General features: G+C 57.2%; 54 protein-coding genes, 2 tRNA genes and 3 pseudogenes. 39 read left to right on the top strand and 20 right to left on the bottom strand.

Annotated elements, in window-relative coordinates; genetic code table 11:
* The first annotated feature begins 19 nt into the window (after positions 1-19).
* Entirely contained in the window at positions 20-1318 is a 1299-nt protein-coding gene (gene rstB, locus AB8804_RS14110) for a two-component system sensor histidine kinase RstB (RefSeq protein WP_371187145.1), read from the top strand.
* 73 nt (positions 1319-1391) lie between these two features.
* Positions 1392-2321 (top strand): DNA replication terminus site-binding protein, encoded by a 930-nt coding sequence (tus, locus tag AB8804_RS14105; RefSeq protein WP_371187143.1) that lies wholly within the window; start codon positions 1392-1394, stop codon positions 2319-2321.
* Here tus and fumC read toward each other — a convergent pair whose 3' ends face one another.
* Complete coding sequence (gene fumC / locus AB8804_RS14100) at positions 2322-3716, bottom strand: class II fumarate hydratase (protein WP_371187141.1); 1395 nt, start codon at positions 3714-3716, stop codon at positions 2322-2324.
* Positions 3717-3877: 161 nt separating this feature from the next.
* Complete coding sequence (fumA, locus tag AB8804_RS14095; RefSeq protein ID WP_371187139.1) at positions 3878-5524, bottom strand: class I fumarate hydratase FumA; 1647 nt, start codon at positions 5522-5524, stop codon at positions 3878-3880.
* A 199-nt stretch (positions 5525-5723) separates the two neighbouring features.
* On the opposite strand from fumA, the gene manA reads away from it, so the two are divergent.
* Together manA and AB8804_RS14085 are read left to right on the top strand one after the other, a co-directional pair.
* On the top strand, positions 5724-6899 hold the full coding sequence (gene manA, locus AB8804_RS14090; protein ID WP_371187137.1) for a mannose-6-phosphate isomerase: 1176 nt from the start codon (positions 5724-5726) through the stop codon (positions 6897-6899).
* Positions 6900-6997: 98 nt separating this feature from the next.
* Positions 6998-8530, top strand: a complete 1533-nt coding sequence (locus AB8804_RS14085; RefSeq protein WP_371187135.1) for a YdgA family protein — start codon at positions 6998-7000, stop codon at positions 8528-8530.
* A 60-nt stretch (positions 8531-8590) separates the two neighbouring features.
* Here AB8804_RS14085 and AB8804_RS14080 read toward each other — a convergent pair whose 3' ends face one another.
* Positions 8591-9616, bottom strand: coding sequence for a Mal regulon transcriptional regulator MalI (locus tag AB8804_RS14080; protein WP_371187133.1), 1026 nt, complete (start codon positions 9614-9616; stop codon positions 8591-8593).
* 176 nt (positions 9617-9792) lie between these two features.
* Between AB8804_RS14080 and malX the strand changes: the two genes are divergently transcribed.
* From malX to add, 3 genes are all read left to right on the top strand, one after another.
* Positions 9793-11382: a maltose/glucose-specific PTS transporter subunit IIBC gene (gene malX / locus AB8804_RS14075; RefSeq protein ID WP_371187131.1), complete on the top strand. Its 1590-nt coding sequence runs from the start codon at positions 9793-9795 to the stop codon at positions 11380-11382.
* A gap of 48 nt (positions 11383-11430) precedes the next feature.
* Positions 11431-12603: a MalY/PatB family protein gene (locus AB8804_RS14070; RefSeq protein WP_371187129.1), complete on the top strand. Its 1173-nt coding sequence runs from the start codon at positions 11431-11433 to the stop codon at positions 12601-12603.
* Positions 12604-12700: 97 nt separating this feature from the next.
* Complete coding sequence (add, locus tag AB8804_RS14065; protein ID WP_371187127.1) at positions 12701-13702, top strand: adenosine deaminase; 1002 nt, start codon at positions 12701-12703, stop codon at positions 13700-13702.
* 54 nt (positions 13703-13756) lie between these two features.
* Here add and AB8804_RS14060 read toward each other — a convergent pair whose 3' ends face one another.
* A complete protein-coding gene (locus AB8804_RS14060) occupies positions 13757-14797 on the bottom strand; it encodes an oxidoreductase (RefSeq protein WP_371187125.1) in 1041 nt (346 codons plus the stop codon).
* 234 nt (positions 14798-15031) lie between these two features.
* Between AB8804_RS14060 and blr the strand changes: the two genes are divergently transcribed.
* From blr to gstA, 12 genes are all read left to right on the top strand, one after another.
* Positions 15032-15169 carry a division septum protein Blr gene (gene blr / locus AB8804_RS14055; RefSeq protein WP_371187123.1) on the top strand — a complete coding sequence of 46 codons (138 nt, stop codon included), beginning with the start codon at positions 15032-15034 and terminating at the stop codon, positions 15167-15169.
* Between the two features lie 229 nt (positions 15170-15398).
* A complete protein-coding gene (ydgT, locus tag AB8804_RS14050; RefSeq protein ID WP_000217941.1) occupies positions 15399-15614 on the top strand; it encodes a transcription modulator YdgT in 216 nt (71 codons plus the stop codon).
* Positions 15615-15701: 87 nt separating this feature from the next.
* On the top strand, positions 15702-16142 hold the full coding sequence (locus AB8804_RS14045) for a DUF2569 domain-containing protein (protein ID WP_371187117.1): 441 nt from the start codon (positions 15702-15704) through the stop codon (positions 16140-16142).
* A 77-nt stretch (positions 16143-16219) separates the two neighbouring features.
* Positions 16220-16801, top strand: coding sequence for an electron transport complex subunit RsxA (rsxA, locus tag AB8804_RS14040; RefSeq protein ID WP_371187115.1), 582 nt, complete (start codon positions 16220-16222; stop codon positions 16799-16801).
* The gene (rsxB, locus tag AB8804_RS14035; protein WP_371187113.1) at positions 16801-17379 is read left to right on the top strand and encodes an electron transport complex subunit RsxB; all 579 of its coding nucleotides are present in this window, start codon (positions 16801-16803) and stop codon (positions 17377-17379) included. The genes rsxA and rsxB overlap by 1 nt, the downstream gene beginning before the upstream one ends.
* Entirely contained in the window at positions 17372-19393 is a 2022-nt protein-coding gene (gene rsxC, locus AB8804_RS14030) for an electron transport complex subunit RsxC (protein WP_371187111.1), read from the top strand. The genes rsxB and rsxC overlap by 8 nt, the downstream gene beginning before the upstream one ends.
* Positions 19394-20446, top strand: coding sequence for an electron transport complex subunit RsxD (gene rsxD, locus AB8804_RS14025; protein WP_371187109.1), 1053 nt, complete (start codon positions 19394-19396; stop codon positions 20444-20446).
* Between the two features lie 10 nt (positions 20447-20456).
* Entirely contained in the window at positions 20457-21077 is a 621-nt protein-coding gene (gene rsxG, locus AB8804_RS14020) for an electron transport complex subunit RsxG (RefSeq protein WP_371187107.1), read from the top strand.
* 2 nt (positions 21078-21079) lie between these two features.
* Positions 21080-21766: an electron transport complex subunit E gene (locus AB8804_RS14015; RefSeq protein ID WP_371187105.1), complete on the top strand. Its 687-nt coding sequence runs from the start codon at positions 21080-21082 to the stop codon at positions 21764-21766.
* The gene (gene nth, locus AB8804_RS14010; RefSeq protein WP_371187103.1) at positions 21763-22398 is read left to right on the top strand and encodes an endonuclease III; all 636 of its coding nucleotides are present in this window, start codon (positions 21763-21765) and stop codon (positions 22396-22398) included. The genes AB8804_RS14015 and nth overlap by 4 nt, the downstream gene beginning before the upstream one ends.
* Before the next feature lie 601 nt (positions 22399-22999).
* Positions 23000-24508: a dipeptide/tripeptide permease DtpA gene (gene dtpA, locus AB8804_RS14005; RefSeq protein ID WP_371187101.1), complete on the top strand. Its 1509-nt coding sequence runs from the start codon at positions 23000-23002 to the stop codon at positions 24506-24508.
* A gap of 105 nt (positions 24509-24613) precedes the next feature.
* Positions 24614-25219 carry a glutathione transferase GstA gene (gene gstA / locus AB8804_RS14000; protein ID WP_371187098.1) on the top strand — a complete coding sequence of 202 codons (606 nt, stop codon included), beginning with the start codon at positions 24614-24616 and terminating at the stop codon, positions 25217-25219.
* Positions 25220-25315: 96 nt separating this feature from the next.
* Here gstA and pdxY read toward each other — a convergent pair whose 3' ends face one another.
* From pdxY to anmK, 5 genes are all read right to left on the bottom strand, one after another.
* Entirely contained in the window at positions 25316-26176 is an 861-nt protein-coding gene (pdxY, locus tag AB8804_RS13995; protein WP_371187096.1) for a pyridoxal kinase PdxY, read from the bottom strand.
* Positions 26177-26243: 67 nt separating this feature from the next.
* A complete protein-coding gene (tyrS, locus tag AB8804_RS13990) occupies positions 26244-27518 on the bottom strand; it encodes a tyrosine--tRNA ligase (protein ID WP_371187094.1) in 1275 nt (424 codons plus the stop codon).
* A 124-nt stretch (positions 27519-27642) separates the two neighbouring features.
* Positions 27643-28299, bottom strand: a complete 657-nt coding sequence (pdxH, locus tag AB8804_RS13985; protein ID WP_370965202.1) for a pyridoxamine 5'-phosphate oxidase — start codon at positions 28297-28299, stop codon at positions 27643-27645.
* A 57-nt stretch (positions 28300-28356) separates the two neighbouring features.
* Positions 28357-28680: a C-type lysozyme inhibitor gene (mliC, locus tag AB8804_RS13980; RefSeq protein ID WP_371187092.1), complete on the bottom strand. Its 324-nt coding sequence runs from the start codon at positions 28678-28680 to the stop codon at positions 28357-28359.
* 94 nt (positions 28681-28774) lie between these two features.
* Positions 28775-29899 (bottom strand): anhydro-N-acetylmuramic acid kinase, encoded by a 1125-nt coding sequence (anmK, locus tag AB8804_RS13975; RefSeq protein ID WP_371187090.1) that lies wholly within the window; start codon positions 29897-29899, stop codon positions 28775-28777.
* 255 nt (positions 29900-30154) lie between these two features.
* On the opposite strand from anmK, the gene slyB reads away from it, so the two are divergent.
* On the top strand, positions 30155-30622 hold the full coding sequence (gene slyB / locus AB8804_RS13970; protein WP_112009532.1) for an outer membrane lipoprotein SlyB: 468 nt from the start codon (positions 30155-30157) through the stop codon (positions 30620-30622).
* Positions 30623-30840: 218 nt separating this feature from the next.
* Entirely contained in the window at positions 30841-32202 is a 1362-nt protein-coding gene (locus AB8804_RS13965; RefSeq protein ID WP_371187087.1) for an MASE4 domain-containing protein, read from the top strand.
* Positions 32203-32238: 36 nt separating this feature from the next.
* Here the strand turns inward: AB8804_RS13965 and slyA are convergent, their stop codons facing one another.
* Positions 32239-32679, bottom strand: a complete 441-nt coding sequence (gene slyA / locus AB8804_RS13960; RefSeq protein ID WP_371187085.1) for a transcriptional regulator SlyA — start codon at positions 32677-32679, stop codon at positions 32239-32241.
* 186 nt (positions 32680-32865) lie between these two features.
* Here slyA and AB8804_RS13955 point away from each other — a divergent pair, with 186 nt between their 5' ends.
* The 3 genes from AB8804_RS13955 to AB8804_RS13945 are packed head-to-tail and all read left to right on the top strand — an operon-like array spanning position 32866 to position 35998.
* Positions 32866-33102 (top strand): DUF1656 domain-containing protein, encoded by a 237-nt coding sequence (locus tag AB8804_RS13955; RefSeq protein ID WP_371187083.1) that lies wholly within the window; start codon positions 32866-32868, stop codon positions 33100-33102.
* A 2-nt stretch (positions 33103-33104) separates the two neighbouring features.
* Positions 33105-33965, top strand: a complete 861-nt coding sequence (locus tag AB8804_RS13950; RefSeq protein ID WP_371187081.1) for an efflux RND transporter periplasmic adaptor subunit — start codon at positions 33105-33107, stop codon at positions 33963-33965.
* Positions 33965-35998, top strand: coding sequence for an FUSC family protein (locus AB8804_RS13945; protein WP_371187079.1), 2034 nt, complete (start codon positions 33965-33967; stop codon positions 35996-35998). Before AB8804_RS13950 ends, AB8804_RS13945 begins: the two co-directional genes overlap by 1 nt.
* On the opposite strand, the gene sodC is transcribed toward AB8804_RS13945, so the two are convergent.
* The 3 genes from sodC to AB8804_RS13930 form a co-directional block, all read right to left on the bottom strand.
* Entirely contained in the window at positions 35977-36495 is a 519-nt protein-coding gene (gene sodC, locus AB8804_RS13940; RefSeq protein WP_371187077.1) for a superoxide dismutase [Cu-Zn] SodC, read from the bottom strand. The two genes, AB8804_RS13945 and sodC, sit on opposite strands and share 22 nt — an antisense overlap.
* 80 nt (positions 36496-36575) lie before the next feature.
* Positions 36576-37472 (bottom strand): aldo/keto reductase family oxidoreductase, encoded by an 897-nt coding sequence (locus tag AB8804_RS13935; RefSeq protein WP_371187075.1) that lies wholly within the window; start codon positions 37470-37472, stop codon positions 36576-36578.
* Positions 37473-37520: 48 nt separating this feature from the next.
* Positions 37521-37760, bottom strand: a complete 240-nt coding sequence (locus tag AB8804_RS13930; protein ID WP_371187073.1) for a DUF1289 domain-containing protein — start codon at positions 37758-37760, stop codon at positions 37521-37523.
* Positions 37761-37909: 149 nt separating this feature from the next.
* Here AB8804_RS13930 and eptA point away from each other — a divergent pair, with 149 nt between their 5' ends.
* The 5 genes from eptA to rnt all read left to right on the top strand — a co-directional run bounded on the left by eptA (position 37910) and on the right by rnt (position 42580).
* Positions 37910-39535 (top strand): phosphoethanolamine transferase EptA, encoded by a 1626-nt coding sequence (gene eptA, locus AB8804_RS13925; RefSeq protein WP_371187321.1) that lies wholly within the window; start codon positions 37910-37912, stop codon positions 39533-39535.
* 40 nt (positions 39536-39575) lie between these two features.
* Entirely contained in the window at positions 39576-40175 is a 600-nt protein-coding gene (locus tag AB8804_RS13920; protein WP_371187071.1) for a TetR/AcrR family transcriptional regulator, read from the top strand.
* 53 nt (positions 40176-40228) lie between these two features.
* Positions 40229-41326, top strand: a complete 1098-nt coding sequence (locus AB8804_RS13915; protein WP_371187069.1) for an alkene reductase — start codon at positions 40229-40231, stop codon at positions 41324-41326.
* A gap of 99 nt (positions 41327-41425) precedes the next feature.
* On the top strand, positions 41426-41833 hold the full coding sequence (gloA, locus tag AB8804_RS13910) for a lactoylglutathione lyase (protein WP_371187066.1): 408 nt from the start codon (positions 41426-41428) through the stop codon (positions 41831-41833).
* 96 nt (positions 41834-41929) lie between these two features.
* Positions 41930-42580 carry a ribonuclease T gene (gene rnt / locus AB8804_RS13905; protein ID WP_371187064.1) on the top strand — a complete coding sequence of 217 codons (651 nt, stop codon included), beginning with the start codon at positions 41930-41932 and terminating at the stop codon, positions 42578-42580.
* 45 nt (positions 42581-42625) lie between these two features.
* On the opposite strand, the gene grxD is transcribed toward rnt, so the two are convergent.
* Positions 42626-42973 (bottom strand): monothiol glutaredoxin 4, encoded by a 348-nt coding sequence (gene grxD / locus AB8804_RS13900; protein WP_371187062.1) that lies wholly within the window; start codon positions 42971-42973, stop codon positions 42626-42628.
* A 338-nt stretch (positions 42974-43311) separates the two neighbouring features.
* Between grxD and AB8804_RS13895 the strand changes: the two genes are divergently transcribed.
* Positions 43312-44085: a C40 family peptidase gene (locus AB8804_RS13895; RefSeq protein WP_371187060.1), complete on the top strand. Its 774-nt coding sequence runs from the start codon at positions 43312-43314 to the stop codon at positions 44083-44085.
* A gap of 121 nt (positions 44086-44206) precedes the next feature.
* Positions 44207-44788, top strand: a complete 582-nt coding sequence (gene sodB / locus AB8804_RS13890) for a superoxide dismutase [Fe] (protein WP_371187058.1) — start codon at positions 44207-44209, stop codon at positions 44786-44788.
* Positions 44789-44825: 37 nt separating this feature from the next.
* Here the strand turns inward: sodB and AB8804_RS13885 are convergent, their stop codons facing one another.
* Positions 44826-45992 (bottom strand): MFS transporter, encoded by a 1167-nt coding sequence (locus AB8804_RS13885; RefSeq protein ID WP_371187056.1) that lies wholly within the window; start codon positions 45990-45992, stop codon positions 44826-44828.
* Positions 45993-46157: 165 nt separating this feature from the next.
* Entirely contained in the window at positions 46158-46247 is a 90-nt protein-coding gene (locus AB8804_RS13880) for a YnhF family membrane protein (protein ID WP_371187054.1), read from the bottom strand.
* Positions 46248-46544: 297 nt separating this feature from the next.
* Between AB8804_RS13880 and purR the strand changes: the two genes are divergently transcribed.
* The gene (purR, locus tag AB8804_RS13875) at positions 46545-47570 is read left to right on the top strand and encodes an HTH-type transcriptional repressor PurR (RefSeq protein WP_297117577.1); all 1026 of its coding nucleotides are present in this window, start codon (positions 46545-46547) and stop codon (positions 47568-47570) included.
* Between the two features lie 16 nt (positions 47571-47586).
* Here purR and punR read toward each other — a convergent pair whose 3' ends face one another.
* Entirely contained in the window at positions 47587-48498 is a 912-nt protein-coding gene (gene punR / locus AB8804_RS13870) for a DNA-binding transcriptional activator PunR (protein WP_371187052.1), read from the bottom strand.
* Between the two features lie 114 nt (positions 48499-48612).
* Here punR and punC point away from each other — a divergent pair, with 114 nt between their 5' ends.
* The gene (punC, locus tag AB8804_RS13865; protein WP_371187050.1) at positions 48613-49812 is read left to right on the top strand and encodes a purine nucleoside transporter PunC; all 1200 of its coding nucleotides are present in this window, start codon (positions 48613-48615) and stop codon (positions 49810-49812) included.
* Between the two features lie 297 nt (positions 49813-50109).
* Positions 50110-51258 (top strand): cyclopropane fatty acyl phospholipid synthase, encoded by a 1149-nt coding sequence (gene cfa, locus AB8804_RS13860; protein ID WP_371187048.1) that lies wholly within the window; start codon positions 50110-50112, stop codon positions 51256-51258.
* A gap of 30 nt (positions 51259-51288) precedes the next feature.
* Here cfa and AB8804_RS13855 read toward each other — a convergent pair whose 3' ends face one another.
* Positions 51289-51930, bottom strand: coding sequence for a riboflavin synthase subunit alpha (locus AB8804_RS13855; protein WP_371187046.1), 642 nt, complete (start codon positions 51928-51930; stop codon positions 51289-51291).
* A gap of 224 nt (positions 51931-52154) precedes the next feature.
* Between AB8804_RS13855 and mdtK the strand changes: the two genes are divergently transcribed.
* The 5 genes and pseudogenes from mdtK to AB8804_RS13830 form a co-directional block, all read left to right on the top strand.
* The gene (mdtK, locus tag AB8804_RS13850; RefSeq protein ID WP_371187044.1) at positions 52155-53528 is read left to right on the top strand and encodes an MdtK family multidrug efflux MATE transporter; all 1374 of its coding nucleotides are present in this window, start codon (positions 52155-52157) and stop codon (positions 53526-53528) included.
* 153 nt (positions 53529-53681) lie between these two features.
* Positions 53682-53758, top strand: a tRNA-Val gene (locus AB8804_RS13845).
* 4 nt (positions 53759-53762) lie between these two features.
* A tRNA-Val gene (locus AB8804_RS13840) sits at positions 53763-53839 on the top strand.
* Positions 53840-53997: 158 nt separating this feature from the next.
* Positions 53998-54249, top strand: a pseudogene (locus AB8804_RS13835) (SPASM domain-containing protein); the annotation flags it as partial.
* Positions 54236-54889: pseudogene (locus AB8804_RS13830) on the top strand (sulfatase-like hydrolase/transferase); the annotation flags it as partial. The pseudogenes AB8804_RS13835 and AB8804_RS13830, both read left to right, overlap by 14 nt.
* Positions 54890-55071: 182 nt before the next feature.
* Here the strand turns inward: AB8804_RS13830 and glgS are convergent.
* Both glgS and AB8804_RS13820 read right to left on the bottom strand, forming a co-directional pair.
* On the bottom strand, positions 55072-55272 hold the full coding sequence (gene glgS / locus AB8804_RS13825; protein WP_371187042.1) for a cell surface composition regulator GlgS: 201 nt from the start codon (positions 55270-55272) through the stop codon (positions 55072-55074).
* A 208-nt stretch (positions 55273-55480) separates the two neighbouring features.
* Positions 55481-55991: pseudogene (locus AB8804_RS13820) on the bottom strand (contractile injection system protein, VgrG/Pvc8 family); the annotation flags it as partial.
* Positions 55992-56483: the final 492 nt, after the last annotated feature.

Below are 56483 nucleotides of genomic sequence, written 5' to 3'. Positions count from 1 at the left end.
ATTCATTCGGTGATACCTCATGAAAAAGCTGTTCGTGCAGTTTTATCTTCTGCTGTTTGTCTGCTTTCTGGTGATGACCATGCTGGTCGGGCTGGTCTATAAGTTCACCGCCGAACGGGCGGGACGCCAGTCCTTGGACGACCTGATGAAAAGTTCGCTCTACCTGATGCGCAGCGAGCTGCGGGAAATTCCGCCGCACGACTGGGCGCGGACGATGAAAGAGCTGGATTTAAACCTGTCATTCGATCTTCGTATCGAACCGCTGAAGAATTTCGACCTGGACGCTCCTGCCATGCAGCGCCTGCGTGACGGCGACATTGTCGCGCTGGATGAAAAATACACCTTTATTCAGCGTATTCCCCGCAGCCACTACGTGCTGGCCGTCGGACCGGTACCTTATCTCTATTATTTACACCAGATGCGGCTGCTGGACATGGCGCTGCTGGCCTTCATCGCCATTTCCCTCGCCTTCCCGGTGTTCATCTGGATGCGCCCGCACTGGCAGGATATGCTGAAGCTGGAGTCCGCCGCGCAGCGTTTTGGCGAAGGGCATCTGGCCGAGCGGATACATTTCGACAGCGGGTCCAGCTTCGATCGCCTGGGCATTGCGTTTAACCAGATGGCGGACAACATCAACGCGCTGATTGCCAGCAAGAAACAGCTGATTGACGGTATCGCCCACGAGCTGCGTACCCCGCTGGTGCGCCTGCGCTACCGCCTGGAGATGAGCGAGAACCTTACCGAGGCGGAATCTCTGGCGCTCAATCGCGATATCGGCCAGCTTGAAGCGCTGATTGAAGAGCTGCTGACCTACGCGCGCCTGGACAGGCCGCAAACCGAACTCAATCTCACCACGCTGGATCTGCCCGTCTGGATACAAACCCACATCGATGACGTTCAAAGCGTTAACCCACAGCGCAGGCTGCTGACCGCCCTCGCACCGGGAGATTACGGAGCGCTGGATATGCGCCTGATGGAGCGCGTCCTGGATAACCTGGTCAACAACGCCATGCGTTACAGTGTCACAACCCTGCGGATCGGCCTGGATCTGCAGGGAAGCCAGGCCACGCTGACGGTTGAGGACGATGGCCCAGGCATTGCCGCCGAGGAGCGCGAGACGGTGTTTGAGCCGTTTGTACGCCTTGACCCCAGCCGGGACCGCGCCACGGGCGGCTGCGGCCTTGGGCTGGCGATTGTGCACTCCATCGCACTGGCGATGGGCGGTTCCGTACGCTGCGGCGAAAGCGAACTGGGCGGCGCGTGCTTCACCTTTCACTGGCCGGTTTACCACAACATTCCCCTTCCCATTCCTGCCTGACCCAAACCGCACGCTGGCCTGACCCGGCGTGCTGTGCTATACCGTAAGTATGTTGTAACTAATGAGAGGCATTATGGCGACTTACGATCTCATCGAGCGGCTGAACACCACCTTCCGGGAAATAGAACACGCGCTGCTTACCCTGACGGAGCATTTGCAGAGCTGTCGGCTGCTGGCCGCGCGCGTTTTTTCCCTGCCCGACGTGGCGAAAGGCGCTGAGCACGATCCGCTGGCGACCATCGAGGTGAAACAGCATATCGGCAGCACCGCGCTGACGCTGGCGCTCGCGCACTATCGTCATCTGTTTATTCAGCAGCAGTCGGAAAACCGCAGCAGCAAGGCGGCGGTGCGCCTGCCCGGCGTCATCTGCCTGCAAACCGATGCGCAGGCCCGGGAGTCGCTGGAAGCGCAGATCGCGCATATCAACGCCCTGAAAGCCGCGTTTGAAAAAATGGTGACCGAGGAGTCAGGCCTGGCACCTGCCGCCCGCTTCGAATGGGTGCACCGCCAGCTGCCGGGGCTGATCACGCTAAACGCCTACCGCTCGCTGACGGCGCTGCGCCGTCCCGCCACGCTGCGCTTTGGCTGGGCCAACAAGCACATCATTAAAAACTTCACCCGCAATGAGGTTCTCGCCCTGCTGGAAAAAAGCCTGAGAGCGCCGCGCACGGTGGCACCGTGGTCGCGCGAGCAGTGGATTGAGCGTCTGGAGCAGGAGTATCACAGCATTGCATCACTGCCCGCCGAGGCGCGCCTCAAGATTAAGCGCCCCGTGAAAGTGCAGCCCATCGCCCGCGTCTGGTATTCCGGGGAACAAAAGCAGGTGCAGTATGCCTGCCCGACGCCGCTAATTGCGCTGTATGACGAAGATCAGGGGGCCGTAGTGCCGGATATTGGCGAGCTGCTGAACTACGATGCCGAAAACGTTCAGCATCGCTATAAGCCGCAGGCGCAGCCGCTGCGTCTTATTATTCCGCGGCTGCACCTGTACGTTGCAGAGTAACTATTTCAGGCTTCCCACCATCGCTTCCGGCCGGACCCAGGCGTCAAACTCGGCCTCCGTCAGGTAGCCGAGCGACAGCGCGGAGGCCTTGAGCGTGAGCCCCTCTTTGTGCGCCTTTTTGGCGATCTCCGCGGCTTTGTCGTAGCCGATATGGGTATTGAGCGCCGTCACCAGCATCAGCGACTCGTTCAGCAGCTGGCTGATGCGCTCGCGGTTTGGCTCAATGCCGACCGCACAGTGCTCGTTAAAGCTCTCCATCCCGTCCGCCAGCAGGCGCACAGATTGCAGCACGTTGTGGATCACCATCGGGCGATAGACGTTAAGCTCGAAGTTGCCGGACGCGCCGCCCATATTCACGGCCGCGTCGTTACCCATCACCTGGCAGCAGAGCATGGTCATGGCTTCGCACTGGGTCGGGTTGACTTTCCCCGGCATGATCGAGCTGCCCGGCTCGTTTTCAGGAATGCTGATTTCGCCGATGCCGCAGCGCGGGCCGGAGGCCAGCCAGCGCACGTCGTTGGCGATTTTCATCAGCGACGCCGCCAGCCCCTTCAGCGCGCCGTGGGCGTGGACCAGCGCATCGCAGGTCGCCAGCGCTTCAAATTTATTCGGCGCGGTGACAAACGGCTGTCCGGTAATCGCCGCCAGCTCTGCGGCAACGCGCACCGCGTACTCCGGATGGGTATTTAGCCCGGTGCCGACCGCCGTACCGCCGAGGGCCAGCTCCGACAGGTGCGGCAGGCCATGCTCGATATGCTTCAGGCTGTGCTCCAGCATCGCCACCCAGCCGGAGATCTCCTGGCCGAGCGTCAGCGGCGTGGCGTCCTGTAAATGAGTTCGGCCAATTTTGACGATATCGCGGAAGGCCTGCGCCTTCTCATTGAGCGTGGTTTTGAGAACGTTGAGCTGCGGAATAAGCTGCTCGCGGATAGCAATGACCGCCGCCACGTGCATCGCGGTCGGGAACACGTCGTTAGAGCTTTGGCTTTTATTGACGTCGTCGTTCGGATGGATTTTACGCTCCACGCCGCGCACGCCGCCCAGCAGCTCGCTGGCCCGGTTCGCCAGCACCTCGTTCATGTTCATATTGCTCTGGGTGCCGGAGCCGGTCTGCCAGATGGCGAGGGGAAATTCTTCGGGATGTTTACCTGCCAGCACTTCGTCGGCGGCGTTGATGATGGCCGAGGCTTTTTCCGCCGCCAGCAGGCCGAGATCCTGATTCACCTTAGCCGCCGCGCGTTTGGTCAGCGCCAGCGCCTGAATCAGCGAAACGGGCATCTTCTCGGTTGAAATGCGGAAATGCTCCAGCGAACGCTGGGTTTGCGCGCCCCACAGCCTGTCGGCCGGAACCGCGATGGCGCCCATTGAATCTTTCTCATGGCGTACCGTTGTCATTACTTTCTCCTTGATAATAAAGATGGGATTGCTCACAGGCTTAAGGGATAAGTATTGATGACTTCTGAGAAACGATATGGCGCTTTGTGCGCTCTTGTGGTGTCGGGTGGCGCTAACGCTTACCCGACCTACGAGAATATAGGCCGGGTAATGTCGTCAAATTACTTCACGCAGGCCGAACACTGGGAAGACTGGATCTGCTTGAAGAAGTCATTGCCTTTGTCATCCACGAGGATAAACGCCGGGAAGTCTTCCACCTCAATTTTCCAGATAGCCTCCATGCCCAGCTCCGGATATTCCACGCACTCCAAGCTCTTGATGCTGCCCTGCGCCAGCACCGCTGCCGGGCCGCCGATGCTGCCGAGGTAGAAGCCGCCGTGCTTGTGGCACGCGTCCGTTACCTGCTGGCTGCGATTGCCCTTCGCCAGCATGATCATGCTGCCGCCGTTGGCCTGAAGCTGGTCAACGTAGGAGTCCATGCGGCCCGCGGTGGTTGGGCCTAACGAACCGGAGGCATAGCCTTCCGGCGTTTTCGCCGGGCCCGCGTAGTAGATCGGGTGATCCTTGATGTACTGCGGCAGCCCTTCGCCGTTGTCCAGGCGCTCTTGCAGCTTCGCATGGGCGATGTCGCGGCCGACGATAATCGTGCCGTTCAGGGAAAGCCGGGTGGAGACCGGGTACTGGGAAAGCTGCGCCAGGATCTCGTTCATCGGGCGGTTCAGGTCAACGCGCACCGCCTCGCCCTCGCCCGCTTTACGCAACGCTTCAGGGATGTATTTGCCGGGGTTATTTTCCAGCTTTTCGATCCAGATGCCGTCGCGGTTAATCTTCGCCTTGATGTTGCGGTCCGCCGAGCAGGAGACGCCCATCCCGACCGGGCAGGACGCGCCGTGGCGCGGCAGGCGGATCACGCGGATGTCGTGGGCAAAGTATTTACCGCCGAACTGCGCGCCGAGCCCCAGGTTCTGCGCTTCGGTCAGCAGCTCCTGCTCAAGCTGCACGTCGCGGAACGCCTGGCCGTGTTCGTTACCCTCGGTAGGCAGGCCGTCATAGTACTTCGTCGACGCCAGCTTCACGGTTTTGAGGGTGCTTTCCGCCGAGGTGCCGCCAATCACGAACGCGATGTGGTACGGCGGACAGGCGGCGGTACCGAGCGTGCGCATTTTCTCAACCAGATAGTTCTTCAGCTTGCCCGGCGTGAGCAGCGCTTTGGTTTCCTGGTAAAGATAGGTTTTGTTGGCCGAGCCGCCGCCCTTGGCGATGCACAGGAATTTGTACTCGTCGCCGTCCACGCTGTAGAGGTCGATCTGCGCGGGCAGGTTGGTGCCGGTGTTGACCTCTTTGTACATGTCCAGCGCCGCGTTTTGCGAATAGCGCAGGTTGTCTTCGATGTAGGTGTTGTAAACGCCGTGCGCCAGCGCCGCTTCGTCACCGCCGCCGGTCCAGACGCGCTGGCCCTTTTTGCCGGTAATGATTGCGGTGCCGGTGTCCTGGCAGGTTGGCAGAATGCCCTTGGCGGCAATATCGGAGTTGCGCAGGAACTGCAGCGCAACGTATTTATCGTTTTCGCTGGCCTGCGGATCGCTCAGGATATCGGCAACCTGCTGCTGGTGCGCCGGACGGAGCATAAAGGAGGCATCGTGAAACGCCTGCTGGGCAAGCAGCGTCAGCGCCTGCGGGTCAACCTTGAGGATCTCCTGCCCTTCGAACTCGGAAACGGAAACGTAATCGCGGGTTAAGAGGTAATACTCGGTTTGGTCCTTACTCAGCGGGAAAGGATCCTGATAATGGAAGGGTTTATTCGACATTGTTCTCTCACTTACTGCTTCGGTCTGATTAGTGAGGGCAGATGTTCCGCTGCCCGGCTTAAAAGCGAGTTAGCTTATCCTACACAATTTTTTAACAAAAACTGAGACTAGGACGACTTTTTGCTTCCGAAGGTTACTTCCACGCAGTTTATTGCTTTAATACGCGGAGTTAATTCCACATTTGAATCAGGGCTTGATAATGCAAAAACTCATCAACTCAGTGCAAAACTACGCCTGGGGAAGTAAAACTGCGTTAACGGATCTCTACGGTATCGCGAACCCAAACAACCTGCCGATGGCAGAACTGTGGATGGGCGCGCACCCGAAGAGCAGCTCAAAAATCGCCGACGCCAACGGTGAAACCCGCAGCCTGCGCGACGCGATCGACGCGGATAAAGCCGCACTGCTGGGCGAGAAGGTGGCGAACCGCTTCGGCGAGCTGCCGTTCCTGTTTAAGGTGCTGTGCGCCGATCAGCCGCTTTCCATTCAGGTCCATCCGAATAAAAAAGCCTCCGAAATTGGCTTTGCGAAAGAAAACGCGGCTGGCATTCCGCTGGACGCCGCCGAGCGTAACTACAAAGATCCTAACCACAAGCCGGAGCTGGTTTTCGCCCTTACCCCTTTCCTGGCGATGAACGCGTTTCGCGAGTTTTCCGAGATTATCTCCCTGCTGCAGCCGGTCGCGGGCGCGAACAACGCCATCGCCCACTTCCTGGAAAACCCGAACGCGGAAGGCCTGAGCCAGCTGTTTGCCAGCCTGCTGAACATGCAGGGTGAAGAAAAGGCGCACGCGCTGGCGATACTTAAGGCCGCGCTGGGCAGCCAGCAGGGCGAGCCGTGGGACACCATTCGCGTTATCGCAGAATTTTACCCGGACGACAGTGGCCTGTTCTCCCCGCTGCTGCTCAACGTGGTGAAGCTCAATCCGGGCGAAGCGATGTTCCTGTTTGCCGAAACCCCGCACGCCTACCTGCAGGGCGTGGCGCTCGAGGTCATGGCGAACTCCGACAACGTGCTGCGCGCGGGCCTGACGCCGAAGTACATCGATATCCCCGAGCTGGTCGCCAACGTGAAGTTTGTCGCCAAACCGGCGGCCGAGCTGCTGACCCAGCCCGTGCAGCACGGTGCGGAGCTGGACTTCCCTATTCCGGTGGATGATTTTGCCTTCTCTCTGCACGACCTGAGCAGCACCGAAACGTCCGTGTCGCAGGACAGCGCGGCCATTATGTTCTGCGTGGAAGGTGAAGCGGTACTCGCAAAAGGCGAACAGCGCCTGGTGCTTAAACCCGGCGAGTCGGCATTCGTTGCGGCGAATGAATCTCCGGTCAGCGTGAGCGGCACCGGCCGCCTGGCGCGCGTTTTCAATAAGCTATAAGCACTTACTGAATTTTTTAACAACTCTTGCTAAGCTAGTTAAAGACTTTATCACCGGGCGGTTATGGACCGCCTGGTTTCATTTTAGGGATAATCGCAATGAAAAAATCGGTCGTAGCGGTAGGCGTGATTGTAGCTCTGGGCGTGGTCTGGACGGGCGCCTCATGGTTTACCGGCAAACAGCTGGAAGGTCGCCTGGCAGAAATGATGGCGCAGGCAAACAGCGAAATTAAGCGCAGCGCGCCGGAAGCCGGCATTGAGCTGAGCTACCAGGACTACCAGCGCGGCGTCTTTACCAGCCATATGCAGGTCGTGGTTAAGCCCGTCGCGGGCAGCCAAAATTCATGGCTTAAGCCAGGGCAAAGCGTGGTGCTGGACGAGGCGGTCAGCCACGGTCCCTTCCCGCTGGCGCAGCTAAAAACCTTCAACCTGATCCCGTCGATGGCGTCAGCCAGAACCGTATTGGTCAACAATGAGGTCACGAAGCCTCTCTTTGATATGGCGAAAAATACCTCGCCGTTTGAGATCAATACCCGCATCGGCTATTCCGGTGATACCCACTCCGATATCGATCTGAAAGCGCTGAACTACGAAAACGGTACCGATAAGGTGGCCTTCAGCGGCGGTAATTTCCAGCTTGAGGCCGATCGTGACGGTAAAACCGTCTCCCTGACCGGGGAAGCCGAAAGCGGTCTGGTCAATGCCGTTAATGAATACAACCAGAAAGTTCAGCTCACCTTCAATAACATCAAAGCCAGCGGCAACAGCCGGATGACCGATTTTGATGAGCGCATTGGCGATCAAAAGTTGAGTCTTGAAAAGCTGGCTATTGCCGTTGAGGGCAAAGAGATGGCGGTGCTGGAAGGCATGGATCTCGACGGTAAATCTGACGTTTCCAAAGACGGCAAGAGCATCAATACCCAGCTCGATTACACCCTCAAGAGCCTGAAGGTGCAGAATCAGGACCTGGGCACCGGCAGGCTGTCACTGAAGATTGGCAATATCGACGGCAAGGCGTGGCATGAATTTAGCCAGAAATACGGCAAAGAAAGCCAGGCGCTGCTGACCGACGCTAAGATGCAGCAGAATCCGGTCGTTTATCAGCAGCAGGCCATGGCGGTGCTGTTTAATAATCTGCCGATCCTGCTTAAAGGCGAGCCGGTGATCACCGTTGCGCCGCTGAGCTGGAAAAACAGCAAGGGCGAAACCAACCTGAACCTGTCGCTGTTCCTGAAGGATCCGTCTGCTGCCACGGGCGAGCCGCAGACGCTGTCGCAGCAAGTGGACCGCGGCGTGAAGTCCCTCGACAGCAAGCTGACCATTCCGATGGACATGGCGACCGAGTTTATGACCCAGATTGCGAAGCTGGAAGGTTATGGCGATGACGATGCCGGCAAGCTGGCGAGCCAGCAGGTGAAAGGCCTGGCGGCAATGGGCCAGATGTTCCGCATCACCAAAGTGGAAGACAACACCATCTCCACCAGCCTGCAGTACGCCAGCGGCCAGGTGACCCTCAACGGCGATAAAATGCCGCTGGATGTCTTTGTTAGCATGTTTGGCATGCCAACGCTGGGCGTACCACAGCCTGCGGAACCGGCAGCACCGGCTACGCCTCCGGCACCACAGCAGTAAAAAAAAGCCCCTCGTCGAGGGGCTTTTTTATTGCCGGGTGGCGGCTGCGTCGTACCCGGCCTACGGTGTCACCAGCCGCGCCGCCACGATCTGATGCCCGATCTGCGCGTCCGCTTTTTCAATCCGCTGCATGATTCTGTCTGCCAGGGTGTAGCCCATTTCCCGCGCGGGCGTGGTCGCCCAGACGATGGGCAGATCGTCGAGCGCATTTTCCCCCACGTCGGCGAATGCCCCGAGCGCAAGCTGCTGGCCAAAGAAGGTTTCTACGCCGCCCTCGCCGCTCTGGCGGCCCGCACGCAGTAAGCCGAACCAGGCACCCATCGCGATGATGTCGTTATAGCAAATCACCGCGCTGAGGGTGGGATAGCTGCGCAGCAGCGTGCCTATCGCCTCTGCCGCTTTCTTCTGGCTGGAATCACACTCCACGACCCATTCGCTATGGAACGGCAGGCCAAACTTAATCAGCGTGGCGCAGTAGCCGCCGACGCGCTCGGCGCGCGTTAGGGACGAGCTTTTTCCGCCGAGCCAGGCAATGCGCTGATGGCCGCGGCGGATAAGATGCTCGGTCAGCATCTGCGCCGCCTGCATGTTGTCCGGGCGCAGCGTATCGGCCTCGTCCAGATAGCTGGCGCGCGACGCGAAGACCAGCGGCACGCCCTTCGCCGCGGCGCGTTCGCACAGCTCGCTCCCCACGCCGGACGCCCCGGCAATAATAATGCCGTCGACGCCCTGCGCCAGCAGCATATCCAGCCGCTGAAGCAGCTGATCCGCCTCCCGCCCGCCGTGCAGTAAAAACACCATTCTGCCCTGCGTTTCCAGCGCCTCGGTCAGCCCGGCGGTAAGCTCGGCATAAAAGGGAGAGGTCAGGTCGCGCACAATCAGGCCAATCACGCCGCTTTGCCCGCCCCGCAGCACCGACGCCTGACGGTTACGCACAAATCCAAGCTGTTCGATAGCTTCGTTGACGCGCTGGCCGGTGGCGGAAGAGATGCGCCCTTTCCCGCTCAGCACCAGCGACACGGTGCTGACGGAGACCCCCGCCGCCAGCGCGACATCATTGATAGTGATTTTTTTCGCAACAGCCATGCGTGGCGTGACTCCCTGTAATGAGATCGGTAAAACGTTTTATCAATAAGGTCTCTTTATACTACCACTCAAAGCGCAGGAATGTGATTTAGCGCGCACTAAACTTTGGTAAAACGTTTTATCTTCTCGCCATCACAAGCAGGTCATTATCGTTTAAATTATCAAGGAGTCGTTTTATGACGGCGAAAGCAGCACAAAAAATATCGCTGTGGGAGTTTTTCCAGCAACTGGGTAAAACCTTTATGCTGCCCGTGGCGCTTCTCTCTTTCTGCGGGATCATGCTGGGGATCGGCAGCTCGCTGAGCAGCCACGATGTCATCACCCTCATCCCGTTCCTCGGCAACCCTGTGCTGCAGGCAATCTTTATCTGGATGAGCAAGGTCGGTTCGTTTGCCTTTAGCTTCCTGCCCGTGATGTTCTGCATCGCCATCCCGCTGGGCCTGGCGCGCGAGAACAAAGGCGTCGCGGCGTTCGCGGGTTTTGTTGGCTACGCGGTGATGAACCTCGCGGTTAACTTCTGGCTGACGGCGAAAGGCATTCTGCCGACCACCGACGCTGCCGTCCTGAAAGCGAACAACATTCAGAGCGTGATCGGCATTCAGTCTATCGATACCGGTATTCTCGGCGCGGTGATTGCAGGCGTAATTATCTGGATGCTGCACGAGCGCTTCCACAACATCCGCCTGCCGGACGCGCTGGCCTTCTTCGGCGGGACCCGCTTTGTACCGATCATCACGCTGGTGGTGATGGGGCTGTTCGGGCTGGTCATTCCGCTGATTTGGCCGGTCTTCGCAATGGGCATTACCGGCATTGGCCGCATCATTAACGGCGCGGGTGATTTCGGCCCGATGATTTTCGGTACCGGCGAGCGTCTGCTGCTGCCGTTTGGCCTGCAGCATATTCTGGTGGCCCTGATCCGCTTTACCGAAGCGGGCGGCACCATGGACGTGTGCGGCCACGACGTGAGCGGCGCGCTGACCATCTTCCAGGCGCAGCTGAGCTGCCCGACCACGCACGGCTTCTCTGAAAGCGCAACCCGCTTCCTGTCTCAGGGCAAAATGCCGGCCTTCCTCGGCGGCCTGCCGGGCGCGGCGCTGGCGATGTACCACTGCGCACGCCCGGAAAACCGTCACAAAATTAAAGGGCTGCTGATCTCCGGCGTGATTGCCTGCGTCGTGGGCGGAACCACTGAGCCAATCGAGTTCCTGTTCCTGTTCGTCGCGCCGGTGCTGTACCTCATCCACGCCGTGCTGACCGGTCTTGGCTTCACCGTGATGGCCGTGCTGGGCGTGACCATCGGCAACACCGACGGCAACGTGATCGACTTCGTGGTGTTCGGTATTCTGCACGGCCTGTCCACCAAGTGGTATCTGGTGCCGGTTGTGGCGGCGATTTGGTTCGCGGTGTACTACGGGATCTTCCGCTTCGCCATCACCCGCTTCAACCTGAAAACGCCGGGTCGCGACGTGGACACCGCCAGCGTAGAGCAGGCGGTTGCGGGTACGGTCGGCAAATCCGGCTACAACACCCCTGCTATTCTGGCAGCCCTGGGCGGCGCGGATAACATTACCTCGCTGGACAACTGCATCACCCGCCTGCGCCTGTCGGTGGCGGATATGTCTAAGGTGAATACCGACGCGCTCAAAGCCAACCGGGCTATCGGCGTGGTACAGTTAAATGAGCATAATTTGCAGGTGGTTATCGGCCCGCAGGTGCAGTCAGTGAAGGACGAGCTGGCCACCCTGATGCGAACAGTAGAAGCCTGATGCCTCGCCCCCTCGCCACGAGGGGGTTTTACTTTTAGGAGCACCGTCATGTTTGATTTTTCAACCGTCGTGGATCGCCACGGCACCTGGTGTACGCAGTGGGATTACGTCGCGGACCGCTTTGGCGCCGCCGACCTGCTGCCCTTCACCATCTCCGATATGGACTTTGCCACCGCCCCCTGCATTACCGACGCGCTGCACCAGCGTATTAACCACGGCGTGTTCGGCTACAGCCGCTGGAAAAACGATGAGTTTCTGGCCGCCGTGGCCCACTGGTTCCGGCAGCGCTTTGGCTGTCATATCGACACCGAATCCGTGGTTTACGGTCCGTCCGTCATTTACATGGTGTCCGAGCTGATCCGCATCTGGTCAAAACCGGGTGACGGCATCGTGGTCCACACACCCGCTTACGATGCGTTCTATAAAGCCATCGAGGGCAACGACCGCCGCGTCGTGCCCGTTGCGATGGAGAAAAGCGCCTCGGGCTGGCAGGGCAACATGGCGGCGCTTGAAGCCGAGCTGGCGAAACCAGAGAACAAAATCCTGCTGCTGTGCAGCCCGCAAAACCCGACCGGCAAGGTCTGGACGCGGGACGAGCTGGCGACCATGGCCGCGCTGAGCGCCCGCTTTGACGTCGCGGTTATCAGCGATGAAATCCACATGGATATGGTCTGGGGAAACCACGTCCACACGCCGTGGAGCGCGGTGGCGCAGGGAAAATGGGCGCTGCTGACGTCCGGCTCCAAGAGCTTCAATATTCCCGCCCTTACCGGCGCATACGGGCTTATCGGCGACGACGCGAGCCGCGGCGCGTACATGAGCGCCCTGAAGGGTCGCGACGGGCTCTCTTCCCCTTCCGTGCTGGCGCTGACCGCGCACATCGCGGCCTACCAGCAGGGAGCGGCATGGCTGGACGCCCTGCGCGGCTATCTGGAGGACAATCTGCAGTACGTTGCGCGGGAGTTAAACAGCGCTTTTCCGAATCTGGGCTGGCAGCCGCCGGAGGCGACCTATCTTGCCTGGATCGACCTGCGCCCGCTGAATATTGACGAGCACGCGCTGCAAAAAATTCTGATTGAGCAGCAAAAGGTGGCGATCATGCCGGGATATACCTACGGCGCGGAAGGAAGTGGATTTGTGCGTCTGAACGCGGGCTGCCCACGCAGTAAACTTGAGCAAGGCGTGCAGCGGCTTATCGCGGGGATTAACGCGCTCCTGTAAAACACTTGCGCAACGGAATATTCCCTTGCGCAAATAGCTTTTTACCTCGTTTTGTTTTTATAATGTGGCGCACTTTAACCAGAAAAAGAGTGCGACCATGATTGATACACGCCTTCCCCTCACCGACATTCATCGTCACCTTGACGGCAACATTCGTGCCCAAACCATCCTCGATCTTGGCCGCCAGTTCAACTTAACGCTTCCAGCCCAAACGCTCGAAACGCTTATCCCGCACGTTCAGGTCACCTCCAATGAGCCCGATCTGGTCAGCTTCCTGAGCAAACTCGACTGGGGCGTCAAGATGCTGGCCTCGCTGGACGCCTGCCGCCGCGTGGCGTTTGAGAACATTGAGGATGCGGCCCGCAACGGCCTGCACTACGTCGAGCTGCGTTTCTCTCCGGGCTATATGGCCATGACCCACGGCCTGCCCGTTGCGGGCGTGGTGGAAGCGGTCATCGAGGGCGTGCGCGAAGGCTGCGAGGCCTTCAACGTCCAGGCCCGCCTGATTGGCATCATGAGCCGCACCTTCGGCGAAGCGGCCTGCCTGCAGGAGCTTGAGGCCCTGCTGGCGCACCGCGATCGCATCACCGCCGTGGATCTCGCGGGCGACGAGCTGGGCTTCCCGGGCAGCCTATTCCTCTCCCACTTCAACCGCGCGCGCGACGCGGGCTGGCATGTTACCGTGCACGCGGGCGAAGCCGCCGGTCCGGAAAGCATCTGGCAGGCGATCCGCGAGCTGGGCGCAGAGCGCGTCGGCCACGGCGTGAAGGCGGTTGAAGATCGCGCGCTGATGGATTTCCTCGCCGAGCAGCGTATCGGAATTGAATCCTGTCTGACCTCCAACATCCAGACCAGCACCGTGGCGACGCTCGATAAGCATCCGCTGAAAACGTTCCTGGAACACGGCGTGCTGGCCTCGCTGAACACGGACGATCCGGCGGTTCAGGGCGTGGATATTATCCATGAATACAACATCGCCGCCCCTGAGGCCGGGCTGAGCCGCGAGCAGATCCGTCAGGCGCAGATCAACGGCCTGGAGATGGCCTTCCTGACGCCGCAAGAGAAGCAGGCGCTGCGGGACAAGGTGGCCGCTGCGTAAGCCTTTTTGCCGGGTAGCGGCTGCGCCTTACCCGGCCTACAACGTCTCTGTACCTTATGCCAGACAAAGCGTAGCGCGATGTTTGGCAGATTCTATCCCCAGCTCGATCAGCTCCATAATCTGAATCGCCTGGCTGGCCGGGACCGGGTTTTCCCCTGAACCGTTCAGCGCATCTCGGATGGCCGCGTAGTAGGCCGGATAGTTGCCCGGGGTCGTCAGCAGCGTCTCTTCCACCCGCTCCTCACCCTCCGCGCGCGTCACCACGCCGTCGCGCATGTCGTATCCCCAGTCCTCCTGCGGCAATCGCTCCCCGCTCTTCAGGCGCTCCTCCTGCGGATCCAGGCCAAACTTAACGTAGCTGCCGCGCGTGCCGTGAAGGATATAGCGCGCGGACTCGGCGGCAGCCACCATCGTGCCGTGCAGGACAACGCGGCGCTGCGGGTAGCTGAGGATGGCGTGAAAATAGTCGGTGGTCTGCGCGCCCGGCCTGAGCTGGGCAAGATCGACGGTCAGGCTGACCGGCAGGCCAAAGAGATTGACGGCCTGGTCGAGCAGATGCGGAGCTAGGTCATACCAGATGCCGCTGCCCGGCCCGGCCTGCTCCCGCCAGCGGTCGCGAACCTGAGGGCGAAAGCGGTCAAAGTGCGATTCAAAATAGGTGATTTCCCCCAGGGTGCCCTCGCCGATAAGCGTTTTTACGGTCAGAAAATCACTGTCCCAGCGGCGGTTGTGAAAGACCGACAGCAGCTTGCCAAAGCTTCTTGCCAGCGCATCCAGTTCGCGAGCCTGTGACAACGTCACGGTAAAGGGCTTATCCACGACCACATGCTTACCGGCTTCCAGCGCGGCCTTTGCCAGCGGAAAGTGGGTGTCGTTCGGGGTAGGAATAACGATTACATCAATATTAGGGTCGTTAAAAAGATGCTTTGGCTCGGAAACCACCGGAACGCTGGGCCAGTCGGCCTGCACTTTTGCCGCATCGCTGCTTGCAACGGCGGCCAGCACCATCCCCGGCGTGCCGGAAATCAGCGGCGCGTGAAACGTTTTGCCTGCGTATCCATAGCCAATCAGCCCGACACGGATGTTTTCACTCATAGCATTACCCTCTCGCGTGATGTGCTTATCTCGTGCTGGCATTTCCCCACGCCGTGACGGATTAATCATGCGCCAGCGCTTTAAAGATAGCACCCCGTGCCAGCCATTTTTGTTACATTTGAATACCCTGCTGATATAGTTTAGGGGGGAACCGTTCCCAAAGCACTTGCCGAGAGGAATAACGCGCTGTAACATTCGCAATCTGAATTTATGGATAAATTGCAAGTGCCAATCATGACGACAATTATTACTCGAATCATTGAATTAGCGGGATGGGTTGTTCTCGGTGTTTCTGTTATCTCGCTCGGCATCGCCAGCCATATTGATAACTACCAGCCGCCAGAGCCCGTTGCAGCCGTTCAGCCTAAGTAATCCCTGCCAGCATGACGGGTGGCATAATCAGTCGGTTACTTATTGCCAGCGATGTTGAACAGCGTTAACCTTCTTCCCAGGCATCGTCTGATGCCTGAATTTCTTCAAAGAAAACTCCTAATTTCGGTACATCATCTGAGTGATCAGTTTACGTCTTTTTTAATCCGTTTATTATTCAAACGAAATACCTGCTTGGGAATGACTCACCTTTATATGGAAGCTTATTAAAATGACGGTTCAGGATTATTTATTAAAATTTCGTAAAATCAATTCGCTTGAAAGCCTGGAAAAACTGTTTGACCATCTTAACTACACGCTGTCGGATAATCAGGACATCATCAATATGTATCGCGCCGCTGACCATCGCCGGGCGGAGCTTGTCTCGGGCGGGCGTCTGTTCAACGTGGGCGAGGTGCCTAAATCCGTATGGCGCTACGTCGTATAAGTCAGTAGCCATCGGCGCGAAATGTTATATACTCTCCGCCCTGCAAATTAGCTGTACAACATTTCGCGCAGACTTATGGGAGAGCTCATGACCGCATCGCCTGGAGAAAGAATTGGAGGCTGGTTAATCGCCCCGCTGGCATGGTTGCTGGTTGCATTATTAAGCGCATCGCTGGCGCTTCTGCTTTATACCGCCTCATTGATCACCCCGCAGACTCTTCAGACCCTGATGTCCCAGAGCACGCTGAATATTGCGATATGGTTTGCCTCCTTCGGGTTTGCGATCGCCATGTGGTACTACACGCTGTGGCTGACGATAGCCTTCTTTAAGCGGCGCAAAAGCGTGCCGAAGCATTACATCATCTGGCTGCTGGTCTCCGTACTGCTGGCCATGAAGGCATTTGCCTTTTCGCCGGTTTCGGATGCGCTGGCCGTTCGTCAGCTTCTGTTCCCTCTGCTGGCCACGGCGCTTATGGTGCCCTATTTCAAGCGCTCGACGCGGGTGAAAAATACCTTCGTTAACCCGTAATACCCTTACAGTTAACCTGTTGTCGCCCGTTGTGGTTTATCCGATAATAGGCGGCTTTTTTTATTTCAGGCTAAATAATGACCGATTACTTACTGCTTTTTGTCGGCACCGTGCTGGTTAACAACTTCGTGCTGGTAAAGTTCCTTGGCCTGTGCCCGTTTATGGGCGTCTCCAAAAAGCTGGAGACGGCGATGGGCATGGGGCTGGCGACCACGTTCGTCATGACCCTCGCGTCCATTTGCGCCTGGTGGATTGACACCTGGATTCTGATCCCGCTGGAGTTGACCTACCTGCGCACGCTGGCCTTTATTCTGGTCATCGCGGTGGTGGTGCAATTTACCGAAATGGTGGTGCGTAAAACCAGCCCGGCGCTGTATCGCCTGCTGGGGATTTTTCTGCCGCTCATTACCACCAACTGCGCGGTGCTGGGCGTTGCGCTGCTGAACATCAACCTCGGCCATAACTTCCTGCAATCGGCGCTGTACGGCTTCTCCGCCGCCGTCGGTTTCTCATTCGTTATGGTCCTGTTCGCGTCCATTCGCGAACGTCTGGCCGCGGCAGATATCCCCGCGCCGTTTCGCGGTAACGCCATTGCGCTGGTGACCGCAGGATTAATGTCTCTGGCCTTTATGGGCTTTAGTGGTCTGGTGAAGTTGTAATGAGTGCTATCTGGATTGCCATCGCGTCAATTAGCGTGCTGGGGCTGGTGTTTGGCATCATCCTCGGCTACGCGTCCCGCCGCTTTGCGGTAGAGGACGACCCGGTTGTCGAAAAAATTGATGAGCTGCTGCCGCAGAGCCAGTGCGGGCAGTGCGGCTACCCGGGATGCCGCCCCTACGCCGAAGCCGTCGGCGTTCAGGGCGAGAAGATTAACCGCTGCGCGCCGGGTGGTGAAGCGGTGATGCTGAAAATCGCCGCCCTGCTTAACGTTGACCCGCAGCCCGTCGACGGTGACGAGGACGTGCAGGAGCCCGTTCGCGCGCTCGCGGTGATCGACGAAGCGAACTGCATCGGCTGCACCAAGTGCATTCAGGCATGCCCCGTAGACGCCATCGTCGGCGCTACCCGCGCCATGCACACCGTCGTGGCGGATCTGTGCACCGGCTGCAACCTCTGCGTGGCCCCTTGCCCGACGCAGTGTATAGAATTGCGCCCGGTTGAAACGACTACCGACAGCTGGAAGTGGGATCTTCAAACCATTCCGGTTCGTATCATTCCTGTGGAACAACATGCTTAAGTTATTTTCTGCTTTCAGAAAAGAGAAGATCTGGGATTTCGACGGCGGCATTCATCCGCCCGAAATGAAAACCCAGTCCAACGGCACGCCGCTGCGCCAGCTTCCGCTGGCGACGCGCTACGCGATGCCGCTTAAACAGCATATCGGCGCCGAGGGCGAGCTGTGCGTGAAGGAAGGCGATAACGTCCTGCGCGGCCAGCCGCTGACCTTCGGGCGCGGGCGCATGCTGCCGGTTCACGCCCCAACCTCCGGTAAAGTGGTGGCGATCGCTCCTCATACCGTCGCCCACCCTTCCGCGCTGTCGGAACTCAGCGTGATTATTGAGGCAGACGGCGAAGATCGCTGGATCGATCGTGACGGCTGGAGCGACTATCGCGCCCACAGCCGCGAGGCGCTGATTGAGCGTATCCATCAGTTCGGCGTGGCCGGGCTGGGCGGCGCGGGCTTCCCGACCGGCACCAAGCTGCGCGGCGGCGGCGACAAAATCCAGACCCTGATTATCAACGCCGCCGAGTGCGAGCCTTATATCACCGCTGACGACCGCTTAATGCAGGACTGCGCCGCGCAGGTAGTGGAAGGCATTCGCATCCTTGCGCACATCCTCCAGCCCCGCGAGGTGCTGATCGGCATTGAGGACAACAAGCCGCAGGCCATCTCGATGCTGCGCGCGGTGCTGGCGGGCTGCCACGACATTAGCCTGCGCGTGATCCCAACCAAATACCCTTCGGGCGGCGCAAAGCAGCTGACGCAGATCCTGACTGGTAAGCAGGTGCCGCACGGCGGCCGCTCCTCGGATATCGGCGTGCTGATGCAGAACGTCGGTACCGCCTATGCGGTGAAGCGCGCCGTGGTGGACGGAGAGCCATTAACGGAGCGCGTGGTGACCCTGACGGGCGAATCCGTCTCCCGCCCGGGCAACGTCTGGGCGCGTCTCGGCACGCCGGTTCGTCATCTGCTTGAGCAGGCGGGGTTCTGCCCCGGCAGCGAGCAGATGGTCATCATGGGCGGCCCGCTGATGGGCTTTACCCTGCCCTGGCTGGACGTTCCCGTCGTTAAGATCACCAACTGCCTGCTGGCACCCTCCCCAACCGAGATGGGCGAAGAGCAGGAAGAGAAAGGCTGTATCCGCTGCAGCGCCTGCGCGGACGCCTGCCCGGCGGATCTGCTGCCGCAGCAGCTCTACTGGTACAGCAAGGGCCAGCTGCACGATAAAGCACAGGCGCATAACCTTGCCGACTGCATCGAGTGCGGCGCCTGCGCGTGGGTCTGCCCGAGCAATATTCCGCTGGTGCAGTACTTCCGCCAGGAGAAGGCCGAAATTTACGCCATCTCGATGGAAGAAAAACGCGCCGCTGAGGCAAAAGCCCGCTTTGAAGCGCGTCAGGCGCGCCTGGAGCGCGAGAAGCTGGCCCGCCAAGAGCGGCACAAGCAGGCCGCCGTTCAGCCTGCAGAGAAGGACCAGGACGCCATTAACGCCGCGCTGGCGCGCGTGCGTGAGAAAAAAGCTAACGCGGCGCAGGCCGTGGTGATCCCTGCGGGCGCGAAGCCGGACAACAGCGAAGCGATCGCCGCCCGTGAAGCGCGCAAAGCCGAGGCCCGCGCGCGCCAGGCGGAAAAAGCGCAGATCGCGCAGTCTGAAGCGGACGCCGATCCGCGTAAAGCCGCGGTGGAAGCGGCTATCGCCCGCGCTAAGGCCCGTAAGGCCGCACAGCAGGACGTGGTGATTGAGGCCGAGCCGGTCGATCCGCGCAAGGCTGCGGTGGAAGCCGCGGTTGCCCGCGCCAAGGCCCGTAAAGCGGCCCAGGCAGCCCCCGCGGAAGAGACGCCTGTGCCGGTTGATCCGCGCAAAGCCGCCGTTGAGGCCGCTATCGCTCGCGCCAAAGCGCGCAAAGCGGCGCAGCAGGAAGAACAAGCACCGGCTGCAAACGATGACCCACGCAAGGCCGCAGTCGCTGCCGCGATTGCGCGCGTTCAGGCAAAGAAAGCCGCGCAGCAAGCAGTTAACGAGGATTAAATGGTTTTCAGAATCGCAAGTTCCCCTTACACCCATAACCAGCGCCAGACGTCGCGCATTATGATGCTGGTCTGCCTGGCGGCCCTGCCCGGCATCGCCGTACAGTTCTGGTTTTTTGGCTGGGGCACGCTTGTTCAGCTCGTCCTTGGCTGCGCCAGCGCGCTGGCGGCAGAAGCCGCCGTGCTTAAGCTGCGCAAAATGAACGTTACCCGCGTCCTCGGCGATAACTCGGCGCTGCTTACCGGCCTGCTGCTGGCCATCAGTATTCCGCCGTTTGCGCCGTGGTGGATGGTGGTGCTGGGTACCGTCTTCGCGGTCATTATCGCCAAGCAGCTGTACGGCGGGCTGGGCCATAATCCGTTTAATCCGGCGATGATCGGCTACGTGGTGCTGCTCATCTCCTTCCCGGTCCAGATGACCAGCTGGCTGCCGCCGCATGATATCGCCACGACGGTGCCGGGCTTTATGGACGCGCTGCAGGTTATTTTTACCGGCCACACGGCGCTCGGCGCGGACATGAACGCGCTGCGCATGGGCGTAGACGGGATCAGCCAGGCGACGCCGCTGGACACCTTTAAAACATCCCTGCACGCCGGACAAAGCGTTGAGCAGATCATGAAATCCGCGATTTACAGCGGCGTGCTGGCGGGCGCGGGCTGGCAGTGGGTTAACCTCGCGTATCTGCTGGGCGGCGTCTTCCTGCTGTGGAAAAAGGCGATTCGCTGGCATATTCCGGTCAGCTTTATCGCCACGCTGGCGGTGTGCTCGACGCTTGGCTGGATTTTCTCGCCTGAATCACTGGCAAGCCCGCAGATGCACCTGCTCTCCGGCGCAACCATGCTCGGCGCGTTCTTTATCCTCACCGATCCGGTCACCGCGTCGACGACCAACCGCGGTCGCCTGATTTTCGGCGCGCTGGCGGGGCTGCTGGTCTGGCTGATCCGCAGCTTCGGCGGCTACCCTGACGGCGTCGCTTTCGCGGTGCTGCTGGCGAATATCACCGTTCCGCTCATCGACTACTACACGCGTCCGCGCGTGTACGGCCACCGCTAAGGGTCTCGCCATGCTAAAGACAATGCAAAAACACGGCGTCACGCTGGCCATTTTCGCCGCGACCCTGACGGGATTAACCGCGCTGGTGAACGAGCTCACGAAAACCACCATCGACGAGCAGGCGGTTAAGCAGCAAAAGGCGCTCTTCGACCAGGTGATCCCTTCTGACTTCTACGATAATGACCTGCAGAAAAGCTGCTTTGTCGTGCAGGCCCCGCAGTTAGGCAAAGGAACGCACAGGGTGTTTATTGCGCGCAAGGGCGATACGCCGGTGGGCGCGGTCATGGAAGCGACGGCGCCGGACGGCTATTCGGGCGCTATTCAACTGCTGGTCGGGACGGATTTTTCCGGTACCGTTCTCGGCACCCGCGTGACCGAACATCACGAAACGCCCGGCCTTGGCGACAAAATTGAACCTCGCCTGAGCGACTGGATTTTGCACTTTGCCGGCAAGGTAATTCACGGCGAAAATGACGCCGCGTTTGCGGTGAAGAAAGACGGCGGTGAATTCGACCAGTTCACCGGCGCAACCATCACGCCGCGCGCGGTCGTTAACGCCGTTAAGCGCGCCGGACTATACGCAGAAACGCTGCCCGCGCAGATTAACAATCTTACCGCCTGTGAGGAGTAATCATGAGCCAGGTTAAAGAGGTTATCGTTCAGGGGCTCTGGAAAAACAACTCCGCCCTGGTTCAGCTGCTGGGGATGTGTCCGCTGCTGGCGGTGACGTCCACCGCGACAAACGCGCTTGGCCTTGGGCTGGCAACCACGCTGGTGCTGACCCTGACCAACCTGTCCATCTCCGCTCTGCGCCGCTGGACGCCGACGGAAATTCGTATTCCGATTTATGTAATGATCATCGCCTCGGTGGTGAGTATCGTGCAGATGCTGATTAACGCCTACGCGTTCGGCCTGTACCAGTCCCTCGGGATATTTATTCCGCTCATCGTGACCAACTGTATCGTAGTCGGTCGCGCCGAGGCCTTTGCGGTGAAAAATAGCCCCGCCATGTCGGCGCTCGACGGTTTTTCTATCGGTATGGGCGCAACCGGCGCGATGTTTGTGCTGGGCTCAATGCGCGAGATTCTCGGCAACGGCACGCTGTTTGACGGCGCGGACGCGCTGCTGGGCGGCTGGGCGAAATCCCTGCGCATCGAGGTTTTCCACACCGACACGCCGTTCCTGCTGGCGATGCTGCCGCCGGGCGCGTTTATTGGCCTGGGCATGATGCTGGCGGTAAAATACCTCATTGATGAAAAACGCAAGCGCCGCGCCGCCGAGCGCAGCGTTCAGGAAGGGATACCCGAGAAGGCTATATGAATAAAGAGAAACGCATCGCCATTCTGACCCGGCTGCGCGATGAGAATCCGCACCCCACGACGGAGCTGAACTTTACGTCCCCCTTCGAGCTGCTGATCGCGGTGCTGCTCTCTGCTCAGGCCACGGACGTGAGCGTCAACAAGGCGACGGCGCGGCTCTACTCCGTCGCTAACACGCCGCAGGCGATGCTCGAGCTGGGCGTTGACGGCGTGAAGTCGTATATCAAAACCATCGGCCTGTTTAACAGCAAGGCGGAGAACGTCATTAAAACCTGCCGCATCCTTCTGGAGCAGCACGGCGGAGAAGTTCCGGAAGATCGCGCGGCGCTAGAGGCGCTGCCCGGCGTGGGGCGTAAAACCGCTAACGTGGTGCTCAATACCGCGTTTGGCTGGCCGACCATCGCGGTCGACACGCATATTTTCCGCGTCTCAAACCGGACAAACTTCGCCCCCGGCAAGAACGTCGAGCAGGTTGAAGAGAAGCTGCTCAAAGTGGTTCCCGCGGAGTTTAAGGTGGACTGCCACCACTGGCTGATTTTACACGGGCGCTATACCTGCATCGCGCGCAAGCCGCGCTGCGGTTCGTGCATTATTGAAGATCTGTGTGAATACAAAGAAAAGGTCTACGGCTGACATAACCCTGCCATTCAAAGCCTTACAAAAGGAAGGTCAACTGTTAACCTTCCTTTTCGCCGCACCCTCTACGCCTTTTCCTTTTGACGACTTCGCGATCCTGCGGTTAATTAACACTCAAACAGGTTAATTGTTTTTTCGTCACCAAAAATTTCTATACATATGTGATCGCGATCACTCTGATAACGTCATGTTGTTTTTTTGTTGAAGAAACCCCGCTAAGCCTCTCTCCAGCAAGGGCCAAAGTCATTTCAGGCCGCAGATAAGACCAGTCATTTTTCAGAATACAGGCTATATCACTGCCATCAAGGACAAATAGCAGAACATATCGCCATACAGCCATTTTCATGGGCCTCCAGTAGTGAAAAAAACTACTAAAAATCAACCATCAAAATTTAACGCTAAATAACATTTAGATGACGGGTCGATTATAGCGATTCGGATATATGTAACAGAGTATGTCAAACGTATTGCCAGAACGTTCAGGATAGTGAACATTACCTGCCGTTTCCCCCTCCCAATATAACTATAAAGCGGATGGACTACGGTCATCACGCTATGAACACCCCCGTTAATATGGGATGTAAAAAAAGAGGTATATGTGTCTACTGCAAACAATAAACCAACAGATGAAAGCGTGAGCATGAACGCTTTTAAACAGCCAAAAGCGTTTTATCTCATCTTCTCTATTGAGTTATGGGAGCGTTTTGGTTACTACGGCCTGCAAGGGATCATGGCGGTCTACCTGGTAAAACAGCTGGGTATGTCAGAAGCCGATTCCATCACGCTGTTCTCCTCCTTTAGTGCTTTGGTTTACGGTCTGGTCGCTATCGGCGGCTGGCTGGGCGACAAAGTGCTCGGTACCAAACGCGTTATTATGTTAGGTGCCATTGTCCTGGCCATTGGTTACGGCCTGGTTGCATGGTCTGGCCACGATGCGGCCGTGGTTTATATGGGTATGGCGACAATCGCCGTGGGTAACGGCCTGTTCAAAGCCAACCCGTCTTCCCTGCTGTCGACCTGCTACAGCAAAGATGACCCGCGTCTGGACGGTGCATTCACCATGTACTACATGTCCATCAACATCGGCTCCTTCTTCTCTATGCTGGCAACGCCGTGGCTGGCTGCGAAGTTTGGCTGGAGCGTCGCGTTCGCGCTGAGCTTCGTCGGTATGCTGATCACCGTGGTGAACTTCCTGTTCTGCCGCAGCTGGGTGAAAGACTACGGTTCTAAACCTGACTTCGCGCCGGTACACATGGGCAAACTGCTGGCAACGATCGCAGGCGTCGTGGTTCTGGTCGCTATCGCCACCTGGCTACTGCACAACCAGGGTATCGCGCGCGCCGTGCTGGGCGTTGTCGCACTCGGTATCGTGATTATCTTTGGTAAAGAAGCCTTTGCCATGCAGGGTGCCGCTCGCCGCAAGATGATTGTTGCCTTCATTCTGATGGTAGAAGCGATTGTCTTCTTCGTGCTGTACAGCCAGATGCCAACCTCTCTGAACTTCTTCGCCATCCGTAACGTTGAGCACTCCATCCTGGGTATCGCGTTCGAGCCGGAGCAGTATCAGGCGCTGAACCCGTTCTGGATCATGATCGGTAGCCCGATTCTGGCCGCTATCTATAACAAGATGGGCGACCGCCTGCCGATGCCGCACAAATTTGCTATCGGCATGGTGCTGTGCTCCGGTGCGTTCCTGGTGCTGCCGCTGGGTGCGAAGTTCGCTACCGACGCGGGTATCGTCTCCGTTAACTGGCTGATCCTGAGCTACGCCCTGCAGTCTATCGGCGAGCTGATGATCTCCGGTCTGGGTCTGGCAATGGTTGCGCAGCTGGTTCCACAGCGTCTGATGGGCTTCATCATGGGCAGCTGGTTCCTGACCACGGCTGGCGCAGCGATCATCGCCGGTAAGATTGCAAACCTGATGGCGGTGCCAGAAAACGTGACCGATCCGCTGGTTTCTTTGAACGTGTACGGTACCGTGTTCATGCAGATTGGTATCGCCACCGCGGTCATCGCCGTGCTGATGCTGCTGACCGCACCAAAACTGAATCGTATGACTCAGGACGACGACAAAGACGCTAAAGCGAACCAAACCGCTACCGCGTAACGTCATCGGGAAACGACTGAACGAAAGCCGCTAATGCATTAGCGGCTTTTTTTTTATTAGAACGCGCACTAACATAGCTGGAACCTCAGCAAAAAGGAGTTACCGATGAAACTGTTCTACAAACCGGGCGCGTGCTCTCTTGCTTCCCATATTACCCTTCGCGAGAGCGGCAAAGATTTCACGCTTGATGGCGTTGACCTGATGAAAAAACGCCTGGAAAACGGCGATGACTTTTTTGCCATTAACCCGAAAGGACAAGTGCCCGCCCTGCTGCTGGACGACGGTACGCTTCTGACGGAAGGCGTGGCGATCATGCAATACCTGGCCGACGGCGTGCCCGATCGCCAGCTGCTGGCCCCAACCAGCAGCATTGCGCGCTATAAGACGCTGGAGTGGCTGAACTATATCGCAACGGAACTGCATAAAGGCTTTACGCCGCTGTTCCGTCCGGACACGCCGGAAGAGTACAAGCCTACCGTGCGCACTCTGCTGGAGAAAAAGCTGAAGTATATTGACGAGTCGTTGAAAGACGATCAGTGGATTTGCGGCGCGCGTTTCACCATTGCCGACGCCTATCTGTTCACTGTTCTGCGCTGGGCGCGCGCGGTTAAGCTGAATCTGGAAGGATTAAACCATATCGCGTCGTATATGGAGCGCGTCGCGGCGCGTCCTGCTGTGGCTGCGGCGCTGAAGGCGGAAGGGTTGAACTAACCGAGCGGCCTGTGTTGCCGGGTGGCGCTGACGCTTACCCGGCCTACAAATCCCAATCCCGCAGGCCCGTGCAAGCGCAGCGCCGCCGGGTGATGTTTAAAGCTGCGTGGCGCTAAAATAGTGCTCCGGCTTCGCAATACGGTCCTGCGCCGCCACGACCTGAAGCTCGTATTCCCGCATATCCTTCGTCGCAATCATAATTTCATACACTGCTGCCGTCACGTGCTCAAGGGCATCGCGCAGGGCCGCCCCCTGCAGCAGCTTAACCAGCAGCAGGCCGCTGGTCACGTCGCCCACGCCAACCGGCTGCCGGGTACCGAAGTCCACCAGCGGACGGCTGATGTGCCACGCGTCGCTTTTAGTGACCAGCAGCATCTCAAAATGGTCCTGGCTCAGGCCTGCGCGCGCGAGGTGTTTAATCAGTACAATCTCAGGCCCCTGCGCAATAAGCTCGCGAGAGGCGCTTACGGCCTCTTCTACGCTGTTGACCGGGTGCTCGCAAAGGATCTCCAGCTCAATCAGGTTCGGCGCGATGATATCGCTCGCGGGAAGCGCGTGACGAACGTGAAACTCCGCCACGCCGGGCGCAACGATGCAGCCTTTTTCCGGGTGGCCCATCACCGGATCGCAAAAGTACTTTGCCGCCGGATTGGCCGCTTTTACCTGACGAACGATGCCAAGAATGTGCTCGCCCTGCTCCGCCGAGCCGAGATAGCCGCTCAACACGGCGTCACAGCGCTTGAGCTGGTCGATATCCGCGATGCCCTGCACAATCTCCGTGAGGTGGGAAGGCGGCATCACGCAGCCGGTCCATTTGCCGTACTGCGTATGGTTAGAGAACTGTACCGTATTGAGGGGCCAGACGTTGGCACCGAGGCGGCGCATGGGAAATTCCGCTGCGCTATTGCCAGCATGCCCAAAAACAACATGGGACTGGATGGCGAGAATATTCTTCATTTTTTTGCTTACCACACCCTGAAAATACAAAAGGGGCGTGGTTTCCCACGCCCCTGGCTACTTTTACTTACTTCCAGCAAACCAGACAGTAGTTTTTCTTACCGCGACGCAGCAGCGTGTAGCGGCCATACAGGCGATCGCCGTCGACGAAGGTATACTCCGGGTCGGCCTGCTTCTCGCCGTTGATGGTGATCGCGTTAGAGGCGATGGTTTTGCGCGCCTGGCCGCGGGACGGCTGCAGCTCGGAATCCACCAGCGCCTGCATCAGGTCGGCACCTTTTTCCATCTCGACCATCGGCACGCCGTCCTGCGCCAGCTGCTCGAAATCTTCTTCGCTCAGGTCGCTCAGCGTACCGTTAAACAGGCTTGCGGTAATGCGTTTTGCCGCCGCCAGGCCTTCTTCGCCGTGAACCAGTTTGGTCACTTCGTCTGCCAGCACGTACTGGGCGCGAGGCGCTTTGCCGCTGTTTTTGTCTTCTTCTTCCAGGGCATTGATCGCTTCAATGTCCATGAAGGTGAAGAACTTCAGGAAGCGGTAAACGTCGGCGTCCGCGGTGTTGATCCAGAACTGGTAGAATTTGTACGGGCTGGTTTTCTTCGGATCGAGCCATACCGCGCCGCCTTCGGTTTTACCGAATTTAGTGCCGTCCGCTTTGGTGATCAGCGGAACGGTCAGGCCAAAGACCTGATTCTGGTGCAGGCGACGGGTCAAATCGATACCGGAGGTGATGTTGCCCCACTGGTCAGAACCGCCAATCTGCAGGGAAACGCCGTGCAGCTTGTTCAGGCAGGCAAAGTCATAGCCCTGCAGCAGGTTGTAAGAGAACTCGGTAAAGGAGATCCCTTGGTCGTCGCGGTTCAAGCGCTGCTTCACGGCTTCTTTGTTAATCATCTGGTTAACAGAGAAGTGTTTGCCGATGTCGCGCAGGAAGGTCAGCACGTTCATGCCGCCAAACCAGTCGTAGTTGTTCGCGGCAATCGCAGCGTTATCGCCGCAGTTGAAGTCGAGGAAAGGCGCAACCTGTTTGCGGATCTTATCCACCCACTCCTGCACGGTGTCTTCGGTGTTCAGTTTACGCTCGGCGGCTTTAAAGCTTGGGTCACCAATCAGACCGGTAGCGCCGCCGACCAGTGCGACAGGCTTATGCCCCGCCTGCTGGAAGCGTTTCAGGCACAACAATGGAACAAGATGCCCCAAGTGCAAGCTGTCAGCGGTGGGATCGAAGCCGCAATAGAGCGCGATCGGGCCTTGCGCCAGTCGCTCTGCTAACGCTTCTTCGTCCGTCACCTGGGCCACGAGGCCCCGCTCTTGCAATTGTTTAATCAAGTTACTGCTTGCCATCAAATTCTCCATGTATAAACGACTGCACCTTTGCCGGTACACGACTTTTCGCCTGGTGCGAAAGGACCATAGAATAAAGCGCTGGCGCACGTAGCGCTAGCGCTTAACACAACAAATTTGGGGATTACGGTGCCAGTCTGTCGATTTTCCAGCCGCTGTCCTCGCGCTGGTATAAAAAGCGGTCGTGGAGACGATGTTCGCCGCCCTGCCAGAACTCCATCTGCTCAATGGGAATGCGGAATCCGCCCCAGAAGCTCGGCAGCGGCACTTCCCCCTGCTGGAACTTCTGTTTGAGTTCAAGGAACTTGCTCTCAAGCACGCCGCGAGCCGAAATACGGCTGGACTGCTTAGAGACCCAGGCGCCAATCTGGCTGTCGCGCGGACGGCTGTGGAAATACTTGACCACTTCCAGCGTGGAGAGACGCTCGGCCTTGCCGGTGACCATCACCTGACGCTCGAGCATATGCCACGGGAAAAGCAGGCTGATGCGCGGGTTGTTTTCCAGGTGGTGGGCTTTACGGCTGCCGAGGTTGGTGTAGAACACCAGCCCTTTTTCATCATAGTGCTTGAGCAGCACGATGCGCTGATAGGGCTGGCCGTTTTCATCAACCGTGGCGACAACCATCGCCGTAGGATCGGCAAGCTTCGCTTCGCAGGCCTGTTTCAGCCAGCGTTCAAAAAGCACCAGCGGTTCGGCGGGAAGATCCTGGCGGCGCAGACCGCCTTTGGTGTATTCACGGCGCAGATGCGCAATTTGCTGCAGTTCGTCGTTATCTGACATGGCGTTAGCTGAAATAGACATTGGGTGACGCTATTGTGCGCCGCCCCTGTGAAAATCTCAACGCTTCGGGTTTTGGAGCTGGCAATTGTTTAGCACGATGCTGTCGCGCTTATACACCGTGGCTTCGTCACCTTTTGACCAGAAGACGTAGATCCCGTCCGTGTAGCGCGCGCCGGAGGCCGACATGCCCTGCTTCAGGGTGAGCAATTTGTTATCGTAAACGAAGCTCGCTTCCTGCCGCGGGTTGTTGATTTTCACGGTCAACGGTTTTTCATCGCAGCGATACTCCAGCGTATCGGTCTGCATGCGCTCAACCAGCTGATTGTAGGTGCTGCACCCTGACAGCAATAAAGGTACGACAATAAGAAGATATTTTTTCATGGACGTGTTCCAAAGACTTTCCCGGTCGTGGAGGTCATGGCTGCCCTCCCGTTTCCCATCAATAGTAACGACTACGCCTAGCGCTGAATTTCAGTTAACTCTGATTATGTCGCGGATTCGCCGGGAAAATTGCCCCGAGGACGCTTGCCTCCCGCGCGCCGGTCACGGAGGGTAAATTGCCCGGTAGACCCGCGACGGTACGCCAGGCAAGCCAGGCAAAGGCCAGCGCCTCCATGTCGTCGCCGCTGATCCCGGCTTCATCGGTGGTCGTGACTTCAGTACCCGGCAGCAGCGCAGCCAGACGCGCCATCACCAGCGGGTTTCGACTCCCACCGCCGCAGACCAGCAGACGTTCGCACCCGCCGCTCAGCAGCACCTGCTCAGAAACAGAAACGGCGGTTAATTCCGCCAGCGTCGCCTGAACGTCCCGAGCCGCCAAGGCCGGGAATGGCTGCAGCTGACGCTCAAGCCAGGCGTAGTTGAAGTACTCGCGCCCGGTGCTTTTCGGTGCCGGCTGCGCGAAATAGAGATCGCTTAGCATGGACTGCAGCAGCGGCAGAATGACTTTACCTTCGCTGGCCCACTGCGCGTCTTTATCGTAAGGCTTAGCGCATTGACGCCAAATCCAGGCATCCATCAGCATATTGCCCGGGCCGGTATCGTAGCCGCGCACCGGCTGCCCGGGGATAAGCATGGACAGGTTCGCAATCCCGCCGATATTAAGCACCATGCGACGCTCCGTCGGGTGTGCCAGCAGCGCCTGATGAAACGCGGGCACCAGCGGCGCGCCCTGCCCGCCAAGCGCAATGTCACGACGACGAAAATCGCCCACCACCGTCACGCCCGTCTTCGCCACAATCTGATTGTTGTCGCCAATTTGCATCGTATGCGGGGATTCGCCGGTTGGTTCATGCCAGACCGTCTGGCCATGACAGCCAATCGCCACGATATCCTGCGGCTTGAGCTTTTCCCGATCCATCAGCGCCTGCACCGCATCGGCAAAAAGCGCCCCCAGCCGCACGTCCAGCTGGCCAAGCTGCGAAAGCGTGAGCTGCTGACCCTGGCAGATATTCAAAATATCCTCTTTCAGCGAGACGGGGATCGGCCACGTCAGGCTTGCCTGCTGCGCCACCATGTTTTCATCGATTGCGGCCAGAACAACATCAACTCCATCAAGACTGGTGCCTGACATCACACCCATGTAGCGACCCGATTTCATGCGCTTTCCTTACGTTGCGAGGGCTTGGGGTAAACACTCCACCATAAACAGCGTTGCTTTGCCATGCGCCACTAATACTTTTTAACAATCTCAGAGACGTCACGCAGTGCAACATTTGTTTATGCACCGTTAAGTCAAATTCAAGTACAATTTTCTTATTGATAGTGCAAAGATGGGAATGATGGCTTTTTATGCCATATAATTTAGCCATGACGGATGCCCAAAGCGGGCGTTTTTGGTGAACAGGAGATTCAAATGATTTTACGTGTACTGGGCGTTTCACTGATTGGTTTAACACTGGCGGGCTGCGTCAATGACAGCTCTCTTTCTGGCGACGTATACAGCGCGTCTGAAGCTAAACAGGTTCAGAACGTTACTTACGGTACGATTGTTAATGCACGTCCTGTTCAAATCCAGGGTGGCGATGATAGCAACGTCGTTGGCGCGATTGGCGGTGCGGTGCTGGGTGGGTTCCTCGGGAACACCATTGGCGGCGGCACGGGCCGTTCTCTGGCTACCGCGGCTGGCGCAGTAGCCGGTGGCGTTGCGGGTCAGGGCGTTCAGGGTGCGATGAACAAAACCCAGGGCGTAGAGCTGGAAATTCGTAAAGACGACGGCAGCACCATTATGGTTGTGCAGAAACAAGGCAATACGCGCTTCTCTGCTGGCCAGCGCGTGGTGCTTGCAAGCAACGGCAGCCAGGTTACCGTTTCTCCGCGTTAATGTTGAAAGGGTGTAGTCTTTTGGCTACACCTTTTATTATATTCATCAATCAAATATATAACCCCGCTAAATACATTCACGCCATTTATATTTAATACCATAATACTTTCGTCATCACCTCTTTATATTGCTCCTGCGCAAAGCATCCCGTTCTTAAATTGGTAAACTCCGCATAACGTCAAAAATGATGAATTAAATTATTTTGTTACAAAACACCTATGATATTGAATAATCGTTATGTTAAGAACCGCTATGTTTGCTTCTGCATGGGCTGCATACTCGTTATTGGTATATTGAACGGCTTGTATTTAAAATTCGCCGAGTGGGTACCTTCATTTTCACCCTTACTTTTCCCTACGCTGACCATTTTTTTACTGGTATTTCATCTGTTTATTGCCTGTTTTATGGTAATGAAATACGGGTGCGACAGAAGACGTCTTTATCTGATCGCCATCGCGTTTGCATTCGCCGGATCGGCACTACTCATGACGGGCACGCTGTCCAGTTTCCCGGCCTGGCTCCATTACTACAAGCGCGACGCGATTAACTATAACGACGCGATGATCTTTTTCTCGTTCCGTCACCTGCTGATGTCCGTGCTGTTCACCGTTTCTGCCGTGCTCTATACGCTGCGCCACCAGCCGCTAACGCGGGTAGTCCACGTTATCGTTGTGTCGGGCGTTGTTCTTTTCACCGCCGGCATAGTGGCGCTGGCCTGGCTCTACTCCAGCAATTCGCCAATACTCTCCGTTGACCTTGTCGATAACGGAACGCTGCAGTTTATGGCGCTCTGGAGTCAGGTAATTAATATCATATTAATTATTCTCTGGACGGCCACTCTGATAGCCCTGATGATTATTACGCGCGTGCGCGATCTGTTCTGGCACGCCGGTAATTTTTTATGCGTCTGTTATATCGTGACGTTGACCATGCTGTTATTAGGCGGGCACGCTGAGGACTTTTCATGGTATCGCGCGCGTTTATTTGAAACCGTCGCGACGTTATTGATTATTTTCGTGCTGCTATATGATGTATTTAATCTTTATCGCGCCTCAACGTTAAAATATGAGCAGTCATATCAAAATTCTATTCGTGACCCGCTCACGCGACTCTACAACCGCAGCTATTTTTATGAATCGTTAACCCAGGCGCTGAGAACGGCAAACGCTAACCACCCTGTCTCCGTTATTGTGAGTGATCTCGATCGTTTCAAGCGAATTAATGATTGCTACGGACACTTGCAGGGCGACAAAGTATTAATGTTTGTCGCCAATCTGTTAATGGACTCCGTGCGCCCGCAGGACATTGCTGCGCGCATCGGCGGCGAGGAGTTTGTGCTGATGCTGGCAAACACGCCGTCCGACGCGGCGCGGCAGGTGGCCGAGCGCATCCGCATGCACCTCAGCAGCTTTGACAAAATCAGCAGCGGCGGCCATTTGCCTGAAACGATCACCATCAGCATGGGGGTGTTCACCGCTGCGTCAGGCGCGATTTCACCTGAAGAGTGCGTGGAGTGTGCGGATAAAGCGATGTACGAGGCCAAAGAAACGGGGCGCAATCGCGTCGTGGTCTTTCACTAACAAAAGGCCTTGCGGATGCAAGGCCTTTTTTCACTGCTAGTCGCGAGCCTGCAGCTCGTGAATGTTTTGCTCGAGACGCGCAATAAGCCCAACGAGCATTTCAAGTTCGGCTGGTGAAATCCCCGCAAGGATCTCCCCTCGCGTCTTGCTGATCACCGCTTCCATTTCGGTAATGATCGGCTCCGCTTTTTCCGTGAGCTTGATACGCTTCGCGCGACGATCGCTGGCGCAGGTTTGGCGGGAGATAAGCCCTTTATCTTCAAGCTGGTCAAGCGTGCGCACCAGCGAGGGCTGTTCGATCCCTATCGCTTTGGCCAGCTGAATCTGCGACTGATCGGGCGGCAGCTGGTGAATGTTGTGCAGCGTGACCCAATGCGTCTGGGTAAGCTCCAGAGGTTTCAGGCGATGGTCAATCAGAGCACGCCAGACGCGTACCAACCTTGCCAGATCAGAACCTAATGGCGATTCCAATTTCATCTCCTTATAATTAGCTTGCTAAGTTATTATACTGATTTTAGAATAGTGTGCAGCATTTGTATTGCCAAAACAAATGCAATACTGCATTCGTCGTGGCACAAAGTATGACTTACACTGAAGATTGACGCTTCGTTGTGTTAAGAAAAATGATTTTGTCATTCTACCCATAGCAAAGGATCACTGCTCGTGACGTTTTCTTACAGCTCGACGGGTCTCCCGCTCCAGGACCTGATCGTCGGTGCTTCAGTCTATTTCCCCCCTCTGTTTAAGGCCGTTCTTCTGGGCTTTTTGATCTGGCTCGTTGCGCACCGTCTGCTGCGCGACTGGATGTATTCCGGCGAAATCTGGCATCCCATGCTGATGGATCTCTCCCTGTTTGCGCTGTCCGTGTGTCTGGGCCTTGCCGTATTGATTGTGTGGTGAAAATGTCGATGAAAACGCTGAAATACTTTTCCACCCTGCTGGTGTTTGCCCTGGCGCTGATCGCTGGCTGGTGGCTTTGGAATTACTACATGCAGTCTCCCTGGACGCGCGACGGCAAAATCCGCGCGGAGCAGGTCAGCATTACCCCTCAGGTATCGGGCAGTATCACCACGCTTCTGGTGAAGGATAATCAGTTTATTAAGCAGGGCGATGTTCTGTTTCGCATCGACGATACGCCTTTCCATATTGCGGTGCTCAACGCCCAGGCCCAGCTCGCTAAGGCCCAGTCCGATCTGGCAAAGGCCAACAACGAGGCAAACCGCCGCCGCCATTTATCGCAAAACTACATTTCCGCAGAAGCTTTAGATACCGCAAACATCAACGTCAAGGCGATGCAGGCCAGCGTCGACGTGGCAGAAGCCACCCTGAAGCAGGCCCAGTGGCAGTTGACGCAAACGGTGGTGAAGGCTCCGGTAGACGGCTGGGTGACAAATCTCTCAACGCGTGTGGGCGACTATGCCACAACGGGAAAGCCGGTCTTTGCGCTGGTCGATAGCCACTCTTTCTACGTGGTTGGCTATTTTGAAGAGACCAAGCTACGCCACATTCGAGAAGGTGCCCCTGCCACCGTGACACTCTACAGCGGCTCGCAGACGTTACAGGGTCACGTATCCAGCATCGGTCGCGCCATTTACGACCAAAGCGTAGAGATAGATTCCGGCCTTGTGCCCGACATCAAGCCGAACGTACCGTGGGTGCGCCTGGCGCAGCGTATTCCGGTGCGGGTCGAATTTGACAAGCTGCCCGCCGACATTACGCTGGTCTCCGGCACCACCTGTACCGTCGCTATCGGTACCCATTAATGAACCTGCAGGCCTTTTCCTGGCGCAACACGCCGTGGCTTAAAGCGACGCGCCCCCAGTGGCGCTATGCGCTGCGAAACGGCATTGCGATGTGCGTGGCGTTAACCATCGCCTACTATCTGAATCTGGATCAGCCCTACTGGGCGATGACCTCGGCGGCGGTCGTCAGCTTCCCCACCGTCGGCGGCGTAATCAGCAAAAGCCTCGGGCGCGTAGCCGGCAGCCTGCTGGGCGCCACGGCGGCGCTGATTATCGCGGGGCATACCCTGAACGATCCGTGGCTGTTCTTGCTGAGCATGGCGGCCTGGCTGGGGTTTTGCACCTGGGCCTGCGCGCATTTTACCAACAACGTCGCCTACGCCTTTCAGTTGGCGGGCTACACCGCCGCGATTATCGCTTTTCCGGTGGTTAACGTGCTGGACACCACGGAGCTGTGGGATATCGCCCAGGCTCGCGTCTGTGAAGTGATCGTCGGTATCCTGAGCGGCGGGCTGATGATGATGATTCTGCCCAGCACGTCCGATGGGACGGCGCTTATCACCGCCCTCAGGACGATGCATACCCGCCTGCTTGAGCACGCCAGCCTGCTCTGGCAGCCGGATACCAATGACGACATCCGCCTGGCGCATGAAAAAGTCATCGCCCAGATCCTGACCATGAACCTTCTGCGCATCCAGGCCTTCTGGAGCCATTACCGCTTCCGTCGCCAGAACCGGCTGCTTAACTATCTGCTTCACCAGCAGCTGCGCATGACCAGCGCCATCTCCAGCCTGCGGCGCATGCTGCTCAGCTGGCCAACGCCTCCGGCGCAAACCCGAGAAGTGATCGATGCGCTCCTGGCCGCGCTCGCGCGCCCCGACGCGGACATTTATACCGTAGCGCGCATTATCGCCCCGCTCGCCCCTACGGACGAATACGACTACCGCCATCGCGCGTTCTGGCAGCGCCTGAACTATTTTTGCCGCCTGTATCTGCGCAGCAGCCGCTGGATAAAGGCCGTGGAAAACGCCACGCCGATTACGGAATTTGCGATCCCTGCCAGCCCTGCGCTCACGAGGCACACGGACTACATGGAGGCGTTGTGGAGCGGCTTTCGAACCTTCTGCGCGCTCACGCTCGTCGGCGCGTGGGCGATCGCCACGCAGTGGGAGGCAGGAAGCGCGGCGCTGACCCTGGCGGCCATCAGCTGCGTGCTCTACTCCGTCGCCGCGTCGCCGTTCAACTCCCTGACGCTGCTGCTGCGCACGCTGGTGCTGCTGTCGCTGTTCAGTTTCGTGGTAAAGTTTGGCCTGATGGTGCAGATTAGCGACCTCTGGCAGTTCCTGCTGTTTCTCTTTCCGCTTTTGACCACCATGCAGCTGCTAAAGCTGCAAATGCCGAAGCTGGCGGGGCTTTGGGGGCAGCTGATCGTCTTTATGGGCTCGTTTATCTCCGTCACCAACCCGCCGGTTTATGATTTCGCCGATTTCCTCAACGATAACCTGGCGAAAATCCTCGGCGTCGGGCTGGCGTGGCTGGCGTTTGCCGTCCTGCGCCCGGGGTCGGACGCCCGCAAGAGCCGCCGCCACATTCGCGAGCTGCGCCGGGGCTTTGTCGATCAGCTCAGTCGAAAGCCTCACCTGAGCGAAAACGAATATGAATCCCTGGTTTATCATCACGTTAGTCAGCTTAACACCAGCCAGGATTCCCTTTCCCGCCGCTGGCTGCTGCGCTGGGGCGTGGTGTTGCTGAACTGCTCGCACGTGGTGTGGCAGCTGCGCGCGTGGGAAACGCGCTCGGACCCGCTTTCGCAGGTGCGCGATATCTGTATTGCGTTGCTGAGGGACGTGATGAGCGAGCGCGGCGTTCAGCAGCGCCCGCTGAGCGTAACGCTTGCCAAACTGCAGCGAATTTGCGATAGCCTCGCGCGCCATCACCTTCCGGCCGCGCGGGATTTGGCGTCTATCGTATGGCGGCTGCACTGTTCGCTGTCGCAGCTGGAACAGGCTCCGCCACCGGGAACGATTGGGGATCAGATCACCCCGCAGGCGTAGCGCGCCCCGCCGCCGCCGAGCGGTTTAGGGCTATCGGACATGTTGTCGCCGCCGACGTGGATCATCAGCGCTTTGCCTTTGACCTCATCCAGCTTTTTCAGCCGCGGAGCTACGACCGGGTCCGTGGCTTTGCCATCGTTGTTCACCACCAGCACGGGCAGATCGCCAAGATGCCCCATTCCGTCAGGCCCTTCGTGCTTGCCCGAGTGCTGCGGATCGAGGTGACCACCCGCCGCTTCCGCGGCAGAGGCTTTACCCTCTTTCATTGCGGGCTGGCAACTGCCTTTTGCGTGAACGTGGAAGCCATGTTCGCCGGGCGGGAGTGCTTTCAGATTGGGCGCAAATTCCAGCCCCTTGTCGGTTTCGGTGATTTTTACCGTTCCGATGGACTGGCCGATACCCTGAGACGTGACGAGATTCATTTCCACTTCATCACTGGCCGCCTGCGCCCCTGCGCAAACAGCCAATGCAACCACAGCCAGAACAAAACGCTTCATGTGACCTCCCGGGTTATTTTTTAGCCTCTTAAGTGTATACCAGGGCCGAAGAATTCACCGGAAAGTCAGCGTTTTTCAGATTACGGAACGTCGTAGCCCAGCGCAGCCTTGCGGATGCGGAACCACTGCTGGCGGGTCATCTCCAGCGCTTCCGCGTTCAGCGCGGAGCGGACGCGCTCGATTTTGCCGGAGCCAATAATCGGCAGCGGCTTTGACGGCAGGCGAAGTATCCAGGCGTAAACCACCTGCTCGATGCTCTCGGCATTCAGCTCGCGGGCGACGGCCTCCAGCTCATCGCGCAGCGGCTGGAACTCATCGTCATTGAACAGACGGCCGCCGCCGAGGCAAGACCACGCCATCGGACGAACGCGCAGCTGCTGAAGCTGATCGAGCGTGCCGTCCAGCAGCAGCGGCTGGTGAACCGGAGAGATTTCGACCTGGTTCGTCGCCAGCGTAAACGGCAGACGGGACTGGAGGAGCGCGAACTGCGCTGGCGTAAAGTTCGACACGCCGAAGTGGCGGACCTTGCCGCTCTGGTGCAGCTCAAGAAACGCCTGCGCAACGTCATCCGCATCCATCAGCGGGTCCGGGCGGTGAATCAGCAGCAGATCGATACGGTCGGTTGCCAGGTTCACCAGCGACCGTTCGGCGCTTTCAATAATATGCTTGCGGTCGGTAATGTAGTGCCCGAGCGCGTTTTCAGGCTTTGCCGTGGTGGCGATACCACACTTCGTCACGATCTCCATACGCTCGCGCAGCGCAGGTGCCAGCTTGAGGGCTTCACCGAAGGCCGCCTCGCACTGGTAGCCGCCATAGATATCGGCGTGGTCGACCGTCGTAATGCCTAAGTCGAGGTGTTCTTCAATAAAGCTGGCAAGCTGTTGGGCGGACATATTCCAGTCCATCAAACGCCAGTAGCCCATCACAAAACGTGAAAATTCCGGGCCCTGTGGGGCAAGGGTAATACGCTGAACCATAACATTTTCCTCAAGGAAGTCATGCCCTGAGTATACGCAATTAGCGGATTAAAACAGTGAGGGTTGCTGAGGTTCTTCGGGTTGATCGGCTTTGTTTGCGCGTAATTTGCGCAAAAGGCGCTGTCGGCAGAGGCGAAGCACCTCCTGCTTTTGCGTGTCGCTAAAGTTTTGCCAGTTAAAACGCTCGTCGCGGGTGCGCATGCATCCGCGGCAGTAGCCGCGCTCGTCCACCTGGCAAATACCCCGGCACGGGCTCTGGACGGGGAAAAATTCCAGCTGCTCTGCCACAAACACCTCCGAAACGCCAATATTCAACTACAGTGAAGACGCTAAATGCCCAGCATGCAAGAGGATTAGCACAGAATTATGGCATTAAGGTTTCACTAATCTTCCCTCCCTATACTTGCGCTATCACTATAAAGAATGGTTTTTTAATGATGTGGTTTGCTAAAAAGTTACAGTGTAACGATATAAAATTCACTCTGGGCTGCGCCCTCTTCTTTACGGCGCTTAACGCGCTTTTCATTCAACGCAGCTGGGCGATCATCGCGCCATCGCAGCTGCATGACGTCCTCTTCGCCGCCTCAGTGCCGCTGGTGCTGTTCTGCGGATGGGTGATTGTCTTCAGCCTGCTCAATATCCCGTATATCCGTAAGCCGCTGCTGATTGTGCTGACGATGGGATGTGCCGCAGCGACCTGGTTTATGTACGCCTACGGCGCGGTTATCGATCAGAACATGATGGTTAACGTCTTTGAGACTAACTCGCAGGAAGCCACCGCGCTGGTCACCCCACAGATGATTTTGTGGATTGTGGTTGCGGGTCTGGTGCCGTCGGTGGTGCTCGCGCTAACGCGTATTCGTACCGGTAAATGGTGGTACGTACTGCTTACACGCGTTGCCGCGATACTGGGCGCGCTGCTGGTGATTATCCTCGTTGCCTCCGTATTCTATAAAGACTACGCGTCGCTGTTTCGCAACAATAAGGCCATCGTCAAAATGGTGACCCCGGCGAACTACGTAAGCGCCCTCATGAAATACAGCAAAACCCGCTGGTTTGCTGGCGATCAAACGCTGGTGCGCATTGGGGAAGATGCCCACAAAGGCCCGCTGATTGCGGGTCAGCAGAAGAAAACCGTGCTGGTACTGGTGGTGGGTGAAGCATCACGCGCGGCGAACTATTCGCTGAACGGCTACGGGCGCGAAACGAACCCGCAGCTGAAAAAACAGAACGTGATTAACTTCCCTAAGGCAACCTCCTGCGGCACCGAAACGGCCGTTTCCGTTCCATGCATGTTCTCCGGGATGACGCGCCAGCATTACGATGCCGATCTGGCGCGTCACCAGGAAGGCCTGCTCGATGTGCTCAAGCACGCGGGCGTGAATCTTCTCTGGCGCGACAACGACGGTGGATGCAAGGGCGCCTGCGACCGCATCCCGCACACGGACATGACCCAGTGGAACCTGGATCAGTTCTGCAAGGATAAGTCGTGCATTGACGACGTGAATTTCTACCGGCTGGACAACGTGCTGGACGGGCTGAAGCAGGATACGGTTCTGGTCATTCACCTGATGGGGAGCCACGGCCCGGCCTACTACCGCCGCTACCCGGAGAGCTTCCGACAGTTCACGCCGACCTGCGATACCAATGAAATCCAGGACTGTAATCATCAGGCGCTGATGAATACCTATGACAACACGATTCTGTACACCGATAGCATGGTCAGCAAAACCATTGATACGCTGAAGGCGCGCCAGGGAAGCATGAACACCGCGCTGGTGTATCTATCCGATCACGGCGAATCGCTGGGGGAAAGCGGTATATACCTTCACGGCACGCCGTATATGCTGGCCCCGGAGCAGCAAACGCATATCCCGTTTATCTTCTGGCTGTCCCCGGACTATGCAAAAAACTTTGGCGTCAACGAGCAGTGCCTGCGCGACCGTGCAGCAAAAAGTGCGGTTTCACAGGACAATCTGTTCTCCACCGTTCTGGGAATGATGGACGTTAAAACAAGCGTTTATCAGCAGCAGCTGGATATTCTGGCGCAATGTCGATCATAACGGGCTTGAATTAGACCGAATGGTCTATTAGAGTGACGGCATGAGCAGAAATACAGAACACGATACGCGCGAACATTTACTGGAAACCGGCGAGCAGCTCTGCATGCATCGCGGGTTTACCGGCATGGGGCTGAGCGAGCTGCTAAAAACCGCTGAAGTGCCGAAGGGTTCGTTCTATCACTATTTTCGATCCAAAGAGGCCTTCGGCGTGGCGATGCTGGAGCGGCACTACGCTGACTATCATCAACGCCTGGCGGTTCACTTTGCCAGCGGTGAAGGCAACTACCGCGATCGCGTTCTGAACTACTATCAGGAGACGCTGACGCAGTTCTGTCGGCAGGGCATCATCAGCGGCTGCCTGACGGTCAAACTTTCTGCCGAAGTCTGCGATCTTTCAGAAGATATGCGGACCGCCATGGATAAAGGTGCCAGCGGCGTGATTGCCCTTCTGGCGCAGGCGCTGGATAAAGGCCGCGAGGAGAAAACGCTGAGCTTTACGGGCGACCCGCTAACCCAGGCGCAGGTTCTCTATTCGCTCTGGCTGGGCGCAAATCTTCAGGCCAAAATTTCTCGCAGTGCCGTGCCGCTGGAAAGCGCGCTGGCACATGTGAAAAGCAGTATCACAACGCCTCGCGTGTAGCAGGCGTTTTTATTTAACCCATTACTAGTCGACTGGTCTACTCAGGAGCTTTTATGTCCGCTGAAAAGTTATTTACCCCACTGAAAGTGGGCGCCGTTACCGCGCCAAACCGCGTATTTATGGCTCCCCTTACCCGCCTGCGCAGCATTGAGCCGGGTGACATCCCTACGCCTCTGATGGGTGAATATTATCGCCAGCGCGCAAGTTCGGGCCTGATTATCTCGGAAGCCACGCAGATTTCCGCTCAGGCGAAAGGCTACGCCGGCGCGCCGGGGCTGCACAGCCCGGAGCAAATTGCCGCGTGGAAGAAAATCACCGCGGGCGTTCACGCTGAAGAGGGCCGCATTGCGGTTCAGCTGTGGCATACCGGCCGTATCTCACACAGCAGCATCCAGCCCGGCGGCCAGGCACCGGTTTCCGCCTCTGCCCTGAGTGCGAATACCCGCACCTCCCTGCGCGATGAAAACGGCAACGCCATCCGCGTCGATACCTCGATGCCTCGCGCGCTGGAGCTGAACGAGATCCCTGGCATCGTGAACGATTTCCGCCAGGCGGTCGCCAACGCTCGCGAAGCCGGCTTCGACCTCGTCGAGCTGCACTCCGCTCACGGCTATTTGCTGCACCAGTTCCTGTCGCCTTCTTCTAACCACCGTACCGACCAGTACGGCGGCAGCGTTGAAAACCGCGCCCGCCTGGTGCTGGAAGTGGTTGACGCCGTGTGCCAGGAGTGGAGCCCGGATCGCATCGGGATCCGCGTCTCTCCGATCGGCTCTTTCCAGAACGTCGACAACGGCCCGAATGAAGAAGCAGACGCGCTGTACCTGATTGAAGAGCTGGCAAAACGCGGCATCGCCTACCTGCACATGTCCGAGCCGGACTGGGCTGGCGGCCAGCCCTATACCGAAAGCTTCCGTCAGAAAGTGCGCGAGCGCTTCCACGGCGTGATCATCGGTGCAGGTGCCTACACGCCTGAGAAAGCGGAAGACCTGATCGCGAAAGGCTTGATCGACGCCGTGGCGTTTGGCCGCGACTTCATCGCCAACCCGGACCTGGTTGCTCGCCTGCAGAAAAAAGCCGAGCTGAACCCGCAGCGTCCGGAAAGCTTCTACGGCGGCGGCGCGGAAGGCTACACCGACTACCCTTCTCTGTAATTCCTGCCAGAGTCATTGATAGCGGCGATATTTCGCCGCTATACTCAAACATCGTTTCTGTTAAAAAAGATAATCCATTCCATTGGTTAAGAGGAAATTATGCGCCTACTTCACACCATGCTGCGCGTTGGCGACCTGCAACGTTCAATCGAGTTTTACACCAGCGTGCTGGGCATGAAGCTGCTGCGTACCAGCGAAAACCCGGAATACAAATACTCGCTGGCGTTTGTGGGCTACGGCCCGGAAAGCGAGGAAGCGGTGATCGAACTGACCTACAACTGGGGTGTCGATAGCTACGAGCTGGGCACCGCGTACGGCCATATCGCGCTGGAAGTGGACAACGCGGCCGAAGCGTGCGAGCGCATCCGCAGCAACGGCGGCAACGTGACCCGCGAAGCCGGTCCGGTAAAGGGCGGCTCCACCGTAATTGCCTTCGTTGAAGATCCGGACGGTTACAAAATCGAGCTGATCGAAGCCAAAGACGCCGGTCGCGGTCTGGGCAACTGATCCCACAGGGCGCACTATGCGCCCTTAGTTTTACTGCATCCCCCGTCAAAATTTGCCATAATGCGCACTGCTTTTTTCCCCTTGTAAGAGACCCTGATGTCCGATAACGCTCAACTTACCGGTCTGTGCGACCGTTTTCGTGGTTTTTATCCCGTTGTCATTGACGTAGAAACAGCCGGATTTAACGCTAAAACCGATGCGCTGCTTGAGATTGCCGCCATCACGCTGAAGATGGATGAACAGGGCTGGCTTACACCGGACACCACGCTGCATTTTCACGTAGAGCCCTTTGAAGGCGCAAACCTGCAGCCGGAAGCGCTGGCGTTTAACGGTATCGATCCGAAAAACCCGCTGCGCGGCGCGGTGAGCGAATATGACGCGCTTCACGCCATCTTCAAAATGGTGCGCAAAGGCATGAAGGATAACGACTGCAGCCGCGCCATCATGGTGGCCCACAACGCGACCTTCGACCACAGCTTTACGATGGCCGCCGCCGAGCGCGCGTCATTGAAACGTAACCCCTTCCATCCGTTTGTGACCTTCGACACCGCCGCGCTGAGCGGGCTGGCGCTGGGACAGACGGTGTTGTCCAAGGCCTGCATTACGGCGGGCATTGAGTTTGACGGCACGCAGGCGCACTCGGCTCTCTATGACACTGAGCGCACCGCTGAGCTGTTCTGTGAGATAGTTAACCGCTGGAAGCGCCTGGGCGGCTGGCCGCTGCCGATGGGTGACAGCGAAGAATAAAAAAAAAGCGACCTTATCAGGTCGCTTTTTTATTTGAGCAGAAAATTATTCTGCGTCAGGCTCTTCGGTTTTGTACTTCGCCGCGGTCTCTTTGATCAGCTGCTGCAGTTCGCCACGCTGATACATTTCAATCAGGATGTCGCAGCCGCCAACCAGTTCACCGTCAATCCACAGCTGCGGGAATGTCGGCCAGTTGGCATATTTTGGCAGCTCGGCGCGGATATCCGGGTTTTGCAGGATATCAACGTAAGCAAAACGCTCACCACAGGCAGAAAGCGCCTGAACGGCCTGTGCGGAGAAACCACAGCTAGGCAGCTTTGGAGAACCTTTCATGTACAGGAGAATCGGGTTTTCAGCGATCTGGCGCTGAATTTTTTCAATAGTGGTGCTCATGTCTTGCTTCCTTAAACTTCTGTTACGGCATTCGTTTGATATTGTAGCGGTTCAAACGGGTATCGGAAAATAACATTTTTATCACGTCTATAGAGTTTAACGGTTGTCGCGATAAGTTGCATTGAAAATGAAGCTTAACCACAGGCAAGGTAAGGTTTTGCTGAGGGAGTGCGCGATCGGCAGTGTATTTGATGATTTTTTTTGCACTTGCTTACGAAACAGGAACGTTGATCGAAAAATGCTATTAACTTCTCGGCTTTATATAGATTAGAATCGACGGGTTTTGTAAATCATACGCGGGTATTATAGAAAGCCTGCATTTACCAGGGGACTGCCCAGTGGCGCGGATAAATAAAATCTCGATCACGCTCTGTGCTTTACTGTTTACCACTCTTTCTCTCACGCCAGCGGCGAAGGCCTCTGAACAGGCGCGGCATTCTGCCGTACAAAAAACGCATCTGGCGAAAAGCACTGAACGTAAGAAAAAAACCACCAGCAAGACGGCAAAGAAAAAAACCAGCACGCAAACCAAACATACCGCATCCAGTAAGACCAGCGTCAAATCCTCCAGAACGGCCCACGCAACGAAGCTTAAAGCACAAAAAACCGCCGCTAACCTCGCCACTGAAAAATGTACCGTTCGCAAAGGGCATAAAACCAAATGCTTTAAATCCGCGAAGCTTGCCGACGTGCATAAGGTTCGCATGCAGAAAGCGCAAAAAACGGCGATGAACAAGCTGATGGGGCAAATCGGCAAACCGTACCGCTGGGGGGGAACCTCTCCGCGCACCGGCTTCGACTGCAGCGGTCTGGTCTATTACGCCTACAAAGATTTGGTCAAGTTCCGCATTCCGCGTACGGCAAACGAGATGTACCATCTTCGCGACGCATCTCCGGTAAACCGGGGCGAACTGGAGAATGGCGATCTGGTCTTCTTCCGCACCCAGGGTCGCGGCACGGCCGACCACGTTGGCGTTTACGTCGGCAACGGTAAGTTTATCCAGTCCCCGCGCAGCGGTCAGGACATCCAGATTACCTCGCTCAGCGAAGATTATTGGGTACGCCACTACGTCGGCGCACGCCGCGTGATGACGCCGAAAACAATCCGCTAAACCCTGCCCTGCCGCTCTGGCGGCGGGGTAAGTTCCTCTTTTGCATACCCTTTCAATTTGCTACTCTATCCCTGTTGTCTGTAAGGTTATTGGCAACATCAAAACAATAAGGAGAGTAGCAATGTCGTTCGAATTACCTGCACTACCATATGCAAAAGACGCCTTGGCCCCGCACATTTCCGCGGAGACCCTGGAATACCACTACGGTAAACACCATCAGACCTACGTCACCAACCTCAACAACCTGATCAAAGGCACCGACTTTGAAGGCAAAACGCTGGAAGAGATCGTGCGCAGTTCAGAAGGCGGCATCTTCAATAACGCCGCGCAGGTGTGGAACCACAGCTTCTACTGGCACTGCCTGGCGCCGAACGCGGGCGGAGAGCCAACCGGCGAGCTGGCGAATGCCATCAATGCGTCGTTTGGCAGCTTCGCAGAGTTCAAAGCGAAGTTTACCGATGCCGCAGTGAAAAACTTCGGTTCCGGCTGGACCTGGCTGGTAAAAGAGGCCGATGGCAAGCTGGCTATCGTTTCCACCTCGAACGCTGGTACGCCGCTGACCGGCAGCGCAACGCCGCTGATGACCGTGGACGTGTGGGAGCACGCGTACTATATCGATTACCGTAACGCCCGTCCGAACTACCTGGAGCACTTCTGGGCGCTGGTGAACTGGGAGTTTGTGGCGAAGAACTTCGCCGCGTAAGAGACACGCAGAAGGGTTCGCCCTTCTGCGTTTTTGTTTAGTCTACCGCGCAGGCCGTTTCCGACTGTTTACGACCGGACATCAGCACCAGCAGCAGCCCCAGGGCCGCGACGATCGCGCCCATCACCGGCACAAATCCATATCCCAGCCCGCCTGAAATCACCGCACCACCGGCAGCCGCGCCCAGCGCATTCCCCAGATTAAACGCCCCGATATTCACCGAAGAAGAGAGCCCCGGCGCCTCGTGCGCAACGCGCATCACTCGCATTTGCAGCGGCGGAACGACCGCAAAGGTGGCGGCGCCCCAAACGACCATCGCTACGGCGGCTCCCACCTGGCTTTGCGCGAGCCACGGTATGGCCACCATGATGGCAATCAGCAGGGTCAAAAAGCCCTTCAGGGTTGCGCTAACCGAACGATCGGCGAGCTTGCCGCCGAGATAGTTGCCGATGGAAAAGCCCACGCCAATCAATACCAGCATCGCCGTAACGAACGCTGGCGTCGCGCGGGTGATCTCGTGCAGGACGGGAGCAATATAGGTGTAAAGCGTGAACATGGCGCCCGCGCCCAGCACCGTCGTCAGAAGCGCGGAAAGCACCTGCGGGCGAACCAATACCGACAGCTCTTTGCGCACGTCCGGCCTTTCGCCCGCCCCGCCCTTCGGCAGCGAGAAGAACAGCGCCACCATGGCGATCACGCCCAGTCCGGCCGTGGCCAGGAACGACATCCGCCAGCCAATCGCTTCGCCGAGCCACGTCGCAGCCGGTACGCCGCCAATATTCGCAATCGTCAGCCCCATGAACATGGTGGCGACCGCGCTGGCCTGCTTGTGCTTGGGTACAACGCTTGCGGCAACAACCGAGCCCAGGCCGAAGAACGCGCCGTGGTTGAGGCTCGTGAGAATGCGCGACAGCATCAGCGTGGTGTAATCGGGCGAAATGGCCGAGAGCACGTTGCCGAGGGTGAAGATAGCCATCAGGAAAATCAGCGCGTTGCGGCGTCCGCGATGGGAAAGCAGCAGCGTCATCAGCGGAGCCCCGACCATCACGCCGATCGCATAGGCGCTGATCAGCATCCCCGCCGCCGGGATCGAGACATCTACGCCCCTGGCGATAACGGGTAACAGCCCCATTGGGGAAAATTCAGTGGTGCCGATCCCAAACGCGCCAATGGCGAGGGCCAGCAGGGGGAAATTGATTTTCATGCATTAACTCCGGATGCCGCGACGTACCACGACGCAGAACAAAGAAGCCAAAAGCATGACATCAATCACAAAAAATGAGAAGTTAACAATTTGGCAAAAGATATTTGCCGGAGACGTAACAATCAGGAAGGTTACAGGAGGGAGAAGAATCTCCCCCCGTCAAAATCAGTGCAGTGCAGCCGTCAGCCCACCGGCAACAATCAGCGCCAGAACAATAACGGTGGTCATCAGCGAAAACTTAAGATCGGTACTCATCAATTTTTCTCCTTTTAATCCCCACACGGAAAGTGAGCTTGCTCATTTTTACACAGTTTACGTCAAAAATCTTCCCGGATTTAAAATGATAACCACTTTTGCTCTTCCCCTTTTCCTCAAGATAGGACAAAATTCCACGCTAAATTTATTAGCGTACCGGCCATTGACCCCCTCCTGACGTCCTGTGTCGTTTTCCCGGCGTGTCGCAATTCAAAATTGCGTAATAAGGGTGAGAGAAGGCAAACGTTTACCTCCCCATTTTTCAGGGCATTAGGATAGGGTCTGGAGTGACATTTAATGGCAACAATTAAAGACGTAGCAAAACGCGCAAACGTTTCCACTACAACCGTATCACATGTTATTAACAAAACCCGCTTCGTGGCGGAAGAGACGCGCAACGCCGTCTGGGCTGCAATCAAAGAACTGCACTACTCACCGAGTGCGGTTGCGCGCAGCCTGAAGGTTAATCACACCAAGTCTATCGGCCTGCTGGCGACCAGCAGCGAAGCGGCCTACTTTGCCGAAATTATTGAAGCCGTTGAGAAAAACTGCTTCCAGAAAGGCTATACCCTGATTCTGGGCAACGCGTGGAACAACATTGAAAAGCAGCGCGCCTATCTGTCGATGATGGCGCAAAAGCGTGTCGATGGCCTGCTGGTCATGTGCTCTGAATACCCTGAGTCCGTTCTCTCCATGCTGGAGGAGTATCGCCACATTCCGATGGTGGTTATGGACTGGGGCGAGGCGCGCGCCGATTTCACCGACTCGGTCATCGATAACGCTTTTGAAGGCGGCTACATGGCCGGCCGCTATTTGATCGAGCGCGGACACCGCGATATCGGCGTCATCCCTGGCCCGCTGGAGCGCAACACCGGCGCGGGTCGTCTGGCCGGGTTCATGAAGGCGATGGAAGAGGCGCTGATCAGCGTGCCGGAAAACTGGATTGTTCAGGGCGACTTTGAGCCGGAGTCCGGCTACCGCGCGATGCAGCAGATCGTGTCGCAGCAGCACCGCCCTACCGCCGTCTTCTGCGGCGGCGACATCATGGCGATGGGCGCGCTCTGTGCGGCAGACGAGCTCGGCCTTCGCGTGCCTCAGGATATTTCGGTGATCGGGTATGACAACGTGCGCAACGCGCGCTTTTTCACCCCGGCGCTGACGACCATTCACCAGCCGAAAGATTCGCTGGGCGAAACGGCCTTCAACATGCTGATGGACAGGATTGTCAGCAAGCGCGAAGAGTCGCAGTCCATTGAGGTTCACCCTCGCCTGATTGAGCGTCGCTCCGTTGCGGACGGTCCTTTCCGCGACTACCGCCGTTAATCCTCTCCGGGGCCAGCTACGCTGGCTCCCGTAGCCACTCCCTGTTCAGCGTTTCGCTATCTCCCAGATACTCCAGCAGCCAGGCCATTGCGGGCGACACGTCATTTTGCTGCCAGGTCAGGCAGCAGGCCGCGTCCGGGAACGGATTTTCCAGCGTCAGGGCAACCCATTCACCGGCATCAATACGCGGACGCGCAAAGTGGACGGGCACCATACCTACGCACAGCCCCGCGCTCAGGCAGGTTGCTGAAGAGTCCCAGTCGGGCGCCACCACGCGCCGCTGGTTGTCCAGCAGCCAGGTGATACGCTTGGGCAGCGACCGCGACGTATCTTCCAGCACCAGCGACGGACAGTTGCGCAACGCGTCATCGCTCAGCGGTCCTTCCATCGCCGCCAGCGGATGATGGCGCGCAACAACGCAGGTCCAGCTCAGCATGCCCATGTCCCGAAAAGCGTAGCGCCCGCCCACGGGGATCGCCTGGGTCGCGCCGATAGCCATCTCTACCCTGCCGTCCGCCAGCGCGTCCCACACGCCGTTGAACACCTCCTGCGACACCCGCAGCTCGACGTCCGAGAAGTGACGGTAGAAATCAACGATCATCTGCCGCGTGCGCTCCGGCCGGACGATATTATCGACGGCGATGGAGAGATGCCCGCGCCAGCCGTTGGCAATCTGCTGGCACTGCTCGCGGGTGATCTGCATTTTTTTGATAACAGAACGTCCTTCTTTCAAAAACCATGCCCCGGCCGGGGTTAATATCACATCGCGATGGCGCCGTTCAAACAGCGGAACGGCGAGCCATTCCTCCAGCTGCCGCACGGTATAGCTTACCGCCGAGGGAACGCGGTGCAGCTCCTGCGCGGCACCGCTGAAGCTGCCGTTGCGCGCAACGGCATCGACCACTTCAAGAGAATAATCTGACCACATTTTCTGCCTGCAAAATTTTTGAATGCAACCGCCAAATATTAGCGTTTCACAAGCCGCTTTGCACTCCCTACACTCTGCGCCAATATATCCCTGCCTCCTTGAGGAGAAAAACGAGTGCAACCCAGGAAAGGATTTTTAGTCTGGCTCGGCGGCCTGAGCGTGCTGGGCTTTTTAGCGACCGACATGTATTTGCCCGCCTTTGCCGCCATGCAGGAAGATTTGCAAACCCCTGCCGCCGCCATCAGCGCGAGCCTGAGCCTGTTTCTTGCCGGCTTTGCCTTCGCACAGCTGCTGTGGGGGCCGCTCTCCGATCGCTTTGGCCGCAAGCCGGTTCTGCTGCTGGGGCTGGCCATTTTTGCCGTCGGCTGTCTGGGCATGCTGTGGGTACGCGATGCCACCTGGCTGCTGGTGCTGCGCTTTATTCAGGCGGTGGGCGTATGCGCCGCGGCGGTCACCTGGCAGGCGCTGGTGACCGATTACTACCCGGCGTCGCGCACCAACCGAATTTTTGCCACCATCATGCCGCTGGTTGGCCTTTCTCCGGCCCTTGCCCCGCTGCTGGGCAGCTGGATCCTCGCGCATTTTGACTGGCAGGCGATTTTTGCCACGCTGTTTGCGATTACCCTGGTCCTGATGCTGCCCGCGTTCGCGCTCAAGCCCGCGCATAAAAAAGTGGAGCATGCTGACGCGAAGCCGATCACCTTCATCTCGTTGCTTAAGACCAGGGCCTACCGCGGCAACGTCCTGATTTACGCCGCCTGCTCCGCCAGCTTCTTCGCGTGGCTAACCGGCTCGCCGTTTATTCTGCACGATATGGGCTACAGCCCGGCAGCGATCGGCCTGAGCTATGTCCCGCAGACCATCGCTTTCCTGGTCGGCGGCTACGGCTGTCGCGCCGCGCTGCAAAAGTGGGAAGGCCAGCAGATGCTGCCGTGGCTGCTGGTGCTGTACGCGCTTAGCGTCGTTGGGACCTGGGCGGTAGGCTTTATTCCGGGCGCGGGACTGGCAGAAATTTTGATCCCGTTCTGCGTGATGGCGGTTGCTAACGGCGCTATTTACCCTATCGTGGTGGCTCAGGCCTTACGGCCTTTCCCTCACGCAACGGGTCGCGCTGCCGCATTGCAAAACACCCTTCAGCTCGGCCTGTGCTTCCTGGCAAGCCTTGTGGTCTCAGCGCTGATCGCCACGCCGCTGATGACGACCACCAGCGTGATGCTGGCAACGGTTCTCCTGGCTGCCCTTGGCTACCGGATGCAATCTTCTGCGCAAGCCGCTGAGGAAAGCCGCAGCGAAGCCGATCGCTCGCATGCCTAATCGCGGCTGATATTATGTTACGTTTCAGTGATTAGGTTGCTAAGAATTTTATATTGAATCAGCCATTTTTGAGGCCTATACTAAATTTGGTTCAATAAATACGATAAATATTAAGCGTTAACGGGAGCCGGAGTGCTCCCGTTTTACCATGGAAGGCTTTTCGGCAAGGGTTATCTCCCTTCCTCTGTTCTACGTCGGATACTAGCCTCGCGGGATTATCCGTGAGATTTCTCACAAACCATAAAAAGCGTCTACGCTGTTTGAAGGTTCTGATCACAGCAAGGTGATGGAGAAGCTATGAGTTCATCGTGTATAGAAGAAGTCAGCGTTCCGGACGACAACTGGTCCCGGATCGTCAGTGAACTGTTGGGTCGAGCCGGCATCACGATTAACGGACCGTCTCCTGCGGATCCGCAGGTTAAACATCCCGATTTTTTTAAACGCGTGCTGCAGGAAGGTTCCCTCGGCCTGGGCGAAAGCTATATGGACGGCTGGTGGGAGTGCGAGCGTCTGGACATGTTCTTCACCAGCGTGCTGCGCGCGGGGCTGGAGAAACAGCTTCCCCGCCATCTAAAAGACACGCTGCGCATCGCCTCCGCGCGCCTGTTCAACCTGCAAAGCAAAAAGCGCGCGTGGATCGTCGGTAAAGAGCATTACGACCTCGGCAACGATCTTTTCAGCCGCATGCTGGACCCGCTGATGCAATATTCCTGCGCATACTGGAAACAAGCCACCACGCTGGAAGAAGCGCAGCAGGACAAGCTGCGCCTGATCTGCGAAAAGCTGCAGCTCAAGCCCGGCATGCGCGTGCTGGATATTGGCTGCGGCTGGGGCGGGCTGGCCTGGTTTATGGCGAAACACTACGGCGTGAGCGTCGTGGGCGTGACCATTTCTGCCGAACAGCAGAAGATGGCGCAGGAACGGTGCCAGGATCTGGACGTGGATATTCGCCTGCAGGACTATCGCGACCTCAACGAGCAGTTCGATCGCATCGTCTCCGTCGGGATGTTCGAGCACGTGGGGCCGAAAAATTACGATACGTATTTCACGGTTGCTAACCGTAATTTAAAACCGGACGGTATTTTCCTGCTGCACACCATCGGCTCAAAGCAGACCGACAATAACGTCGACCCGTGGATCAATAAGTACATTTTCCCGAACGGCTGTTTGCCGTCGGTCCGCCATATTGCGAATGCCAGCGAGCCTCACTTCATCGTGGAAGACTGGCATAACTTCGGTGCGGACTACGACACCACGCTGATGGCCTGGCACGCGCGCTTCCTGGCCGCGTGGCCGGAAATTGCAGATAACTATTCCGAACGCTTCAAACGCATGTTTACCTATTATCTGAACGCCTGCGCGGGCGCTTTCCGCGCGCGCGATATTCAGCTCTGGCAGGTAGTGTTTAGCCGCGGAATTGAGAACGGTCTGCGCGTCGCACGCTAAATAAATAACCCCGGCAAGCCGGGGTTATTTTTATTCTTCTTCTACCGCTTTTATTATCGCCGCCTCTTTTGCGGCCAGCACGCGCTCAACGGTATCCACCACCGCCTGGGTTTGCGGATCGATTTCGATATTTACCCGATGCCCCAGTTTTTTAGCGCCCAGCGTCGTGCGCTGCAGCGTTTCGGGAATGAGATGCACGCAAAAACGCGTCGGCGTCACTTCACCGACCGTCAGGCTAATCCCATCGATGCCAATAAATCCCTTATACAGGATGTATTTCATTAATGCCGGATCCTGCATCTTAAACCAGATTTGGCGGTTATTTTCCGAGGTTACAATCTTCGCCACTTCGGCCGTGGACATGATGTGGCCGGACATCAAATGCCCGCCGATCTCATCGCTGAACTTCGCCGCGCGCTCAACGTTGACAACGTCACCCACCGCCAGCTCGCCCAGGTTGGTGATGCGCAGCGTTTCTTTCATGAGGTCAAAGCTAATCTGGTTACCGTTAATTTCGGTCACCGTCAGGCAACAGCCGTTATGCGCAATCGAGGCGCCGGTTTCGATGCCGTCCAGCATATATTCCGGAAGCTCTACAACGTGGGTACGAAAATTAGGTTTTTCATCGATAGACACCACTTTCGCCGTGCCCTGCACAATACCAGTAAACATGCCTATAGCTCCTGTTCATTCCTTACGGTGATGGCACCGTTTAATCCCACCACAATAACAGTTGGAAAAAGAGGTTGCCAGCGGAGCGCATTTTCTGGCGATTTTTTCACTAGATAATTAGTTAAACCCCGCTACAATAGCTGGCATCTCCCTTCATTTTCTTCTTGCTGCCTGTTTCGGCGGCTTTTTTGTCTCTCAAATAACAACAATACAAAGGTGTTCACGTGCAGAAGTACATGATTGAAGCGCGTCAATTATTGGCACTGGCGATACCCGTGATCGTCGCGCAGGTCGCTCAGACCGCAATGGGATTTGTCGATACGGTGATGGCCGGCGGCTACAGCGCCACCGACATGGCCGCCGTCGCGATTGGTACCTCTATCTGGCTTCCGGCGATCCTGTTCGGTCACGGCCTGCTGCTGGCCCTTACGCCGGTCATCGCGCAGCTTAACGGTTCCGGACGTCGCGACCGCATTGCCCATCAGGTACGCCAGGGCTTTTGGCTCGCGGGTTTTGTTTCGATCCTGATCATGGTCGTGCTGTGGAACGCGGGCCACATCATCCGCGCGATGCACAACATCGATCCTGCCCTTGCCGACAAGGCCGTCGGCTATCTCCGCGCGCTTCTCTGGGGCGCGCCGGGCTACCTCTTTTTCCAGGTCGCGCGTAACCAGTGCGAGGGGCTGGCGAAAACCAAGCCGGGCATGGTGATGGGCTTTATCGGCCTGCTGGTCAACATTCCGGTGAACTACGTCTTTATCTACGGCCACTTCGGCATGCCGGAGCTGGGCGGCGTGGGCTGTGGCGTAGCCACCGCGGCGGTTTACTGGGTGATGTTCTTCAGCATGATCACCTTCGTGAAGCGCGCGCGCGCCATGCGCGATATTCGCAACGCGACGAGATTCAGCACGCCGGACTGGAACGTGGTCACGCGGCTAATTCAGCTCGGCCTGCCGATTGCGCTGGCGCTGTTTTTTGAAGTGACGCTATTTGCCGTTGTGGCGCTGCTGGTCTCCCCGCTGGGTATCATCGACGTGGCCGGGCACCAGATTGCGCTCAACTTCAGCTCGCTGATGTTCGTTCTGCCGATGTCGCTGGCCGCTGCGGTGACGATTCGCGTCGGCTACCGTCTGGGGCAAGGCTCCACGCTGGATGCGCAAACCGCCGCGCGGACCGGGCTGGGTGTGGGCGTGTGTATGGCCGTCTGCACGGCGCTGTTCACCATCACGCTGCGCGAGCAAATCGCCCTGCTCTACAACGACAATCCGCAGGTGGTGATGCTGGCGTCTCACCTGATGCTGCTGGCGGCGGTTTACCAGATATCGGACTCTATCCAGGTTATCGGCAGCGGCGTGCTGCGCGGGTATAAAGATACGCGCTCCATTTTCTTTATCACCTTTATTGCCTACTGGGTGCTCGGCCTGCCGACGGGCTACGTGCTGGCGCTGACCGATCTGGTGGTTGACCGCATGGGCCCGGCCGGATTCTGGATGGGCTTTATCATCGGCCTGACCTCGGCGGCCATCATGATGATGCTGCGGATGCGCTTCCTGCAGCGCCAGCCGTCCACGGTGATTTTGCAGCGCGCTGCGCGTTAATCAGGCAGTAGCCGCCCGCTGGCGGCTACTTTCTCTTCACTTTGCGCGGTAATGAAGCAATCGCGTGAAATCAGAGAGAAAATTGCATTTTCCCTCTTGCCTCAACCGGGCAGTGCCGCTAATATTCGTCCCCGTTGTCACCGACAACACGTTGCGTTCATAGCTCAGTTGGTTAGAGCACCACCTTGACATGGTGGGGGTCGTTGGTTCGAGTCCAATTGAACGCACCATTCTGCGTCTGTAGCTCAGTTGGTTAGAGCACCACCTTGACATGGTGGGGGTCGATGGTTCGAGTCCATTCAGACGCACCATTCCTTTATCTCTCGTAATCCCTTAATTTTTAATCTGAACACCTGATATGCCTTCGGCTTAGCATGTTGCGTCTGGTTAAAGAATCTTCCCTTTTATTTTCAATACCAGTCCAGGCTCATTCAGCGTTAGCCAGCACTTTTACGTACCTTCTGCAGGTGTGGGAAAGGTATTCGTCCAGTTTTTTTGACAATCTTCCTGGCGAGTGGGCAGGCCAACCCGCCACGCTTTGCACCATGCAGCCCACCTGCGGACAAAGCCTGCTGGTGGAGAAAAATGGCGATGTTTACAGCTGCGATCACTTTGTCTCTCCGGAATACAAACTGGGCAATCTGACCCGGGACGCAATGGCTGAACTACCGACTCGCCGTTTCAGCGGCAGTTTGGCCAGCAGAAGGCCCGACTATCCGCTGCCCGCAAACCGCCATCAACCTCTGAACGAACCGGGCAGACCTGCGGCCCATCAGGAGTACCAGAATGCGCGGGCAGCAATGTAGGGGCAGTTTCCGGACGAAGACCGCCGCTGGCGCAAGTTACTGGATTATTATTTCAACTGTATTCGCGACAATGACCAGCATCTTGAGGCCATTGTCAACGAACTGGATAACCTGTCATTAACCGATAAGACGATTATTGTGTTTACCGCTGACCACGGGGAATTAGGCGGTTCGCGCCAGATGCATGGCAAAGGCTCCTCGATTTATAAAGAACAAATACATGTGCCCATGATTATTCGTCATCCGGCTTATCCGGGGAATGTCCGCTGTAACAGCGTCACCAGCCATCTGGATTTAGTGCCCACGCTGGTTGGCCTGACAGGCGCTGTTAAATCAAAACGGGATAAGGTTCTGGCGGGTAGAAAAGGTCGCGACATGAGCACATTGCTGGCCCAGCCGGAAAAACATCGGGAACTGCTGATGAAAATGAATGACAAGCTGAATCAGCTCATCGCCGACGAAATCGGTCATGATGACGGCAGCTATATACCACCATTTAATGGCAGCCGCTGGGATTTAACGGCTGCAGAAATTTATCAGTATATGCGGGATTAACATCATACCGCCTCCTCATTTTCAAACGGGGAGGCCGTGCCTGAAAGATCTTATATTTCCGACAGGCGCGGAAGCTTGCGGGAGTCCGAATCGGCGCAGCAGTCGCTTGGGTGATAGGCAGCGCGGTCGGTTAACTGGATACTGAAAAGCACAACGGGCCGTTAAGCCCGTTGTCTGTTGCATCACCGCAGTTCTCTTACCCTCGCCCGCTCGGCCTGCTTTCGGTAGTGGTCGTATCGCTCCCGGAACCATGCTTGCTGTTCATCACTCATATTGCCGGTTACGGCAGCAACATCTATCGGCTGACCCAGAGCGTGCATCCGGGCAAAACTGTGCGCCAGAAAATCAAAGTTCTTTAGTGCATGTAATTCTTGTTGGTTCATCGCATATACCTCCAGTCATAGTATTTGCTGTTCAAGGTCATATGCTTTTCTGATTTCAGTATCTGCCTGGGAAAGATCGTTTTTTGAGCGATGCGTGCGTAATTGACTGCCTGAGTTCACATTTTGGAATGCGAACACCCTCAGCTCTCAGTAAGGATGTTGGCTGCTCATTTACAGGATAAACACCCTGGTGATAAAGAGGACTCGCTCTCTTCTTTTTCGAACGGACGAAAAACGCGCCCGATTCGGTTTCCAGCTCCGGGCTGGTGTCATCACCCACCTCGCGGTAAGGCGCTGCGTAGTGGAATGCTCTCCGGTGATGACCGCGTCACGCTGACCGCCGCATCCATCGGCGTGGCGGCGGTGCGATAGTTGTAATCCCGCGTAGCGACCGTGCCCGTGACAACCCTGTGCCAGGTCCGCACGTCCCACACCGATTCCGCCTCGCCGTCGAACAGGCCCGATGGCTCGCTGTACGGCAGATGCACATCAAACTGGTAGTGAAGCTGGCTGTCGGCGAAGATGTAGGTATCCAGCTCGCGGCTGTTGTCCATCTCCGTGCGCCAGAAAATGCCCACCTCAGACAGAATGCGCTGGATAAATTCGAGGTCCGTTTCCCGCCACTGAGTGATAATTTCACGCGCCGGGTAGGTGCACTCCAGCCGGAACTCAAAATCAGGCCCCTCCAGCCCGTGGCCGCGCAGCACCTGCTCCACCACCTCCGGCAAGGACTGGGCTTCTTTATGAGTGCTTTAACAATCAATTGCGAAGAAGTTAACCGCATTCAGGAATATGCCATCCGTCCCATCCATCACTTGTAGGATATATTGCGTTCTGCCCATGCCACTCCGGTGCTACCAAATCAGAAAATTGTGATTGCCAAAAATACCACGCAGAGCTTTTAATTTTTTTCCATTCTGGTCATATACATTAAAAAATGATTGATTAGAAAACAATCTCAACACGCTTCCAATTCCACCATACGGACGATAATCAGGAATATAAGTAACTAACTCACAGTTCTTATCACGATTCCATATTGAATCATTCTTTATTGCGTTTCTATAAGCCATGATTTTAATTGCCATTAAAAACATAAAAAGCAATGTGATCGAGATGAAAAACAAAACAAATATTTTTTTATAGCGTTACTCATTTATATTCCCCTTTTTCCAGAAAGCATATTCCTCCATATCAATGTTATTTAAATG

This window comes from Enterobacter sp. KBR-315C3_2022 (genome assembly GCF_041399425.1).
Classification (GTDB): domain Bacteria; phylum Pseudomonadota; class Gammaproteobacteria; order Enterobacterales; family Enterobacteriaceae; genus Enterobacter.
Note: the sequence above shows the minus strand (reverse complement) of the source record. Positions and strands in the feature narration are given on the sequence as shown.

What these genes read in the sequence shown, in the direction of transcription:
- sodB (WP_371187058.1), top strand. Translation starts at nt 44,207, where the DNA reads ATGTCGTTCGAATTACCTGCACTACCATATGCAAAAGACGCCTTGGCC.
- AB8804_RS14015 (WP_371187105.1), top strand. Translation starts at nt 21,080, where the DNA reads ATGAGCCAGGTTAAAGAGGTTATCGTTCAGGGGCTCTGGAAAAACAAC.
- AB8804_RS14085 (WP_371187135.1), top strand. Translation starts at nt 6,998, where the DNA reads ATGAAAAAATCGGTCGTAGCGGTAGGCGTGATTGTAGCTCTGGGCGTG.
- malX (WP_371187131.1), top strand. Translation starts at nt 9,793, where the DNA reads ATGACGGCGAAAGCAGCACAAAAAATATCGCTGTGGGAGTTTTTCCAG.
- purR (WP_297117577.1), top strand. Translation starts at nt 46,545, where the DNA reads ATGGCAACAATTAAAGACGTAGCAAAACGCGCAAACGTTTCCACTACA.
- gstA (WP_371187098.1), top strand. Translation starts at nt 24,614, where the DNA reads ATGAAACTGTTCTACAAACCGGGCGCGTGCTCTCTTGCTTCCCATATT.
- AB8804_RS13855 (WP_371187046.1), bottom strand. Translation starts at nt 51,930, where the DNA reads ATGTTTACTGGTATTGTGCAGGGCACGGCGAAAGTGGTGTCTATCGAT.
- nth (WP_371187103.1), top strand. Translation starts at nt 21,763, where the DNA reads ATGAATAAAGAGAAACGCATCGCCATTCTGACCCGGCTGCGCGATGAG.
- gloA (WP_371187066.1), top strand. Translation starts at nt 41,426, where the DNA reads ATGCGCCTACTTCACACCATGCTGCGCGTTGGCGACCTGCAACGTTCA.
- AB8804_RS13935 (WP_371187075.1), bottom strand. Translation starts at nt 37,472, where the DNA reads ATGGTTCAGCGTATTACCCTTGCCCCACAGGGCCCGGAATTTTCACGT.
- sodC (WP_371187077.1), bottom strand. Translation starts at nt 36,495, where the DNA reads ATGAAGCGTTTTGTTCTGGCTGTGGTTGCATTGGCTGTTTGCGCAGGG.
- AB8804_RS13950 (WP_371187081.1), top strand. Translation starts at nt 33,105, where the DNA reads ATGTCGATGAAAACGCTGAAATACTTTTCCACCCTGCTGGTGTTTGCC.
- cfa (WP_371187048.1), top strand. Translation starts at nt 50,110, where the DNA reads ATGAGTTCATCGTGTATAGAAGAAGTCAGCGTTCCGGACGACAACTGG.
- AB8804_RS13965 (WP_371187087.1), top strand. Translation starts at nt 30,841, where the DNA reads ATGATATTGAATAATCGTTATGTTAAGAACCGCTATGTTTGCTTCTGC.
- rsxA (WP_371187115.1), top strand. Translation starts at nt 16,220, where the DNA reads ATGACCGATTACTTACTGCTTTTTGTCGGCACCGTGCTGGTTAACAAC.
- AB8804_RS13885 (WP_371187056.1), bottom strand. Translation starts at nt 45,992, where the DNA reads ATGAAAATCAATTTCCCCCTGCTGGCCCTCGCCATTGGCGCGTTTGGG.
- anmK (WP_371187090.1), bottom strand. Translation starts at nt 29,899, where the DNA reads ATGAAATCGGGTCGCTACATGGGTGTGATGTCAGGCACCAGTCTTGAT.
- slyB (WP_112009532.1), top strand. Translation starts at nt 30,155, where the DNA reads ATGATTTTACGTGTACTGGGCGTTTCACTGATTGGTTTAACACTGGCG.
- punR (WP_371187052.1), bottom strand. Translation starts at nt 48,498, where the DNA reads ATGTGGTCAGATTATTCTCTTGAAGTGGTCGATGCCGTTGCGCGCAAC.
- manA (WP_371187137.1), top strand. Translation starts at nt 5,724, where the DNA reads ATGCAAAAACTCATCAACTCAGTGCAAAACTACGCCTGGGGAAGTAAA.
- add (WP_371187127.1), top strand. Translation starts at nt 12,701, where the DNA reads ATGATTGATACACGCCTTCCCCTCACCGACATTCATCGTCACCTTGAC.
- slyA (WP_371187085.1), bottom strand. Translation starts at nt 32,679, where the DNA reads ATGAAATTGGAATCGCCATTAGGTTCTGATCTGGCAAGGTTGGTACGC.
- rsxG (WP_371187107.1), top strand. Translation starts at nt 20,457, where the DNA reads ATGCTAAAGACAATGCAAAAACACGGCGTCACGCTGGCCATTTTCGCC.
- rsxB (WP_371187113.1), top strand. Translation starts at nt 16,801, where the DNA reads ATGAGTGCTATCTGGATTGCCATCGCGTCAATTAGCGTGCTGGGGCTG.
- AB8804_RS13945 (WP_371187079.1), top strand. Translation starts at nt 33,965, where the DNA reads ATGAACCTGCAGGCCTTTTCCTGGCGCAACACGCCGTGGCTTAAAGCG.
- mliC (WP_371187092.1), bottom strand. Translation starts at nt 28,680, where the DNA reads ATGAAAAAATATCTTCTTATTGTCGTACCTTTATTGCTGTCAGGGTGC.
- tus (WP_371187143.1), top strand. Translation starts at nt 1,392, where the DNA reads ATGGCGACTTACGATCTCATCGAGCGGCTGAACACCACCTTCCGGGAA.
- fumA (WP_371187139.1), bottom strand. Translation starts at nt 5,524, where the DNA reads ATGTCGAATAAACCCTTCCATTATCAGGATCCTTTCCCGCTGAGTAAG.
- pdxH (WP_370965202.1), bottom strand. Translation starts at nt 28,299, where the DNA reads ATGTCAGATAACGACGAACTGCAGCAAATTGCGCATCTGCGCCGTGAA.
- fumC (WP_371187141.1), bottom strand. Translation starts at nt 3,716, where the DNA reads ATGACAACGGTACGCCATGAGAAAGATTCAATGGGCGCCATCGCGGTT.
- rsxC (WP_371187111.1), top strand. Translation starts at nt 17,372, where the DNA reads ATGCTTAAGTTATTTTCTGCTTTCAGAAAAGAGAAGATCTGGGATTTC.
- AB8804_RS14060 (WP_371187125.1), bottom strand. Translation starts at nt 14,797, where the DNA reads ATGAGTGAAAACATCCGTGTCGGGCTGATTGGCTATGGATACGCAGGC.
- ydgT (WP_000217941.1), top strand. Translation starts at nt 15,399, where the DNA reads ATGACGGTTCAGGATTATTTATTAAAATTTCGTAAAATCAATTCGCTT.
- eptA (WP_371187321.1), top strand. Translation starts at nt 37,910, where the DNA reads ATGTGGTTTGCTAAAAAGTTACAGTGTAACGATATAAAATTCACTCTG.
- grxD (WP_371187062.1), bottom strand. Translation starts at nt 42,973, where the DNA reads ATGAGCACCACTATTGAAAAAATTCAGCGCCAGATCGCTGAAAACCCG.
- AB8804_RS14080 (WP_371187133.1), bottom strand. Translation starts at nt 9,616, where the DNA reads ATGGCTGTTGCGAAAAAAATCACTATCAATGATGTCGCGCTGGCGGCG.
- AB8804_RS13920 (WP_371187071.1), top strand. Translation starts at nt 39,576, where the DNA reads ATGAGCAGAAATACAGAACACGATACGCGCGAACATTTACTGGAAACC.
- rsxD (WP_371187109.1), top strand. Translation starts at nt 19,394, where the DNA reads ATGGTTTTCAGAATCGCAAGTTCCCCTTACACCCATAACCAGCGCCAG.
- glgS (WP_371187042.1), bottom strand. Translation starts at nt 55,272, where the DNA reads ATGAACCAACAAGAATTACATGCACTAAAGAACTTTGATTTTCTGGCG.
- AB8804_RS13880 (WP_371187054.1), bottom strand. Translation starts at nt 46,247, where the DNA reads ATGAGTACCGATCTTAAGTTTTCGCTGATGACCACCGTTATTGTTCTG.
- rnt (WP_371187064.1), top strand. Translation starts at nt 41,930, where the DNA reads ATGTCCGATAACGCTCAACTTACCGGTCTGTGCGACCGTTTTCGTGGT.
- pdxY (WP_371187096.1), bottom strand. Translation starts at nt 26,176, where the DNA reads ATGAAGAATATTCTCGCCATCCAGTCCCATGTTGTTTTTGGGCATGCT.
- rstB (WP_371187145.1), top strand. Translation starts at nt 20, where the DNA reads ATGAAAAAGCTGTTCGTGCAGTTTTATCTTCTGCTGTTTGTCTGCTTT.
- AB8804_RS14070 (WP_371187129.1), top strand. Translation starts at nt 11,431, where the DNA reads ATGTTTGATTTTTCAACCGTCGTGGATCGCCACGGCACCTGGTGTACG.
- blr (WP_371187123.1), top strand. Translation starts at nt 15,032, where the DNA reads ATGACGACAATTATTACTCGAATCATTGAATTAGCGGGATGGGTTGTT.
- AB8804_RS13915 (WP_371187069.1), top strand. Translation starts at nt 40,229, where the DNA reads ATGTCCGCTGAAAAGTTATTTACCCCACTGAAAGTGGGCGCCGTTACC.
- tyrS (WP_371187094.1), bottom strand. Translation starts at nt 27,518, where the DNA reads ATGGCAAGCAGTAACTTGATTAAACAATTGCAAGAGCGGGGCCTCGTG.
- AB8804_RS14045 (WP_371187117.1), top strand. Translation starts at nt 15,702, where the DNA reads ATGACCGCATCGCCTGGAGAAAGAATTGGAGGCTGGTTAATCGCCCCG.